Here is a 57,671-nt window from a genome sequence, read left to right as displayed (position 1 = left end):
GCACGCCGCCACGGGCTCGCCTCGCTGTCGGGCCGTCCGGGCCTGCGCGGCTACCTCGCCGAGCTGTGGCGCCGCCGCCAGTTCGTCGTCACCCTCTCGGCCGCGCAGAGCGCCGCGCAGTACGAGAAGCACCGGCTGGGCCAGCTGTGGTCGCTGCTCAACCCGATGCTGCTCATCGTCAGCTACTTCCTCGTCTTCGGGCTGCTGCTGCGCACGAACCGGGGCGTCGAGAACTTCATCGCGTTCCTGTCCATCGGCGTCGTGCTCTTCGGCGTCACCGCGTCGGTGATCTCCAGCGGCGCCAAGGCGATCACGAACAACCTCGGGCTGGTGCGGGCCCTGCGCTTCCCGCGGGCGGCGCTGCCGGTCTCGGTCGCGCTGTCCCAGCTGTACACCTCGTGGCCGGCCTTCGCGCTGCTCGTCGTCCTCACCCCGCTGACCGGCGAGCCCTTCACCTGGCACTGGCTGCTGTTCCCCCTCGCGGTGGCGCTCCAGTTCGTCCAGCTCACCGGGATCGCCCTCGTCGCGGCCCGGGTGGTCAACGCCTCGCGCGACCTCGCGAACTTCATCCCGCTCATCGTCCGGCTCATGCGCTACACCTCCGGGGTCTTCTTCAGCATCAGCGTCTTCGCCGACCGCTTCCCGCCGCTCGTCGGCGACGTGCTGCTCAACCAGCCGTTCGCGCTGCAGCTGGAGCTCGGCCGGCAGGCCCTGCTCGCCGAGCACCCGCTCGCGCTGCACTCCTGGCTCATGGGCCTGGGCTGGGCGGTCGGGCTGCTCGCGCTCGGCGTCGTCGTGTTCTGGCGCGGGGAGGGCACCTATGGCCGCGGCTGAGCCGAGGCCCTCGGTCATCGTCTCGCACGTCGACATCGTCTACACCGTCTTCGCCAAGGGCGGGTCCGGGCGCTCGGGCGGGCGGCGCGGGGTCCGCGAGGTGCACGCCGTCAAGGACGTCTCCTTCGTGGCGAACCACGGCGAGTCCATCGGGATCATCGGGCGCAACGGGTCGGGGAAGTCGACCCTCCTGCGGGCGGTGGCGGGGCTCGTCCCGCCGACCCGCGGCGAGGTCTGGGCCGACGGCACGCCGTCGCTCCTCGGGGTCAACGCCGTGCTCGTCCGGCAGCTGTCGGGGGCCCGCAACATCTACATCGGCGCCCAGGCGCTCGGGCTCTCCAAGGCCCAGGTCGACGACATCTACGACGAGATCGTCGAGTTCTCCGGCATCGGCGACGCCATCCACTACCCGATGTCGACGTACTCCTCGGGCATGGCCGCCCGGCTGCGCTTCGCGATCTCGACCGCCGCCGTGCCCCCCGTCCTCGTCATCGACGAGGCCCTGGCCACGGGTGACGCGCACTTCCGGGCCAAGAGCCAGGAGCGCATCGAGGCGCTGCGCGACCAGGCCGGCACCGTCTTCCTCGTGTCGCACTCGGCGGCGACCATCCGGGCCATGTGCGACCGGGCGATGTGGCTGGACGGCGGGACGCTGCTCATGGACGGCCCGGTCGACGACGTCGTCGACGCCTACGCCGCCGCGGCCGAGCGCTCGCTCGGCAAGGCCGCGCCCCGGGAGCCCGAGGTGCCGGGCGTCGAGCGCTGGGCGGGCGACACGAGGTACCACACCTCGGCGCTGGTCTCCCGGCAGGGGACGCCCGGCCGCCGGGACACCGTGCTGCTCGCCTCCGGCGCCGACCTGCCGCTGGCCCTGTCCGCCGTGCCGGCCGCCGCGCGGGTCGGGGCGCCGGTGCTGCTCACCTCTCCCGGGCGGCTCATGCCGGTGACCCGCAAGGAGCTCACCCGGCTCGAGGCGCGCCGGGTGCTCCTGCTCGGCGGCACGGACGTGCTCGCCGAGGACGTCGCCGACGGCGTGCGTGAGGCCGGGTTCGAGGTCGAGCGGGTCGACGGCGAGGACACCGTGACGACGAGCCTGGCGCTGCACGCCACCGACGAGGGCGAGGCCGGGGTCGACGCCGTCTACCTCGTGCCCGGCGAGGACGCCCAGGCCGCGCTCACCGCCGTCCTCACGGCCCAGGAGGAGGACGGCCGGGTGCTGCTCGTCGACCCCGAGGGGCCGACCGCGCGGCACGAGGAGGTGCTCCGGCGGCTCGCGCCCCGGCGCCTCGTCGTCGTCGCGGACGACCGGACCCTGTCGGACGACGTCGTCGAGGCGCTGGCCGGCCTCGCCGCCGGGGGGGCCGAGCGGCTGCTGGCGCCGACCCCGGTCCAGGCCGCCGCCGACGCCGCCGCCCGCTTCGACCCGGCCCGCGTGGGCGAGGTGTTCGTCGCCTCGGGCGCGGCCGAGTCCGTGAGCGACGCCGTGGCCGGGGCGGCCGTCGCCGACCTCGCCGACGCGCCGCTGCTGCTCGTCGACCGCGACGAGGTCCCGGCCGCGACGCACACCGAGCTGGAGCGGCTGCGGCCGAGCCACGTCGTCGTGCTCGGCGGGCCGATGGCGGTGACACCGAGCGTGCGCCAGGCGCTGGCCGGCTACCTCGGCGGCGAGGAGCCCGAGCGAACCGAGGACGACCTCGACCTCTGACCCGGGGCGGCGGGTGGTCGCCGCGGGTAGGCGGCGGCGAGGTGCCGTCAGGCGAGGTCGACGGTCAGGGGGGCGCCGGTGGCCTCGCGGACCTGCTCCTCGGTGACGTCCGGGGCGAGCTCGCGCAGGACGAGGCCGTCGTCGGTGACGTCGATGACGGCGAGGTCGGTGATGACCCGCTGGACGACGCCCTTGCCGGTGAGCGGCAGCGAGCACTCCTGGACGATCTTGTGCGAGCCGTCCTTGGCCACGTGCTCCATGAGGACGACGACCTTCTTCGCCCCGTGGACGAGGTCCATGGCCCCGCCCATGCCCTTGACCATCTTCCCGGGGATCATCCAGTTCGCGATGTCGCCGGTGGCCGAGACCTGCATGGCGCCGAGGATGGCGGCGTCGACCTTGCCGCCCCGGATCATCCCGAAGGAGGTGGCGGAGTCGAAGAAGGAGGAGCCACGGCGGACCGTCACGGTCTCCTTCCCGGCGTTGACGAGGTCGGGGTCGACGGCGTCCTCGGTGGGGTAGGCGCCCACGCCGAGCAGCCCGTTCTCGGACTGCAGGACGATCTCGACCTCGTCGGGGACGTAGTTCGGCACGAGGGTCGGCAGGCCGATGCCGAGGTTGACGTACGCGCCGTCCTCGAGCTCCTGGGCGGCGCGGGCGGCCATCTGCTCACGGGTCAGGGGCATCTCAGGCCTCCGTGCTCGGGCGGACGGTCCGCTTCTCGATGCGCTTGTCGGCGGCCTGCTCCGGGGTCAGGGGCAGGACGCGGTGGACGTAGATGCCGGGCAGGTGGACCTCGTCGGGGTCGAGCTGCCCGGGCTCGACGAGCTCCTCGACCTCGGCGACGGTGACCCGGCCGGACATCGCGGCGAGCGGGTTGAAGTTGCGACTGGTCTTGTTGAAGACGAGGTTGCCGTGCCGGTCGCCCTTCCAGGCCCGGACCAGGCCGAAGTCGGCGACGATGGCGTGCTCGAGGACGAACTCGCGCTCGTCGCCGTCGAAGACGCGGACCTCCTTGGGCGGCGAGGCGACCGCGACGCCACCGGACCCGTCGTACTTCCACGGCAGCCCGCCGTCGGCCACCTGCGACCCGACCCCGGTGGGCGTGTAGAAGGCGGGGATGCCCGCGCCCCCGGCGCGCAGCCGCTCGGCGAGGGTGCCCTGCGGGGTCAGCTCGACCTCGAGCTCGCCCTCGAGGTACTGCCGCGCGAACTCCTTGTTCTCCCCGACGTAGGACGAGACCATCCGGCGGATCTGCTTGCTCTGCAGGAGGATGCCGAGCCCCCACTCGTCGACCCCGCAGTTGTTGGAGACGACCTCGAGGTCCGCGACGCCCGAGCGGTGCAGCTCGGCGATGAGGACCGAGGGGATGCCGCAGAGCCCGAACCCGCCGACGGCGAGGGTCGCCCCGTCGGAGATCCCGGCCACGGCCTCGGCAGGAGTGGCGACGACTTTGTCCATGGCGGGCACTCTAGCCGCGGGCCCGCCGCCCCCGGCGCGTGGCCGGAGCCCATCCGCAGGGGTGGGGGACGTGGTGCGCGCCCACGGGCGAGGGCAGGTCCACCGGCGACGAGTTCGCCCGTTCCCCGCCGAAACCGCTGGTCAGCGGGTTACCGTCGGGTCAGCCGTGGTCCGCCCGTCCACGACCCGGACGCAGGGGAGGGTCACGTGGCCGACGCCGCTGCTCGTGCGCGGGGGCCCGTCGACCGCCCGCACCGCCGGAGCGCGCGGGCCCGCCTGGCCGTCGTCGCCGCGCTCGTCGCCGTGCTCGGCGCCGTCACCGCGACCGCCGACGCCCGTGGCCCGGCCGCCGCCCCGGTGACCCGTACCTCGCTCGCCGGGGCCGACGCCCCCGGGGTCTTCCGCCTCGCCGGGGCCGACCGGTACGCGGCGTCGGCGGCCGTCAGCGCCGCCACCTTCGACCCCGGCGTGCCGGTCGCCTACGTCGCGACCGGGCTGAACTTCCCCGACGCGCTGGCCGGCGGCCCCGTCGGCGGCTACACCGGCGGGCCGGTGCTGCTGGTCCGCACGGACTCGGTGCCGGTGGTCGTCGCCGCCGAGCTGCGGCGCCTCGCCCCGCGGCGGATCGTCGTCCTCGGCGGGACGACGTCGGTGACGGACGGGGTGAAGCAGTCGCTCGGGGCCTTCACCACCGGCCTCGTGACGCGGCTGGACGGCGCCAACCGCTACGAGGCCGCGGCCCGGATCAGCGCGGAGACCTTCGCCCCCGGGGTGCCCGTGGTCCACGTCGCCACCGGCCGCAACTTCCCCGACGCCCTGTCCGGCGGCCCCCCGGCGGCCCTGGCCGGCGGCCCGGTGCTGCTCGTCGGCACCGGGACGATCCCGCGGGCGACCGCCCGCGAGCTGGTCCGGCTCGCCCCGCGGCGCATCGTCGTCCTCGGCGGCACGACCTCGGTGTCGGGCGCGGTCGAGGCCGACCTGGCCCGCTACACCTCCGGGTCCGTCGAGCGTCTCGACGGCGCGAACCGGTACGTCGCCTCGGCCCGGGTCAGCGCCGCGAGCTTCGGCGCCGGGTCCCGGGTGGCCTACGTCGCCACCGGAGAGAACTTCCCCGACGCCCTGTCCGGCGGCCCCGCGGGCGGGGTCGACGGGGCGCCGATGCTCCTCGTGCGCGGCACGGCGATCCCGGACGCGACGGCCGCCGAGCTGACCCGCCTGCGACCGGAGCGCATCGTCGTCCTCGGCGGCCCGGCCTCGGTGTCCGCGGACGTGCAGGCGGCGCTCGAGCAGTACGTCGTGCCCCGCGGCCCGCTCTCGGTCCGCGGCACCGTCACCGAGCAGGGCGGCAGCGGCGCGCCCCTGTCCGGCGTCGGGCTGCGGGTGTACGACGACGCCCTGGGGGAGCTCACCTCCCTCGCCACCGTGAGCGACGCCAACGGCGTCTACCGCGTGGTCGGGGCGCCCGCGGGCCGCGTCCGGCTGTGCGTCGACGGCTCTACCGCCACCGGCGGGTCGGTCGACCCCTCGGGCTACGAGGCCGAGTGCCACCGCGACCGCGCCGGGCCGTCCACCGCCGACCCGGTGACGGTCGGGGCGACGCCGGTCACCGGTCTCGACGTTGGGCTGCGCGGCCTCGGCGCCGCGACGGTGACGACGACCGACACCGCCGGGACACCGCTGCCGGGGGTCGCCGTCTACGTCTACGGCCCGCGCGGCCTGCGCCGCGACCTCGTCACCGACTCCCTCGGCCGCACGCCCACCGGCGCCCTGCCCGCCGGCTCCTTCCTCGTCTGCTACGACGCGTGGGGGGTGACCGTCGGCCGGGGCGCCTCCTACGGCTACGACCCCTACTCGGCGTGCACCGACGCCGGCGCGGCCCTCGCCCCGACGCTCTCGGTCACCGCCGGCACGACGACCCGGCGTACGGTGCCCGTCACGGCGTCCGCGACGGTCCAGGGCCGGGTGACCTCCACCGCCGGCGCCCGCGTGCAGGGCGCCACGGTGCGGGTCGTCAACGAGATGGTGCCCGGCGACGGCATCGAGGCGGTCGGGGTCACCGACGCCGAGGGGTACTACCAGGTGAGCGGGGTGCGCGGGAACACGACCCACCGGGTCTGCGTCGACCCGCCGGCCGGGTTCGTCGCGCGGTGCGTCGACGGTGGCACGACCCCGGAGGCCCAGCCCCGGACCGTCGACGTCGTGCTGAGCCCGGGCTCCTGACCGCCGCCGCCCCCCGCGGGGCCGGCTGAGGGGCCCCTCAGCCGTCTCGTCGAGACTCTTGTGACTGGAGGGTCAGGACGTGATCGGTGTGGCACCCTGTTGCCGTCCACCCCCCTGCCTCTGGACTTTCGCCATGATCTCTGCTGCCCTGCGGCGCCCCCTGTCCGCCCTGCTCGCCCTCGCCACCGCCGTCGTCGTGCCCGTCATCGCCTCCGGCGGGACGGGCGCCTCGGCCCAGCCGCGACCGGTGTCGACGACGACGCAGTCCTACTCCTTCACCGCGCGTCCGGCGCCGACGGGCCTCGCCGCCCCCGGTGACCCCGCCGCCGCCCCCGGCGGCGAGGCGCGCTCGAGCACCGTCGACCTCGGGGGGCGCGCGCACGTCGTCGGCGTCACCTGGGAGCGCGGCGGCGTCGCCCGTGCCGCGACCGTCCAGATCCGCGAGCGCCGCGACGGCGCCTGGGGCGAGTGGCAGGACCTGGAGTCCGCCGCCGACGAGGGTCCGGACCCCGACTCCCCGGACGCCGCCGGCGCCCGCGGCGGGACCGCCCCCTGGGTCTCGACCGCCGACGCCGTCCAGACCCGGGTCCTCGGCGACACCCGCGGCCGAGGCCGGGCCGCCCGCTTCGACGTCGTCGACGCGACGACGACCGCGGCCGACCGCGACCTCGCCGCGACCCCGGCCGGCGGCGCCTCGGCCGCGGCCACCCGCCCGACGGTCTACACCCGCGGGGACTGGGGCGCCGACGAGAGCATCCGGCACGCCAAGGTCTACGAGGGCGTCGTGCGGACCGCGATCGTCCACCACACGGCGGGCTCGAACGACTACACCGCGGCCGAGGTCCCGAGCATCCTGCGCGGCATCTACGTCTTCCACACCGTCGACCGCGGCTGGGGCGACATCGGCTACAACTTCCTGGTCGACCGCTTCGGCCGCACGTGGGAGGGCCGCTACGGCGGCACGACCAAGGACATGGTCGGCGCCCACGCGGCCCCGTACAACAGCCAGAGCACCGGCATCTCGGTCATCGGCGACTTCACCTCGGCCACCCCGCCGTCGGCCGTCCCGACCGCCGTGTCCAAGCTCGTCGCCTGGCGGCTCGGACTGGAGCGGATCGACCCGACGGCGAGCACCACCCTCGACGGGTTCGGCAGCGCCCCGACGGTGATCGGGCACCGGGACGTCAACCAGACGACGTGCCCGGGCACGAACCTCTACTCCCAGCTGGCCTCGATCCGCCAGCGCGCCCGGGACTACCAGGGGACGATGGTCTACCGGCCCTCGATCTCCCGGACGTCCTACGCCTACGGCACCGGTGGGGTCAGCGTGAGCGGGCGGGTCAGCGAGCCCCTCACCTGGACCCTCACCGTGCAGAGCGTGTGCCACGACCGGCCGGACCGCGTCGTGCGCGGGTCGGCGTCCGGGTCGCTGTCGGCGGCGTGGGAGGGCCGCCTCTCCGACGGCACGTTCGCCCCGCCGGGCAGCTACCGCGTGACGCTCGCGGCGAGCACGGGCAGCGCCGCCGCGGACACCGCGATCGGCCGCAGCTGGCTGGTCACGGTCGGCTCCGTCGCGGGGGCGCCGCCGCGGTTCTGCCCGCCGCGCCTCTCGGGGGCCAACCGCTACGCCGTCGCCGTCGCGACCGCGAAGGCGCGGAGCAGCTCGGCGACGAAGGTCGTCATCGTCAACGGGACGACCTCCGGCATGTCCGACGCGCTCGTGGCCGCGCCCTACGCCCGCCGCACCGGCGCCGTCCTGCTCCTCACCCGGGCCGCGGGCCTGCCCGACGAGACCCGCGCCGAGATCCGGCGCCGTGGCGTGACGTCGGCCGTCGTCGTCGGCGGGGAGACCGCCGTCGGACGGACGGTCCTCGACCAGCTCCGCGCCGACGGGGTCGCCCAGGTCGCCCGGATCGGCGGCGCCAACCGCTACGAGGTCTCCGCCGCCGTCGCCCGCAAGGTCGCCGTCGGGGGGTCCGCCCCCGACGTGCTCGTCGCCAGCGGCTCGCCGCGCTCGATGGCCGACGGCCTCGTGGTGTCCGGACCGGCCGCCCGGCTCGGCCGTCCCGTCGTCCTCGTCCGGCCGGACGCGGTGCCGCAGCCCTCGGCGACGGTCCTGGCCGACCTCGGCACCGTCCGCACGGTCGTGGCCGGTGGACCCAGCGCGGTCGCCGACGACGTCCTCGCCGGGCTCCCCGGCGCCACCCGCATCGGCGGCGCCAACCGGTACGCGGTCAGTGCCGGTGTCGCCGCCTGGGCGCAGCGCTCGGGCGTCGACGTCTCCTCCGTCCTCGTCTCCTCGGGCGAGGAGCGCAGCCTCGTCGACACCCTCTCCGGCGGCCAGCTCGGGCGGGCGGGCGTCTACGTCCGCTCCGACGCCCTGCCCCGCTCGGTCCGGGAGTGGCTGACCGCCGCCCCGGTGACGACGGCCACGGTCCTCGGTGGGTCGGCGAGCGTGGACCTGACCACCGGCGGCGACGTCCAGCGCGCGGTGCACCGATGAGACCGGCGCGGGCGGTGCGCGTGCTGGCCGCCCTCGCCGTGGCGGCGCTGGCCACCACGGCCGCGCCGGCCGCGGGGGCGGAGGACGTCCCCTGGGGCGTCGACCAGCCCCGCCCGGTCCCCGGCCCCGCGGGTCCGGGTGAGCCCGTCGCGCCGGTGGCCCCGGCCGCGCCGGACGCCTCCGGGGCGGCGGCCGCCCTGTCCTCGACGTGGACCCTCTCGGGGTCCGGGTGGGGGCACGGCGTCGGGATGAGCCAGTACGGCGCCTACGAGATGGGGCGGGACGGCTACTCCGCCGCGGAGATCCTCGGGCACTACTACACCGGCACGGCCTACGAGACGCGCGAGGACGACGCGACGCTGCGGGTCAACGTCCGCCAGCGGGTGGGCTCGACGACGCTGCGGACCTCGCGGCTCGGGACGGGCGGCGGCTCCTTCAGCATCGCCGTGTCCGGCGGGGCGACCGTGAGCGGCGGCGTCGGCGACACCGTCACCGTCCGCCCCTCCGGCAGCGAGATCACCGTGTCCTGCCCGACCTGCGCGGTCACCTCCTCGACGGGGGCCCGGCCCACCGTCACCTGGGACGACGACCGGACGCTGCTCTCCGTCGACGGCACGCTCTACAGGGACGGCATGCTCCGGGTCACCCGCACGCCGGGTGCCGCGAGCCTCGAGGTCGTCATGTACGTGCGCATCCACGACGAGTACCTCGACTACCTCCGCGAGGTCCCGTGGTCCTGGCCGGCGGCGACCCTTCAGGCCCAGGCGGCGGCGGCCCGGGGCTACGCCCTGCGCCGGCTCCAGGCGGGCGTGAGCACCTCGTGCAACTGCCACCTGTACGACGACAGCCGCAGCCAGGTCTTCGGCGGCTACCCCTCCGGGTCCGTGGACCGCTCCTACCTGCCGGCCTGGACCGCCGCGGTCGACGCCGCCGGCTCGCCGACCCGGGGGTACGTGGCGACCTACGGCGGGGCCGTCATCGACGCCTACTACTCCTCCTCGACCGGCGGCCGCACCCAGAACAGCGAGGACGTCTGGACCTCGGCGCTGCCCTACCTGCGCAGCGTCGACGACCACTGGTCCCAGCGCAGCAGCAACCCGCGGCGCGCGTGGACCGCCACCCCGGCCCGCAGCACCCTCGCGGCGGCCTTCGGGCTCGGCGACGTCCGGCGGCTCGACCTCTCCGACCGCTACGCCTCGGGCGCGGTCGCCACCGCGCGCGCCACCTCGTCCTCGGGGACCACGGTCGCCCTGAGCGGGGAGTCGCTGCGCGGCCGGCTGGGCCTGTACTCGACGTACCTCGCGCGGCCGACGAGCCGGGTCGCCGGGACCGACCGCTACGTGACCGCGGCCAAGCTCGCCGCGACCCGCGCGCGCTCCGCGACGACGGTCGTCGTCGTCAGCGGCGAGGACTCCGCCCGCCCCGACGCCGCCGTCGGCGGACCCCTGGCCCAGTCGCTCGCCGCCCCCATGCTCCTCACCCGGGCGACCCGTCTGCCGGCCGCGACCCGGGACGCCATCGCCGCCCGGCCGGACCTGCGCCGCGCGGTCGTCGTCGGCGGACCGGCGGCGGTCTCGCCGGACGTCGTCACCGCGCTGCAGGGCCTCGGGCTGTCGGTGTCCCGCATCGGCGGCGCCAACCGGTACGCCGTCGCGGCGAACGTCGCGGCGGACATCGACCGGCGCGGCGCCGTCTCGGCCGTCGTCCTCGCCTCGGGCGAGTCGCTCGTCGACGCCCTCGGCGCGGGCGGCCCGGCGGGCGCGGTCCGCGAGCCGGTCCTCCTCACCCGCCGGGACACCCTCCCGGCGGAGACGTCCGACGCGCTCGCCACGACCGGGGCCGGCACGGTGCGGGTCGTCGGCGGGACGACGTCGGTCTCGGGGGCGGTCGAGACCGGTCTGCGGCGGACGGGCCTCACCGTCCAGCGGCTGGCCGGCGGCTCGCGCTACGCCTCGGCCGCGGCCGTCGCGGCGTTCTACCGCGACCGCCTCGGCGACACCACGCGCGTCTCGCTGGCCAGCGGGGCCGACGGCTCCCTCGCGGACGCCCTCACCGCCGGGAGCATCGGCCGGATCACGTTGCTCACGGGGTCGGCGACACTGCCCGCACCCACGTCGGTCGTGCTCCAGGAGACCCCCGACCTGGAGCGCGTCGTGGCCGTCGGCGGGACCCGCGTCGTGTCGACGACGGTCCTGCGGACCGCCGGCCGGCAGTGAGCTTCCGACCCCGTTCCCGGGCCGCCGGAAGTACACCTCTGTAATTCGGCGGAACGTGTTGCGTCGGTCCGGTGACGGATGAGACAACTGTGATGCCTGGGAATCGCGTGTGACGTGTGAGTCGTCCGAGACGAGTTCCGGGTGCACCCGGCCCCCTGCCCCCGGGTGCCCCCTGCCTGTCCGGACGGAGCCTGCGAGTGTCCCTGCCCAAGCCCGACTCCACGCCGCTGCGACGCGGCTCGGTGCGCGCCCTCGGTGCCCTGTCCGTCTCGGTGATGGCCGTCCCCCTCGTCGGCGGGACCGCCGACGCCGCGAGCGTCCCGCTGCCCCAGCCGAGCCGCACCCTGCCGAGCGGGCTGGACGTCACCCCGCCCTACCAGCGGGGCGTGCTCTGCCTCAACGAGAGCCAGCCGGGACCGATCGCCTTCGCCAAGCTCCTCAACGCCACCTACGGCTCGCACACCTACGGCGTGCTGCGCAAGTGCGACCAGGAGCACGGCGAGGGCCGGGCGCTGGACTGGATGCTCAACGCGTCCAACTCCAAGGACCTGGCCATCGGCAACGCCGTGACCCGCTGGCTCGCGGCGAGCGACAGCAAGGGCCGGCCGGCCGCGATGGCCCGGCGCTTCGGCATCAACTACATGATCTGGAACCGGCAGATCTGGAAGGCGTGGGACCCGGGCCGCGGCTGGCAGCCCTACACCGGCTCCTCGCCGCACACCGACCACATCCACATCTCCTTCACCTGGGACGGCGCGTACAAGCGCACGTCCTGGTGGACCGGCGTCCCCGTCGTCGACTACCTCACCGGCCCCCGCAGCGGCGGCTCGGGCACCTCGACCCCGGCCTCGAGCGACCCGGCCGACTACGTCAACGTCACGCTGCGGCTCGGCTCCAGCGGCCAGGCCGTCCGGGTGCTCCAGAAGGCCATCGGCGGCCTCACCGTCGACGGCTCCTTCGGCCCCGCCACCGACGCCCGGGTCCGCGAGTACCAGCGGTCCAAGGGCCTCACCGTCAACGGGGTCGTCGACAGCCGGGTCTGGAACGCCATCATCGGCCGGTCCGGCACGGGCAGCGGCGGCGGGACGTCGGGCTCCGGCTCGACCTCGGCCGACCCGGCCACCCTCGCGAAGTACGCCGGCACCGTGCTGCGCCGCGGCTCGCGCGGCACCGCGGTGTCGGTCATGCAGAAGGCCATCGGCGGCATCGCGGTCGACGGCTCCTTCGGGCCCGCCACCGAGGCGCGGGTCAGGGCCTACCAGCGCTCGAAGGGCCTCACCGCCACCGGCGTCGTCGACAGCCGGGTGTGGAACGCGCTCATGGGCAAGGGGACGTCCGGGTCCGGCACCTCCGGCTCCACCGCCTCGGGCCTGGCCCGGTACGCGGACACCGTCCTCAGCCGCGGCTCGCGCGGCACCGCGGTGTCGGTGCTGCAGAAGGCCATCGGCGGCATCGCCGTCGACGGCTCCTTCGGCCCGGCCACCGAGGCGCGGGTCAAGGCCTACCAGCGCTCGAAGGGCCTCACCGCCACCGGCGTCGTCGACGGCCGGGTGTGGAACGCGCTCATGGGCAAGGGGACGTCGGGCTCGGGGTCCACCGGCTCGTCCACCACGGGCGGCTCGCTCGCGCAGTACAGCGGCCTCACCCTGCGGCTCTGGAGCCGCGGCGAGGCCGTCAAGGCGATGCAGAGGGCCATCGGCGGCCTCACCGTCGACGGCTCCTTCGGGCCGGCGACGCTGGCCCGGGTCAAGGCCTGGCAGCAGAGCAAGGGCCTCGCGGTCGACGGCGTCGTCGACCGGCGCGACTGGGCGGTGCTCGCCGGCGGCTCGGCCGGCACGTCGGGGTCGTCCTCGTCGGGGTCCTCCACCTCGGGCGGCTCGTCCTCGGGCAGCTCCTCGGCGGTGGCGACGACCGAGCTCACCCGCTACAAGGGCACGACGCTGCGGCGCGGGTCCACCGGCGCGGCGGTCCGCGCCCTGCAGGACGCCCTCGGCGGGCTCTCGGTCGATGGCCGGTTCGGCCCGGCCACCGAGGCGCGGGTCGAGGCCGTCCAGCGGGCCGGCGGCCTCTCGGCCACCGGGGTCGTCGACGGACGCACCTGGGACGTCGTCGAGCGCCGGGCGCACCCGCTGCTGCCCTACTGGGGCACCGTCCTCAAGCGCGGCTCGCGCGGCTCGGCCGTCGTCGCGCTCCAGCGGGCGCTGCGGATCACCGCCGACGGGTCCTTCGGCCCGCAGACCGAGACCGCCGTCAAGGGCGCCCAGCGGGCCGCCCGGATCGCCCAGACCGGTGTCGTCGGCACCGTGACCTGGAAGGCCGTCGAGGCGCGGATGCGCTGACCCCCTTCCCAGCCCGGGCCGAGGGCGTCACCCGTCGCGGGTGACGCCCTCGCTCGTGAGACGGGCGGCGAGCACCTCGGGCTCGGGTGCGCCGCGGGTGAGGACCACCGACCCGTCGCCGGCCCAGACCTCCAGCAGCAGGTCGAGGAAGGCGCCGGTGTCGACGGTGCCGGTGTGCACCCGTCCGCCGGTGCCGGTGGGCACGAGGTCGGCGAAGGTGCGCCGGCCGTCGCGGGTGAGCAGGGCCGGCGCGGCGGGGTCGGGCTCGGCCAGCGGGACGAAGACGTCGCCGTGGGTCGCGACCTCGTGGGCCTCGTCGACGGCGCCCGCGGGCACCGGTCCGGTCGCCGAGCGGGCCAGCGCGGCGAGGGTGACGAGGACGACGTGCTCGGCGTCGGTGGCCGCCGCGGTGTCGGGGTCGTCGGTGACGAGGACGTCCGCCGCGGTGTCGCCGGTGTCACCACCGCCGTCGGTGCCGTCGCCGGCTCCCGGGACGACGACGCTCGCCCCGACCGACCAGGCGGCGAAGGCCCAGTAGGCGGTGCGCCAGTGCGGGGGCAGGTCGACGCGGACCGTGCGGCCGGGCTCGGCGTCGAGCTCGTCCTGGAGGAGGTTCGCGGCCTTGGCCACCCAGTTGGCGAACACCCGCGCCGACAGCTCCACCCGCTCGCCGGCGGTCGGGCCGTCGGTGTCGTCGTAGACGGTGATCCGCGGCCGGCCGGGGTCGGCGGCCATCATCCGGGCGAGCAGGGCGGCGGCGGAGTCGGCGACGGTCATCGCCCCGACGGTAGCAACGGGCGCCGCGGCTAGGCTCGCCGCCATGACCGCGCCCGCCCCGTCGACGTCCGCCGTGGCGCCGCCGGGGACCGCGGCGTCGGCCGCCGGGGACGTCCTCACCCGGGTCGGGCTCGCGGTCGGGCTCTGCCTCGCCGGGGTGACCGTGCTCGGCGGGCTGCTCGGCTGGGCCGGCTGGTGGACGCCGTGGGTGGCGTGGCCACTGGCCGTCGCGGTCGCGGCGGGCGCGGCGTGGGCGGTGCGCCGGGTGCCCGGCGTGGCGGTGACCCGCGGGGCCGCGGCCGGCCTCGTCGCGCTGTGCCTGGGCTTCGCCGTGTACGCCGGGGTCACCCACTCCGAGCACGTCCTGCCCCGCCGCGACGCCGCGAGCAACCTCCAGGCGGCGATCAGCCTGGCGACGACGCACGAGCGCGTCGTGCCGCTGGACGTCGCGGCCTTCGGCGGACCCGCCCTGCTCGAGCGCGGCGACGTCACGGCCGCCAGCGCCGCGTTCTACCAGGTCGGCCCGGCCGCGGACCCGTCGATCCAGCCCCAGTTCCTCATGGCGCCGGCCGTCGTCTACGGCTACGGCGTGTGGGCCGGCGGGGCGGTGCTCGCGCAGCTGCTGCCGGCGGTCGTCATGGGCGTGGCCCTGCTGATCGTCGGGCTGCTCACCGCCGCCGTCACCCGGCCCTGGTGGGGGGTGGCGGCGGCGGGGCTCACCGCGGTCCTGTTCCCCGTGCTCAACGTCGCCCGCGGCACCTACTCGGAGCCGCTGGCCATGGTCACGCTGTTCGGCGGACTCCTCGCGGTGACGCTGGCCGTGGCGCGGGAGCGTGGGCCCGAGGGGGTCGAGGTGCCCGAGCAGCCGGGGGCGGACGCCCGGCCGCCGGTTTCCTCGTGGTGGGGCGGGGGAGAGGTCGGGCGGCTGGCGCTTCTCGGCGGCGTGCTCGTGGGCGGCACCGGCCTCGCCCGTATCGACTTCCTCCGCGAGGTCATGCTCCTGCTGCCCGTGCTCGCCGTCGGCGCCGTGCTGGGGGCGCGCTGGGTGCGGCCGCTGCTCGCCGGGCTGGCGGGCTCGACCCTCGTCGCGCTCGGGCTGGCGTGGGCGCTGTCGTACCGCTACCTCGGGGACATCCACGCCAGCCTCGTCCCGCTGTTCGGGCTGCTGGCCCTCGTCGGCGTCGCGTCGTGGGTCGGGGTGCGGCTGTGGCGGTCGGGGCGGCGCCTGCCGGGTGGGCTGCTGCGGCGCGGGCCGGACCTCGCCGCCGGGCTCGTCGTCCTCGCCGGGCTCGTCCTGTGGTCGCGGCCGTGGTGGATGACGGTGCGCCAGGACCCGAACGACCCCGGCGCCCGCTACGTCGCGGGGATGCAGCGGCGCCAGGGTCTGCCGGTGGACGGCGGGCGGACGTACGCCGAGCACACCGTCGACTGGCTGTCCTGGTACACCGGGTGGGCGGCGCTCGTCGTCGCGCTCGTCGTCCTGGCGCTCGCGTTGCGCCGGACGCTGGTCGGCCTGCGCGCCGGGCGGCTGGAGCCGTGGGCCGCGGCCTACCTCGTCACCGCCGGCACGACCCTGCTCGTCCTGCTGCGCCCGGGCATCACGCCGGACCACCCGTGGGCGGACCGGCGGCTGCTCGTCGCGCTGCCGCTGGTCGTCGTGCTCGTGTGCGTCGCCGGGGCGTGGCTCGCGCAGCGCCTGCGGGCCGGTGGGCGGCCGCGGCTCGTCCCGGTGGTCGCGGCTCTCGTCGTGCTCGGGGTCGGGGTGCCGGCGGCGGTCGCCACCTGGCCGTTCCGCGGCGTCGGCGTCGAGCGTGGGTCGCTGGCGGCGGCGCGGGCGGTGTGCGCGGCGCTGCGGCCGGGCGATGTCGTCCTCGGCATCGACGGGCGGGCGTCGTCGGAGTGGCCGCAGACGGTGCGCGGGATGTGCGGGAACCCCTACCTCGTCGCCGCCACGCCGGTCCGCGAGGACCCGGCCCGGCTGCGCGAGGTCGTCGACGAGGCCGCGCGTGGGGCGGCGTCTGCGGGGAACCGGCTCGTCGTCCTCGCCGCCGACGGCCCGGAGGCCATCGAGGGGCTGGGCCTCACGCCCGAGTCCGTCGTCGACCTGCGCTTCCCCGAGGAGGAGCACGCCCTGGACCGCCCGCCGCGGCGGTTCGACCTCGGCGGCATCCGGGTGTCGGTCGCCGCCGTCCCCGCCCCCTGACCCCGGTGCCGCCGCCTCCGGCGGGCAGCGGGGCGGTCAGTCGCGCCGGAAGGCGGACGCGGCCCGGCGCTGCACGGCGCCGGCGGTGTGCGCGTCGACGGCGACGACGAGCCCCGGCCGCGTCGAGCGGGCCGAGTACGGGCTGCCGTCCGGGTGCACCACGGCGCCGCCGGCCTCGGTGACCATGAGCGTGCCGGGCGCGTGGTCCCAGGGGTTGGAGCGCGAGTAGACGATGTAGTCGGTCTCGCCCTCGACGAGCCGGGGGTAGTCGACGCCGCAGCACACCCAGGACAGGCGCATGGCCGGCAGCCCGTCGAGCGCGTGCCCGCGCAGGGACCACATCGACGTCGCGCCGCGCGGCAGGGTGCCCTCGGCGACGGGCGTCGTCGTCATCCGCTCGCCGTCGCGCCACGTGCCGGCGCCGCGCTCGGCGGTCCAGGTGACGCCGTGGGCGGGCTGGTGGATCCAGGCGCGGACGCTCTCGCCGCCGACGACCTCGGCGACCATGACCGCGTGGTCCGGCGAGCCGTGGACGAAGTTCTTCGTGCCGTCGACGGGGTCGACGGTGAAGGCGTGTTCGGCCGCGAGGTAGCGGTCCATGAGCCCGGCGTCGGCGGCGAAGGCCTCCTCGCCGAGGACGGCGGCGTCCGGGTAGGCCTCGCGCAGCGCGGCGGAGATGAGGGACTCGGCCTCGCGGTCGGCGACGGTGACGAGGTCGCCGGGGTTCTTCTCCATCACCTCGCCCTCACCGAGCGAGCGGAACCGCGGGGTGATGACCTGCGCGGCGACCTCGCGGAGCAGGTCGGAGACGGCGTCGGTCGAGAGGCCGGACATGCGCGCAACGGTCGCACACCCGTCGCCCCCGACCAAAACGGCACGGGACCACGCGTCGAAGCCCGCCGTCGACGCAGTCGGCGTCGGTGCGCGCGGCTAGGGTCGGGGCATGGCGAGGCTGCGTCGGGTGTCCCCGAAGTCGGCGGGCTGGACCCGCAAGCGGGTCGGGCGCAACTTCTCGTACCGAGACGCCAAGGGCGGTCCGCTGGCCAGGGAGGACATCGCGCGCATCAAGGCGCTCGCCATCCCCCCGGCCTGGCAGGACGTGTGGATCTGCCCGTACCCCACCGGGCACATCCAGGCCATCGGCACCGACGCCGCCGGCCGACGGCAGTACCTCTACCACCCGGAGTGGCGGGCCAAGCGCGACGAGCTGAAGTTCGACCGGGTCAAGGCCGCCGGCACCCGGCTGGCCCAGGCCCGCGAGGCGATCATCGCCGACCTCGCCGCCGAGGGGATGCCGCTGGCCCGCGCCGCCGCGACCGCCACCCGGCTGCTCGACCTCGGCTACTTCCGGATCGGGTCGGACGCGTACGCCGACGCCAACGGTTCGTTCGGCCTGACGACGCTCGAGCGGCGGCACGTCCGGCGCCGGGGCACCGACCTCGTGTTCAGCTTCGTCGGCAAGTCCGGCATCGAGCACTCCATCACCATCAGCGACCCGCACGTCATCGACTCCCTCAACTACATGCGGCGCCGGCGCGGCGGGTCCACGCGGCTGCTCGCCTACCGCGGCGAGGCGACGTGGGCCGACCTCCAGGCGTCCGCGGTCAACGAGTACATCTCGCAGATGGTCGCCGAGGACCTCACCGCCAAGGACTTCCGCACCTGGCACGCGACCGTCCTCGCCGCCGTCGCGCTTGCCGAGTCCCCCGAGAAGGGCGACACCAAGCGCTCCCGCAGCCGCGCGGTCAAGGCCGCCGTCGAGGAGGTCTCGGCCTACCTCGGCAACACCCCGACCATCGCGAAGAAGTCCTACATCGACCCACGCGTCATCGACCAGTACGAGGACGGCGTGACCATCGCCGAGACCCTGTCCCGCTCCTACCCCGACGACGGCCGCCGCCAGGCCGCGATCGAGAAGGCCGTCGCCCGGCTCGTAGACGGCGCCTGACCCCGGCCCCACCGTCGGTGCGGTGCGGGGGACGGTGGGCCCACGCGACACGCTCGGGCGCGTGCAGCGAACCCGTCGTGTTCGGGAGCGTTTTGCACGGGAGGGTTCCGCACTGGGGGCTGACGCGCGGAGGGTTCCGGCTGTCGGTGCGGCCCGGGGGACGGTGGGCCCACGCGGAACGCTCCCGCGCGTGCAGCGAACCCGTCGTGTCCGGGAGCGTTCCGCACGGGAGGGTTCCGCAGGGGGCGCACGCGCGGGAATGCCTCCGGCCGTCGATGCTGCCGGGGGACGGGTGGGTTGGTGCGGAATGCTCCCGCGCGTGCAGCGAACCCTTCGCTGTCGGGAGGGTTCCGCACGGCGGGGGTGTCAATCCGGGGGTCGCGTCGGGCGACGGTCGATTGGAAGCGGCGGGGGCGACGCGTGAAAGCCCAGACCGGTGCACGACGTGGGCCGAGGGGGTGGGGAGGCCATTTACGACAGGGGCCGACGGGGTGGATAGGCCATCTGCGACAGGGTCCGACGGGGTGGGGAGGCCGTGCGGAACGGGCACCGAGTGCGCCGCGCGGAGGGTGGCCGGCCCGCCGGTAGGCTCGCCAGCGATGAACGAGCACCCCGAGCCGCGCGCGTCCGACCCCTCGGGGCAGCCGGACCACGACGCGCTCCACTCCGCCCGCACCGAGCACCTCCCCACCCGTGACGCGTCCGGCCCGGCCGCCGACGGCGGCACCGCCCCGGTCACCGAGCGCCTCGAGGTCCTTCCGGCTGCCGACGCGCCCACCCACGGCGCCTCGGCACCGGCCGCCCCGACCATCGGCACCTCGGGACCGGCCGCATCGGCACCGTCGTCGACGACACCCGCGACCGGCCCCGGCCCCGAGGCGCCGCGCCCGGTCGAGGTGCGCCGCGGGGAGATGGCCGGCCGCGGCGACGACCCGTCCGCCACACCCCGGGCGGAGACGACCCGGACCAGCGCCGGCTACGTCATCGAGGACGGCCCCGACGGCCCCGGCCCGGCGCCGTACGTGACCGTCGTCCTGCCCTGCTACAACGAGGGCGCCCACGTGCTCAAGGAGATCGACCGGATCTCGCGGGTCCTCGAGGAGTCCGAGCTCACCTACGAGCTGCTGTGCATCGACGACGCGAGCACCGACGACACCCTCGAGGTGCTGCGCGACGCCCAGGTCGCCTACCCGCACGTGCGGGTGCTGCCGTTCCGGCGCAACGGCGGCTCGGGGACCGCCCGGCGGATCGGGACCCAGCAGTCGCGCGGCGAGATCGTCGTGTGGACCGACGCCGACATGACCTACGAGAACGAGCGCATCCCCGAGCTCGTGCGGATCCTGCGCGACGACATCACCTACGACCAGGTCGTCGGCGCGCGCACCACGGAGGAGGGCACCCACAAGTGGGCCCGGGTGCCGGCGAAGTGGCTCATCCGCAAGATCGCCGAGTGGCTGACCAAGACCCGCATCCCGGACCTCAACTCCGGCCTGCGCGCCTTCCGACGCGAGGTCTCGCTGCCCTACCTGCGCCTGCTGCCGGCCGGGTTCTCCTGCGTCACGACGATCACCATCGCGTTCCTGTCCAACCAGCACGACATCAAGTACGTCGAGACGAGCTACGCCAAGCGCGCCGGCGTCAGCAAGTTCCACTTCGTCAGCGACGCCTACCGCTACATCCTCCAGGTGCTGCGGATGGTCATGTACTTCGAGCCGCTCAAGGTGCTCATGCCGCCGGCGCTGTGGATGATCGCCATCGGCTTCGTCAAGGCCGTCGTCGACATGGTCCGCCACCCGTTCTACTTCCCCGCGAGCACGGTGCTGCTCGTCGTCAGCGGCATCATGATCGCCTCGCTCGCGCTGCTCTCCGACCTCGTCGTCCGGTCCCGCGACGGTGTCTGACGCCCCGGGCGGCCCCGGCGCGGGCGGCGGCCCGGGCGCCCCGGCACCGGGTGGCGACGCGACGCTGCGGGTCGCGCTCGTCGGCCCGACGCACCCGTTCAAGGGCGGGGTGGCGGCGCACACGACGACCCTCGCGCACGAGCTGGCCGACGCCGGCCACGACGTCACGCTCGTCTCCTGGAGCCACCTCTACCCGGCCGTCCTCTATCCCGGGGAGCAGGCCGTCCCCGGCGGCGCCCCGGACGTCGACCCGTTCCCGCGGACGATCCGGGTGCTGTCCTGGGCCCGCCCCGACACCTGGGTGCGCGCCGGCCGCCGCCTGCGTGACGTCGACGTCGTCGTCGTCGTCCACGTCGTGCCCGCCGTCGTCCCGGCGCACCTGGCGCTGCTGCGGGCGGCCGGGGCGGGAGGCGCCGGGCCGCGGGTCGTCGTCGTCGCCCACAACGTCCTGCCGCACGAGCCGCACCCGGGCGACCGCCGCCTCGTCGGCGCACTCCTCGGGCGCGCCGACGCCGTGATCGTCCACTCCGACGCCCAGGCCCGGGTGGCCACCGAGGTCGGCGCCCAGCGGGTCCGCGAGGTCGACCTGCCGCCGCACCTGCCCGGCGGCCCGCGCGAGCCCCGCCCCGAGCACGACGGCCCCGTGCGGCTGCTGTCGCTCGGCATCGTGCGCGACTACAAGGGCGTCGACCTGCTGCTCGACGCCCTGCGCGACGTCGACGGCCTCACCCTCACCGTCGCCGGCGAGCTCTGGGGCGACGCCGGCCGGCGGGTGCGCGAGCTCGCGGCCGACCCCCGGCTGGCCGGCCGGGTCGAGGTGCACGGCGGCTACGTCCCGGCCGACCGGATCGCCGGGCTCATGGCCCGCCACGACGTCCTCGCGCTGCCCTACCGCTCGGCGACGGCCTCGCAGAACGTCCTGCTGGCCCGGCGGCACGGCCTGCCGGTGCTCGCCGGCGCGGTCGGCACCTTCCCGCGGCAGGTCCGCGACGGCGTCGACGGCCTGCTCGTCGCGCCCTCGGACCGGGCCGCGCTCGTCGGCGCGCTGCGCCGCCTGGCCGAGCCGGGCGCCGTCGCCGCCCTCGCCGCCGAGGTCCGCGAGCCCGACCTCGCCGGCCCGTGGCTCGACTACGTCGGGGCGGTCGAGGCGCTCGCCGCGCAGCCGGCCGTCGTCGAGGAGCACGTCGACCCCACCGCGTCGCTGCCGCTCGGGCGGGTCGCCCGGGTACGGGCCACCGTCGCCGGCCTGCGGGCCAGGCGCCGCCCCGTGCTCGAGCTCGCGCCCGGCGACGTCCCCGACGAGGTCCGCGCCACCGACGTGCTCAGCGTCGACGCCCAGGCCCTGGCCGCCGCCGACGTCGCCCGCGACCTCGGGCTGCCCCGGGCCAAGGACCCGGTGGCCGCGTGGGCGGCGCTCGGGGCGGTGGCCTCGCTCGTGCGGGTGCTCGACGACCCGACGCGCTCGGGCGTCGTCGTCGACGAGTCCGGCAGCGGCAGCCCGTTCTCCCGCTGGGCACGCGCACTCGGCTTCGCCCCGGTCGAGCTCGAGCTCACCGGCCGGCGCGCCGCCATCGAGGTCCTCGACGTCGACACCGCGAGCCTCGACGTCGTCGCCCGTCTGCACCCCGGCGGCTGCACCGCGGCCGACGTCGACCACGTCGTCGGGCAGGCCTCGTGGGCGCTGCGCTCCGGCGGCCTGCTCCTCGTCACCGTGCCCGTCGGCGACGACGACCCCGAGTTCGCCGTCCGGCCGGCCGACGTCCGGGCCGTCCTGGCCCGCGCCGACGACCTCGGTCTCGCGCTCGTCGGCGACGTCGACGGCGAGCTGCTGTCGAGGCTGCGCGAGGCCCGCTCGACCTTCGGCGGCGGCGACTCGCCGGCGTACGCCGTCCTGCGGCTGACCTTCCGCCGGAAGTGAGCCTGCCGTGACCCGGGGCCGCGCGCTCGTCGCCGTCCGCTACGGGCTGCTCGTCCTCGTGCTGGCCGCCGTCGTGTGGGCGCTGGCCCGCAACTGGGGCGAGGTGTCGGCCGAGCTCGGGCGGATGTCGTGGCCGGTCGTCGTCCTCGCGCTGGTGCTCACCTGCGGTGCGCCGGTGTTCACGCTCGTCGGCTGGCGGGTGCTGCTCGCCGACCTCGGGACGACGCTGCACCTGGCCCCCGCGGCATCGGTGTTCTTCGTCGGGCAGCTGGGCAAGTACGTGCCGGGGTCGGTGTGGACCGTCCTCGCGCAGGCCGAGATGGGGGCCCGGCTCCAGGTGCCGCGGCGGCGGATGGCCGTCACCGGGCTGCTGTCCATCGGGCTGGCCATCCTCTGCGGCAGCCTGCTCGGGGTCGTCGCCCTGCCCCGGCTGCTGGCCCGCGGCAGCTCCCCGGTCACCGCGTGGGTCGTCGTCGCCGCGCTCGTGCTCGGGGCGGTGCTGCTGTGGCCGCCGCTGCTCAACGGCATCGTCGCCCGCGGCCTGCGGGTGCTGCGCCGCGAGCCGCTGGAGCACCGGCTCGGCGGCCGGGCGATCGGCGTCACCTGCGCCTGGTTCACCCTCGCCTGGGTCTCGGCCGGGGCGGGCGTGGCCGTCCTCGTCCGCGACCTGCAGCCGGACGCCTCGCTCGCCGACCTCGTCGTCGCCGGCGTGTGCGGGTTCGCCCTGGCGTCCGCCGCCGGGCAGCTGTCCGTCCTCGTGCCCGCCGGGGTGGGTGTGCGCGACGGCGTGCTGGCCCTGCTGCTCGTCACCTTCATGCCGTTGTCGGCGGCCACGGCGGTCGTCGTCGTCGCCCGCTTCCTCGCGGTCGTCGCCGACCTGCTCGTCGCCGGCGGCGGCTGGGCCTGGGGCCGTCGGCACCACCTCCTAGGATCGCCAGGGTGAGCGAACGGCAGCGGGACGAGCAGCTGGCCTACTCCGAGTCGATGGCGAAGATGCTCGACGAGGAGGGGCGCCGGCAGAAGGCGGCGAAGATCGTCGCCGTCGTCCGGCACGCCCTCGGGGTGGCGGACCTCGGCGGCCTGACGGCGGTCGACGTCGGGTGCTCCGCGGGGTTCATCGCCGACGAGCTCGCCCTGGCCGGCGCCCGCACGAGCGGGGTCGACATCGACGAGCCGGGGCTGGCGAAGGCGCGCGCCCGCTTCGGTGAGCGCGTCGACTTCCGGCTGGCCCGCGGGGAGGACCTGCCCTTCGAGGACGGCTCGGTCGACGTCGCGGTCCTCAACCACATCTACGAGCACGTCGTCGACCCCGAGGCCGTCGTCGCCGACATCCACCGGGTGCTGCGGCCGGGCGGGCTGCTCTACCTCGGCGTCGGGCACCGCTGGCAGGTGGTCGAGCCGCACCACCGGCTCCCGTTCCTGTCCTGGCTGCCGCGGCCGGCCGCCGACCGCTACATGCGCCTCACCCGGCGCGGCAGCGAGTACTACGAGCGCTACTACACGCCGGCCGGGCTGCGGCGGCTGTTCGCCCACTACGACGTCTGGGACTACACGCTGCCGGTGCTCGCCGACCCCGAGGCGTTCGCCGCCGGGGACAACGTCCCGGCGTGGGCGGCGCGGGTGCCCGAGCGGGTGCTGGCGGCCGGCCTGCCGCTCGTGCCGACCTACGTCTGGGTCGCGTTCAAGGGCCGGGCGGCGCCCGCCGGGCCGCCGCTGCGGGTGGCCCCCCGGCACGTGGGGTGACCCGGCGGTGACCGCGGACGGGGCGGTGCGCGTGGTCCGTGCCTCGCGTCCGGTCCCCGTGGGCGCGGTCGTGTCGATCTTCCGGCGCGGCGCCGGCGACCCCACGAGCCGACGCGACGATGCCGGCTGGTGGTTCGGCTGGCGCACCCCGGACGGTCCGGTGACGCTGCGGCTGTCGGCCCCCGGGGGCCACGGTCACGAGGTACGGGCGCAGGCCTGGGGCGGCGGCGCGTCCTGGATGCTCGACCAGGTGCCGGCCCTGCTCGGCGAGGAGGACGACTGCTCCGGGTTCGACGCCGACCTGCACCCGCTGGTGCGCGAGGAGTGGCGCCGGCGGCCGGGGTGGCGGGTCCCGCGGTCCGGCCTCGTCGTGCAGAACCTCGTGGCGTCGGTCATCGAGCAGAAGGTCACCGGCAAGGAGGCGTTCGCGGGGTACCGCCGGCTCGTCCGGCGCTTCGGCGAGCCCGCCCCCGGCCCGGGGCCCGAGCTCGGGCTCGCCGTGCCCCCGACGCCCGCCGGCTGGGCCGCCGTGCCGTCGTGGGAGTGGCTGGCGGCCGGCGTCGACCCGGGGCGCTCGCGGACCGTGTCGGCCGTCGTGCGCTACGCGGGACGGCTCGAGGAGTGCGCCGCCATGCCCGCCGACGCCGCCCGGGCCCGGCTCACGGCGGTCCCCGGGGTCGGGCGGTGGACCTGGGCCGAGGTCGCGCAGCGGGCGCTCGGCCTGCCCGACGAGGTGAGCTTCGGCGACTACCACGTCGCCAAAGACATGACCTGGGCGCTCACCGGCACCCCGCAGGACGACGACGCCCTCGCGGAGCTGCTCGAGCCGTGGCGCGGGCACCGCTACCGGGTCCAGCGGCTGCTCGAGCTCGGCGGCCACCACCGTCCCCGCCGCGGCCCGCGCATGTCGACCCCCACCCACCTGCCGACCCGCGGCCGCTGACCCCGTCGCACCTTTCTCGCCTGATCCCGCAAGTTTCGGGTTCGCCGGGCTTCAGAGGCCGCGCGACCCCGCCGACGCCCGCAACTTTCTCGCCTGATCCCGCAAGGTTCGGGTTCGCCGGGCTTCGCAAGCCGCTCGACCCCCGCCGACGCCCGCAACTTTCTCGCCTGATCCCGGAAGGTTCGGGTTCGCCGGGGTTCCGAAGGTGCGCGAACCCCAAGGTTCCGGGATCAGGCGAGAAAGTGCGGCGGGGCGGGAAGGGGCGACGGGGCGGCAACGTGGGGCGGACGGCATGTGCGCCGTGGGACGGACGGCATGTGCGCCGTGGGACGGGGACGGGGACCTGGGGCGGAGGGGCTGCGACGGGTGTTCGGCTGCGCGGGAACAGGGATGAGGGGCTGCGCGGGAACAGGGGTGAGGGGCTGGGGGGAGTGAGCGGAGGGGCTGCGACGGGTGTTCGGCTGCGCGGGAACAGGGGTGAGGGGCTGGGGGGAGTGAGCGGAGGGACTGCGGGGGACGGCCGGCGCGGGTTAGCCTCGGCGCATGAACCGGGGGTTGGGGATCACTGTGCTGTGCTCGGTGGCCGTGCTGGCTCTGGCGGGCTGTTCGTCGGCGTCGCCCACGCCGTCCGGGGGCGAGGCCGGCGACGGCGGGCCTGACCTGAGCCCGTCGCTGCTCACCGAGGCGCCGGTCGGGACCAGCGTGCCGTTCAAGGACGCGGCCGGCGTCCTCGACGCCGCCGCGCGGCGCGACGGGTCCTGGGAGGCGTCGTGGAAGGACCCGACGGGGAGCGCGGACGGGCCGGGCGTCCGCTCCTCGACGGTCGGGGGCGAGCGGTGGGTGGCCACCCTCGGCCCGGACGAGGATCGCCCGGGCGAGGCGCAGGTCGTCTCCGTCATCACTCCCGACGCGGTGTACCTGCGCGCGGGCGACATCTTCCACGGGCTCGTCCCGGCCGACCGCTGGGTGCGCGAGGACGCCCTCGCCGACGAGACCGTGCGCGGCATCGCCACCAGGCTGGCCTGGGTGCCCGACCTCTTCGAGCTGGCCCCCGGCGCACCCGTCGAGGTGCTCGGCCGCGAGGGCGGCCGTACCCGGCTGCGCGTCGTGCTCGACCAGGCGGCCTGGGGCCGGGGGAGCTCCGGACCGTGGCTCACGCTGGAGATCGCCAACCCGACGAGGCCCACGACGACGACGACGTGGACCGTCGGCGACGACGCCCGGGTGCTGGCGATCGAGACCGACGACCCCGCCGCCGCACGCCGCATCACCTGGCGTTACGGCGCGCAGGTCCCCCGAGTGCAGGCACCGCCGCCGGACCGCGTCTGGACGATGGGCGAGGCGGTCGCGGCCGCGTTCAGGGCCCAGGAGTCGGCAGGCTCGTGAGCCGCACCGTGACGCCCGACCCGGTCCGCGAGGCGACGTCGGCCATGAGGTCCTCGGACGCCGCCGCCACCTCCAGCCGGACGACGAGCCGCCCGAGGTCGTAGCCGTCCGGCGCGGCCAGGCCGACGTCGGCGCCGTCGGCGTCCACGGCGACGTCGGCCGAGCCGTCCGGGACCCCGTGCAGTGCGAGGGCGACGACCCGCCCGACCCGCACCCCGAGCGGCTCCGGCACGACGGAGCGCACGCCGACCTCGTCCGACGCCGCCGACCCCGGCGCCACCCCGAGGGCCGCCCGTAACGCCTCGACGTGCCCCGTGGCGAACCAGTCGCCCGGCCCGAGCCGGACCAGCGCCGCGGCCCCGGCGTCGTCCTCGGGGCCGACCGCGAACCAGGACGCCGGCAGCCCGCGGACGAGCGCGGCCGGCACGCCGTCGGCCTTGCCCTTGACGAGGTCGGCGGCCGCGGCGACCTCGTCGGCGACGGCCCGCGCGGTGACGAGCAGCGGCCGGCCGTCGTGGTCGACCCCGCCGCGCAGGTCGTCGAGCACGACCATCCCGGCGGCGCCGAGCGCGAAGTCGGTGAGGCCCGCCCGCCACGGACGCCCGGCGGTGTCGGACAGCACGACCCCGAGCGGCGTGTCCTCGGGCAGGTCCGCAGCGCGCAGGAGCGCCGCGCGCAGTGCCGCCGCCTCGGCGTCGGGGTCCTCGGGCAGCAGCAGCACGGCGTCGTCGGGGCCGGTGTTCGACGCGTCGACCCCGGCGGCGGCCATGACCGGCCCGGCGACGGACTCGACGACCCGGGTCACCGCGCCGGTCGTCCCCACGCGCTCGGCGACGACCCGCCGGGTGTGCGCCTCGACCGCCGACGCTCGGTCACCGTCCCAGGTGAGACCGCGCGCCTTGGAGACGACCTTGCTCGACACGACGAGGCAGTCGCCGGGGGAGAGGGCCGACTCGGACGAGGCCAGCGCGGCCAGCAGCAGCCGCGCGAGGTCGTCGCCCGTCCGCACCTCGGGCACGCCGGTCAGGGCGTGCACCTCGACCCGGGAGGCGGCTGCGCTCACGCGGCGACGGCGGTCGCGAGCCGCAGGGCGTGCGCCGCGATACGGCCGGTGGCGGGGACGTCGGACATGAGCAGCGGACCGTCGAACGGCTCGACCCGCGCCCGGGCCAAGACGGTGCCGGCGTCCGCGGGGTCGACGAGCCAGGCGTCGAGGAAGTCCTCGTAGAGCCCGCCGACGGCCGCCGCGGTCGACTCGACCCCGATGGCCGCGAGGCAGGCGTCGGCGTGCCCACGCACGGGGCGGCCGGAGATGAGCGGCGAGACCCCGACGACCGGCGCCGCCGTCCCGCGCAGCGCGTCGCGGACCCCGGGGACGCCGAGGACGATGCCGATGGAGACGACCGGGTTGCTCGGCGGCAGGAGGACGACGTCGGCCTGCCGGATGGCGTCGAGGACGCCCGGCGCCGCGGCCGCCCGGTCCAGCCCGGCGACGACGAAGCGGCGGGCGGGCAGCGACGCCTGGTGCCGGACCCACCACTCCTGGAAGTGGATCGCGCGCTCGCCGCCGTCCTCGTCGTCGACGACGACGTGCGTCTCGACCGGGGTGTCGGTCATCGGCAGCAGCCGGATGCGGCGGTCCGGGAGCCCCCAGCGCCGTGCGAGCCGGGCGGTCACCTCGGAGGGCGTGAGCCCCTGCGAGAGCCACAGCGACCGGGCGACGTGGGTGCCGATGTCGCGGTCGCCGAGGCCGAACCACTGCGGCGCGACGCCGTACGCGGCGAGCTCCTCCTGCACCCGGTGGCCCTCGTCGGACCGGCCCCAGCCCTGGCTCTCCTCGACCCCGCCGCCGAGGGTGTAGAGGAGGGTGTCGACGTCCGGGCAGACCCGCAGCCCGAAGAGGGTGATGTCGTCGCCGGTGTTGGCGACGACGGTGACCTCGGCGTCGGCGAGGCCCGGGGTGGTGTCCAGGTGGTGCCGGAGCCCGCGGACGAAGCGGGCGCCGCCGACACCCCCGGCGATGGCCGTGATGCGCATGTCCGCCAGTCTGTCAGCCCGGCCGGGCCGCGCGGCACACGGTGGACCGACACCGGCCGCCGTCCGGGGGGCCGGCCGGGCGACCCCGGGCCGGGCCCGACCTCCGCGGGGTCCGCGGCCGAGTCCGTACCACAGACCACCGACACGGAGAAATCGGACCGATAACACCGAACGGCTTGACGAGCGCGGCATGACACGCGTGTAATTCCATGCATGTACTCCGGAGGGACCGCCCGGGGGACGAGGGTCGAGGGTCGAGGAGGCACCATGCAGGAGCTGTATCTGGTCGAGGGACTGCTCGGGGACGTCGAGCCGGAGGAGGGTGCGCTGTCCTGGCAGGAGCGCTCCCTCTGCGCGCAGACCGACCCGGAGGCGTTCTTCCCCGAGAAGGGCGGGTCCACCCGCGAGGCGAAGAAGGTGTGCGTCTCGTGCGAGGTGCGCTCGGAGTGCCTCGAGTACGCGCTCTCCAACGACGAGCGCTTCGGCATCTGGGGCGGGCTGTCCGAGCGCGAGCGGCGCAAGCTGAAGAAGCGCGCGGTCTGAGGGCCCGGCCCTCCGCGCCGCCCCGCCGTCCATGACGCTGGCCCCCTCGCGCCCCGAGGACGCCGCCGCGGCCGCCGTCGCCGGGGCCCGGCCCCCGGTCGTCACCGCGGTGCTCGTCAGCCGCCGCGACCCCGCCGGCGCCGCCGAGACGCTCGACGCCGCCCTCGCGCAGTCGCTGCTGCCCGACGAGGTCCTCGTCGTCGACCGCAGCGACGGCAGCACGAGACCGGGACCCGACGGCACGCCCGGGCCGACGCTGGCCGACCTCGTGGCCGTCGTCGCCGAGCGGCACCGGGTCCCGGTCGAGGTCGTGGCCGTCGACCCCCGGCTCACCGCCCGGACCGCCGCCTACCGGGTCGTGAAGTCCCGGCCGGCGCCCGAGGACGCCCCGTCGCTGCTGTGGTTCCTCCCGGTCGGCACCGCGCCCGAGCCGACCGCCCTGGTCCGGCTCGTCGACGCCTGGCGCCGCTCGCCCTCCACCGGTCTCGTCGGGCCCAAGCACGTCGACGCCCAGCTGCCGAACCGGCTACGCGCCCTGTCCATCCGCACCACCCGCGGCGGGCGGCTGCTGTCGCGGCCGCTGCCCGGCGAGCCCGACCAGGGCCAGTACGACGCGACGACCGACGTCCTCGCCGTCCCCTTCGCCGGCTCCCTCGTCGAACGCGACCTCCTCCTCGGGCTGCGCGGCTGGGAGACGAGCTTCGGCGACGTCGGCGCCGACCTCGACCTCGGCTGGCGCGCCCAGCTGAGCGGCCGGCGCGTCGTCGTCGTCCCGTCCTCGCGGGTGCGCTCCGAGCCCGGCGTCGCCGTCGCCACCGCGACGAGCGCCGGGCGCCGCCGCTCGGCCCGCCGGGTGGCCCTGGCCCGGGCGCCGTGGTGGTCCGCGCCGTTCCTCGCCGCCTGGGTCGCCGTCACCTCCGTGCTCGCCGCGCTCGGCCTGCTGCTGCTCAAGCGGCCGCGGGCGGCCTGGGCCGAGCTCACCGCCCTCACCTCCCTGGACCCGGTGCGCGGCGCGAGCGCCCGCTGGCGCACCCGCAACCGGCCCGAGGTCCGCCGCCGCGACCTCGCGATGCTCTTCGAGCCGCGCCGGGCCGTGCTCACCGGCTGGGGCGACGCGGTGCACCACGCCCTCGTCCCGCCGCAGCCGCCCATCGGCGACGCGTCGGCGGACCTCAACCCGCGCTCGTGGGTCGTCAAGGTCGTCCGGCACCCGGGGGTCGTCGCCGTCGCCGCCACCCTCGCCGTGGCGGTCGCCGCCGGCCGCTCGCTCGGGCTCGGCGTCGTCACCGGCCTGTCCGGCGGGCTCACCGGCGGCGAGCTCGTCGGCGCCCGGGCCGACGCCGCGGCGCTGTGGCACGCCTGGCGCGACGGCTGGTCCGGCCCGGGGCTCGGCGGACCGGACCCCGCCGGCCCGTCGTCGGTGCTGCTCGCCGCCCCCGCCTGGCTCGTCGACCACGTCCCGCTGCTGCCGCAGCCCGTCTCGCCCGGCGGGCTCGTCGTCGGCGTCCTCGTCCTGCTCGCGATGCCGATGGCCGCGTTCTCGGCCTACCTCGCGCTGCGGGTCGCGGCCCGCGGTCGCTGGGTGCGCACCCTCGGCGCCGTGGCCTGGGCCTGCTCGGCGCCGGTCGTCGGCGCGGTCGCCCAGGGCCGGCTCGGCGCCGTCGTCGCCGCCCTGCTGCTGCCGGGCGTCGGGGCGGGGCTGTGGCTGCTCGCCAACCGGCGGGCCACCGCCACCACCGCCTTCGCGACGGCCCTGGCCGTCACCGTGCTCGGCGCCTTCGCGCCGGTGTTCGCTGCCCCGGCCGTGCTCGCCGCGCTCGTCCTGGCGGTCGTCCGGCGCGGCGTCACGGTCCACGCCCTCATCGCCGCGCTCGTGCCCGCCGCGCTGCTCGCCCCGTGGCTGCTCACCCAGGTCCCCGCCGGCTGGCCCGCGCTCGTCGCCGGGGTGGGGCTCGCCCAGTGGGGCGGCGAGGTCCCGGAGCCCTGGCGCCTCGCCCTCCTCGACCCCGGCGGCACCGGCACGCCGCCCTTCTGGACCTCCGCGCCGCTCGTCGTCGCGGGCGTCGCGGCCCTGGCCGGCCGGCGTCGCTGGCGGGGCGCGCCCACGACGCTCGCCCTCCTCCTGCCCGTGCTGCTCGCCGTCGCCCTCCTCGCGCCCCGGGTGCGGCTCGGCACCGTGCCCTCGGGCGCCGAGCCCGCCGGCGCCGCCATCACCCCCTGGGCGGGCACGCTGCTGCTGCCGGTCGTCCTCGTCCTCGTCCTCGCGCTGGTCCACGGCCTCGACGCGCTGCCCGTCGCTTCCCGCGGCCGCGTCCGCCTCCTCGCCGTCCGTAGTGGCACCGGGCTGGCGGCCGCCTCGGTCGCGGCGCTCGCCGCCGGGGCGGTCCTCGCCACCCTCGGCTCCTCGCTCACGCCGTGGCGCGACCCGCGGCCGGCGGTCTCGGTCGACCAGGCCTCCGGCGCCTTCGCCACCCGGTCGCTCTTCGTCGTCCCCGGCACCTCCGGCGCCGCCTACCGGTTCGTCGGCCGCGAGGACGCCGAGCTCGTCCGGGCCTTCCCGGTGCCCGGCGCCGCCGACACCGCCGTCGCCGGGCAGGTCACCGACCTGCTCGCCGCCGCCCCGGGCAGCTCCGCCCTCGTCGACGCCACCGCCGCCGACCTGCTCGCCGTCCGCGGCGTCCAGGTGCCCGAGGTCGTGCGCCGCCTCGACGCCACCGACGGCCTCCAGGGCATCTCGCCCCGTGACGGCTGGCGCCTCTGGCGGCTCAGCCCGGTACAGGAGCGCGCCCAGGCCCTCGTCGCCCCGCCGCGGCTGCGGATGGAGACCCGCGGCAGCACCTCGCTCGTCGAGACCACCGGCCTCAACGCCGCCACCGAGACCACCCTCGAGGTGCCGCGGCGGGCCCGGCTCGTCGTCGCGCAGCCGCAGGGCTGGACCGAGCACGCCGTCGTCCGCGCCGACGGCCGGGTGCTCACGCCGGTGGCCGACGCCGACTCGCCCACGTACCCGTTGCCCCGCGGCACCGTCCGGCTGAGCATCGAGGTCACCGACCCGCAGCGCTGGTGGCACCTGGGCCAGGTCATCGGGCTCGTCCTCCTCGCCTTCCTCGCCGTCCCGTTCGGCCGCCGCGAGTCCCGGGTGGTGCGGCGATGAGCCGCGCCGTCGACACCGCGCGCCGCGGCCTGCGGGCGCTGCGTCCCGCCCTGCCCGGCGCCACGCGGGTGGTCGCCGGCGCCGGCGCCGCGGCGGGTCTGGTGTGGGCCGCCACGACGGTGCCCGGCGCGCTCGACCTCGCCGCCGCCAGCGGCAGCGCCGCGGCCCCCGTCGCCCGGACGAGCCTGGCCACGAGCGTCGCGGCCATGTGCCCCGGCACCGAGCTCAGCGGCATCCCCGGCGTCGACGACCGGCGGGTCGACGGCCGCGTCGAGGCCGTCACCGGCCCCGAGGACCTCCTGCCGGTGCCCGCCGACGGCGCCGGCCGGGCCCGGCTCGTCGGCGACGACGGCACCCTGGCCGAGCTCACCGCGCGCCCCGACGCCGTCGAGGAGGACCTGCCCGACACCGGCCCCGTCCTCCTCACCGCCGACGGCGCCCTCGCCCCGGCGGTCACCGCGACCCAGGAGTGGCTGCGCACCTCCTCCGACCTGCGCGGGCTCGTCACCACCCCGTGCCTGCCCGCGTCGTCCGACCTGTGGCTCGTCGGCGGCGGGGACGGACCCGGCCGCCAGGAGCGGCTCGTCCTCGCCAACCCCGGCGGCAACCCCGTCACCGCCACCGTCACCGTCCTCGGCGGCGCCGGGTCGGTCGCGCCGCCGCAGGCCCAGACCGTCCCCGCGGGCGGCCGCACGACCCTCCTGCTCGACGCCGTCGCCGGGACCGAGGCCATGCCCGTGGTCCACGTCGTCGCCGACGGCGGCGGGCTGCACGCCACGCTCACCGACACCTGGCTCGACGGCAGCACCCCGCTCGGGGCCGAGACCGTCGTCCCCACCGCCGCGCCGGGCACCGTCCAGGTCGTCCCGGCGACGGTCGTCTCCGGCCGCACGACGCTGCGGGTCGCCGCGCCGGGGGAGGACGAGGCCGTCGCCAGCGTCACCCTGCTCGGGCCCAAGGGCCCGGTCGCGACGACCGAGGACACCGTGCTCACCGTGCCCGCGGAGGGCGTCGGCGAGCTGCGGCTGCCCGACGTCCCCGACGGCGTCTACACCGCCGTCGTCCGGGCCGACGTGCCGGTCGTCGCCGCCACGCTGAGCACCGTCGGCGACCCCGAGTCCCGCGGCGACCTCGCCTGGTCGGTGTCCGCCCCCGTCGTCACCGAGGTCGCCGGGCTCGCCCTGCCGGACACCCCGAAGGTGTCGCGGACCCTGCACCTGGTGAGCACCGGCGGCGCGAGCACCGCCGACGTCACCCTCGTCGTCGACGGGGAGGAGCGGACCCGGACGGTGGACCTGCTCTCCGAGCGCTCCACCGACGTCGACCTCGAGGACGCGAGCGCCGTCTGGGTGCGCCGCGGCAGCGGGGCCGGCGCGCTGCGCGGAGGCGTCGTGTCCACGGCGGGCCGGGGCGGGTCGGCCGTCCTGTCGGTCGTGCCGCTGGAGCCGGTGGCCGTCACCTCGCCGGTCAGCCGCTCCTTCCCGATGCCCTGAGCCGCGACGGCACGACCGCGGAACGCCGGGCCGCCGGACCGTCCGCCCCGGTCAGTAGTCGTCCGCGAGCCCGGGGTCGATCTCCTCGGGCGGCACCCCGAGCAGCGCGGCCACCTGCTCGGTGACGACCTCCCGGACGATCTCGGCGAGGTCCAGCTCGTCCGAGGCCCGGGCCTCGACGGGGCGCCGGTAGACGACGACGTGGTCGGGCCGCGAGCCGTCGGCGCGCACCAGCCGGCCGAGCGGCGGGGTCTGCTCCTCCCACGGCGCGGGGTCGGTGGGCGGGACGTCCTGGACGGCGAACTCGGTCGCCGCGTACCGGGAGCGCAGGTGCGGGCGGACCCGGTCGGCGGCGTCGAGGACGAGGTCGTCGAAGCGCTCGCGGCGGGTCGTCATGGCGGGCACCTGCGGCCACGCCAGGGGGCCGCGGACGCCGCGGCCGTGGCGGTCTCGTCGGCGCGGGCTCACGGCCCGAATGCTACGGCGTGCCTGCGCCGGGCCGGGCGCCCTCCGGTCTAGGGTCGCGGACGTGAACCTGTCGCGGAAGTGCACGAAGACGGGCTGCCGCGAGGCCGCCGTCGCGACGCTCACCTACGCCTACTCCGACCGCGCCGCCGTGCTCGGTCCGCTCGCGACGTACGCCGAGCCGCACACCTACGACCTGTGCGCCGAGCACGCCCACCGGCTCACCGCGCCGGTCGGCTGGGAGGTCGTGCGGCTCGCCACCGAGTACCCGGACCCCGAGCCGACGCCGGACGACCTGCTCGCCCTGGCCGACGCCGTCCGCGAGGCCGGCCGTCCGCGCCGCGCGCCGCAGGCCGCGCCGCCCGGACCGCTGGCCGGCGAGGTCGCCCGCCGCGGGCACCTACGGGTGCTGCGCGGCAGCGCCGAGGCCTGAGCGCCCCACCCCCGGGCGGCCCCGCGGCCGCCGCCGTGGACCCTCTCCCCGCCGTCCCGGCGCTCCCGTAGGCTCACCGCCCGTGACCCAGCGCTCCCTCGCCGACCTCGTCAAGGCCTACGACGTCCGCGGCCTCGTGCCCGAGCAGCTCGACGCCGAGGTGGCCCGCGCCCTCGGCGCCGCCTTCGCCGACGTCGTGCTGCTGCCCGAGAAGGCGTCCGGCTGCATCGTCGGCCACGACATGCGCGAGTCCGGCCCGGGGCTCGCCGAGGCCTTCGGCTACGGCGTGCGCAGCCGGGGGGTCGACGTCACGCTCATCGGCCTGTGCAGCACCGACGGCCTCTACTACGCGAGCGGCGAGCTCGGCCAGCCCGGCGCGATGTTCACCGCCAGTCACAACCCCGCCGCCTACAACGGGATCAAGCTGTGCCGCGCCGGGGCCCGGCCGGTCGGTCAGGACAGCGGGCTCGCCGACGTCCGCGACCTCGCCGAGCGCGCCCTGGCCGGCGAGGTCACCGACCCCGACGTCCCCAAGGGCGGGTCCGCCGAGCGGGACACGCTGCCGGACTACGCCTCGTTCCTCCGCTCGCTCGTCGACCTGTCCGCCATCCGCCCGCTCACCGTCGTCGTCGACGCGGGCAACGGCATGGGCGGGCTCACCGTCCCGGCCGTGCTCGAGGACGCCGCCGGCCTCGCGCCCCTGCCGCTCACCGTCGAACCGCTCTACTTCGAGCTCGACGGCACCTTCCCCAACCACGAGGCCAACCCGCTGGAGCCGGAGAACCTGCGCGACCTGCAGGCCGCCGTCCGGGCCTCGGGCGCCGACCTCGGGCTCGCCTTCGACGGTGACGCCGACCGCTGCTTCGTCGTCGACGAGCGCGGCGAGCCGGTGAGCCCGAGCGCCATCACCGCCCTCATCGCCCGCCGCGAGGTGGCGAGGGCCGTCGCGGACGGCGCCGACCCCGCCGACCTGGCCGTCGTCCACAACGTCATCTGCTCGGCGCAGGTGCCGGAGGTCATCGCCGCCACCGGCGCCCGGCCGGTGCGCACCCGGGTCGGGCACTCGTTCATCAAGGGCGAGATGGCCCGGCACGAGGCGATCTTCGGCGGCGAGCACAGTGCCCACTACTACTTCCGCGACTTCTGGTTCGCCGACACCGGCATGCTCGCCGCGATGCACGTGCTCGCGGCGCTCGGCGAGCAGGACGAGCCGCTGAGCGTCCTCATGGCCGACCTCAGCCGCTACAGCGCCTCGGGGGAGGTCAACTCCACCGTCGCCGACGCCGTGGCCGCCGCGGACCGGGTGCTGGAGTGGGCGGAGCCGCAGGGCGTGGAGGTCGACCGGCTCGACGGCATGACCGTCCGGCACGAGGGCGGCGAGGGCGACCCGATGTGGTGGCTCAACCTGCGGGCGTCGAACACCGAGCCCCTGCTGCGGCTCAACGTCGAGGCCGAGGACGAGGCGACGATGGCCCGGGTCCGCGACGAGGTGCTGCGGATCGTCCGGGCCTGAGCCACCCGTCGGCGTGGTGGGAGGCGGCGCAGCGCCGACGCAGCGGCCTCGCAGCGACCCCCGGCACGGTGGAGGCACGACCCACCCCAGGAGGCCCGTCATGACCCGCCGTCCCGCTCTCGCCCTCGTCCTCGCCGCCGCCGCGCTCGCCGCCTCGACGGCCGTCGCGGCCCCCGCGACCGCCGACCCCATCCCGGTGGGCTCGAACCTGTCGCAGCTGCGGCAGGACACCGTGAAGCGGGCGAGCGCCGCGCTGAACAATCCGCGCGCCTTCAAGCTCGCCGGGTCGGACACGATCCACAAGAGCACGGTCTACCCGGCGCGCAACAAGAACGTCCTCGAGCTCGACGGCAGTAACGCCAACCGGGTCGTCTTCAACCACTACAACGGCAACTCGTGGTGCGGGTCGTTCATCGCGGCCATGTGGACCGGCAAGACCATGCCCGACGCCTCGGCCTACCCGCGGCTGCCGCGCAGCTACGAGAGCTCGCAGGCGTGGCGCACCGACGCCAAGGTCAGCACCCTCTGGCACCCGTTCACCGGCGCCGGCCAGCGGCTGCCCCGGCCGGGCGACGTCCTGGTCTGGAGCGACGACGGCTCGTCGTGGGCCGGCCACGTCGGGCTCGTCGTGCAGATCGACACCTCGTCCTCGCCGCGCACCGTGACGACCGTCGAGGGCAACGTGAGCGGCGACGAGATCCGCAAGCTCACCTACGCCTGGGGCAGCGAGGGCCCGAAGCGCACCGGCAAGACCTTCCGCGGCTACACCGCCCGCGACTGACCGCCCCGGCGGGGCCGGGGCCGCGGCCCTGGCTCAGGCCGGGCCGGGGGAGCGGCGCCGGGGCTGCTCGGCGGCCTGGGCGTCGCCCGCCCGCCGGAGCGCGGCCTGCTCCAGCCGCAGCGCCTCGCTGGCCCCGACCGCGTCGCCGCCGGCGTCGAGCACCGCGGCCAGCACCTGGTAGGTGAAGGCGACCGACAGGGGCCGGTCGATGGCGGTGAACTCCTCGACGGCCAGGCGCAGGTCGTCCTCGGCCTCGTCCAGCCGCCCCAGGCCGAGCAGCGCCCGGCCCCGGGTGCGGCGGGCGCGGGCCGCGAGGAAGGCGTCGCGGGAGGCGCTGGCCCGCTCCAGCGCCGAGCCGGCCTCCTCGAGCGCCTGGTCGCTGCGGTCGGCGGCCAGGCTGACCTCGGCCCGGGCGTCGAGGGCGTAGGAGTACATGTGCACGGCCCCGACCCCGGAGAGCGTCTGCAGGGCCTCGTCGGCGAGCAGCGTCGCCGGCCCGAGCTCGCCGACCCGGCGCCGGGCGCGCGACAGCTCGAGGGTGGCGAGCCCGAACGCGACCGTCTTCGGCGTCGTCGCGAGGATCTCCCGGGCCCGGGTGAACTCGCGGGCGGCGTCGCGCAGCTCGTCGTAGTCGTTGTGGATCGTCCCGCGGGCGATGGCCGCCCAGGCGGCGAGGACGGGGTCGCCGTCCTGGCCCAGCGAGGACTCGGCACGCTCGACGGCGGCCTCGGCGTGCTCGCGCAGGCCGAGGGAGGTGGCGGCCTGGGCGACGACGAGGGCGGCCGCGGCGGCCGGTGCGTGGGCGGCGAGGAGGACGAGCGGACGGCGGGCGGCCTCGGCCAGGTCGAGCGCCTCGCGGGAGGAGGAGAGCCGGTCCTGGAGCAGCCAGGCCCGCACGAGCATGAGGTAGGCCGACCCCAGGCGGGTGTCGTCGTCGGGCCCGGTGAGGGCGGCGGACACGGTGCGCTCGGCGCGGAACCACGCGTGCACGTCGGTGGCGGCGGCGGTGCCGAGCGCGGTGTCGGCGAGCAGCCGCCAGGCGAGGTCCGGCCGGTGGTTCGTCAGCCGGGTGGCGAGGGCGACGAGCAGCGGGGTCTCCGTTCGGAAGAACCGGCGTCCGGCGCGGCGCGGGCGGGTGGGGAAGGCGACCTCGTCGTCGTCGAGGCGCGGGGCCAGGGGCACGAAGCGCTGCGGCAGCGCGCCGTAGATCGCGCCCACCCGGGTGAGGGCCCCGGAGGCCACGGCGGCCTGCTCCTCCACGGTCCGGGGGTGCAGGGGCGAGGGCACGGCGCCGCGGTCGGCCCGGCTGCGCACGTGCGAGCGGACGAGGTCGTGCAGGCGGAACTGGGCGTCGTGGCCCTCGCGCAGGACGGTCTCGACGAGGCTCGCCTCGACGACGGCGTCGACGGCCCGGTCCCCGGCGCGGGCGTCGCCGAGGACGGCGCCGGCCACCCACCCGCTGAAGGCGTCGACGGGCAGGTGGGCGACGGCCTCGACCACCCGCTGGGTCGGCGCGTCGAGGTCGTCGAGGATGCGGTCCAGGCTCTGCCCGAGCGAGGCCATGTCGCCGTCGCGGGTGCCGCCGCCGGCCTCCTGGAGGCTGTCGACGAGGTCCTCGAGGCCGAGGTCGGGCCGCTGCGCGAGCCGGCCGGCCGCGAGCCGCAGCGCCAGCGGGATGCGGCCGGTGATCCGCAGGACCTCGTCGGCGGCCTCGGGGTCCTCGCTCACCCGGTCGGGTCCGACGAGGGCCTCGAGCAGCCGGCGGGCGGGCTCGGGCGGCAGGGTGTGCACCCGCACCCGCCGGGAGACGGCGAGCCCGGGCACCGGACGCCGGGAGGTGACGACGGCCATCGAGCCGGCGCTCGCGGGCAGCAGGTCTGCGAGCCGGGGGCCGCCGACGTCGGCCGGGTCGGGGGAGGGGGCGACGTTGTCGACGACGACGAGCACCCGCCGGCCGTCGAGCAGCGAGCGGTAGAGCCCGGCCCGGGCGAGCGGGTCGGCGGGCACGGCCTCCGGGTGCACGCCGAGCAGCGGCAGGAACCCGGTGACGACGCTGTCGATGCTCGCGCCGTCGCAGGAGTTGCCGGCGTCGTGGTAGAGCGTGCCGTCGGGGAAGGCCTCGCGCAGCCGGTGCCCGGCCTCCAGCGCGACCGCGGAGGTGCCGCAGCCGGGCAGGCCGGTGATGGCGACGACGACGGCGTCGTGCGGCGCGGCCTCGGCGGCGTCGACGATCTCGCCCACCTCGGCGTCGCGGCCGACGAACGACGGCGGCCGGCGGGGCAGCGTGCGCGGCACGGGCAGCCGGGGGGCGCCGCCTCCCGTCCCGGCGACGTCGCGCGTGGCGACCGGGTCCGGCGCGGGCTCGGGGACGGCCGTGACGGTGCGCGGCGGGGCGTCGGACGGCGGCTCCGCGACCCGGGCGGCGGGCAGTCCCTCACCGGCGAGGACGAGGCGCTGGGCCTCGTTCAGCTGCTCGGAGGGGCGGACCCCGAGCTCGGCGTCCAGGCGGGTGCGGGCGTCCTGGAAGACCTCCAGCGCCCGGCTCTGCTGGCCGGAGGCGGCCAGGGCCAGCATGTACAGCGCGACGAACCCCTCGTGGTAGGGGTGCCGGGCGGTGAGGGCGTCGAGCTCGGCGACGAGGCCCTCGAAGGCGCCGGCCCACAACGCGGTCTCGTGCCGCTCCTCGAGGACCGAGAGCCGCTCCTGGACGAGCCGGCTGCGCTCGACCTCCACGGCGGAGCTCTGCGGGGCGCCCTGCAGCGGCTCCTGGGCGAAGACGGCGAGGGCCCGGTCGTACTCGGCCAGGGCGGCGAGCGGGTCGGCGGTGCGCCCGGCGCGGGCGGCGGCGACGGCCGCGGTCCACTCGTCCGCGTCGATCTCGACCTCGTCGGAGAGCCGGTAGGCCCGGCCCTCGGTGAGGATCACCGGGGTGTCGGTGCCCGCCTTGCGGCGGATGCCGGAGACCAGCGCCTGCACCCGGTTGCGGGCCGACGACGGCGGGTCGCCGTCCCAGAGCCACTCACCGAGGGTGTCGACCCCGATCCGGCCCTGGAGGGCGGCGGACGCGAGCAGCCCCAGCTCGAGCTCGGTGAGCCGCACGGGCTCGCCGGTCACCGAGAGCAGGACCCTGCCGAGGATCTCCAAGCGCACGTCGTCCGTCCCTCTCCGTCGACCGAGTCCAGGGGTGCCGCGCTCACGACGGCCGTGCCCACGACCCTAAGGACGCTCACAGGTCCTCGCCACACGAGCGCCTCCGGGGTCCGGTCCGCGGGACTGTGCGAGGATCGTCGCGCCGTACCCGCCGCCCCCGGAGAGGACCCCATGAGCGAGCCCGCCGGCACCACCTCGTCCATCGAGCCGTGGCTCCGCGAGATCCTGCGCTGCCCGGCCTGCCGGGGCACGCTGCGTGACGCCGAGGGTCCCGCCGGTCCGGAGCTCGTGTGCGAGAACCACGAGTGCGGCCTGGCGTACCGGATCGACGACGGCGTGCCGGTGCTGCTCGTCGACGAGGCCCGCACCCCGGACTGACCGGGGACGAAGGAGGACGCGCCGATGCCGTGGGTCGAGGAACGCCGCCTGGACGACGCCGACGTCCTGGCCCGGCTGGACTCCCGCGGGGCGCTGCGCGCGCTCGCCGGCGCCGGGGCCCAGGTCCGCCGGGCGCTCGTGTCCGCCAGCGACGCCGGGGTCGAGCGCGTCGCCGGGGGTGAGCGACCGCGCTCGGTGCTCGTCGCCGCGCTCGGCGGCTCCGCCGTCGTCGGCGAGATCCTCGACGTCCTCGCCGAGTCCGGGTCGCCGGTGCAGGTCTCGTGCCGCCGGGACGGCCCGCTGCCCGGCTGGGTCGGGCCCCTCGACCTCGTCGTCGCCGTGTCGCAGTCCGGCCGGGCGGCCGGGCCGCTCGCCCTCGCCGCCGAGGCCGCCCGCCGCGGCGCCTCGCTCCTCACCGTCGGCGCTGTCGACTCCCCGCTGGCCGAGGTCTCGGCCCGGGCCCGCGGGGTCCACGTCGAGGTCGCCCTGCCGGCGCCGACCTCGCGCACCGCGCTCTGGTCGCTCCTGACCCCCGTGCTCCTGGCCGCCGACGTCCTCGGCCTGGCCGACTGCCCGCCCGAGGTGCTCGAGCGGGCGGCCGACGTCCTGGACCGGGTCGCCGAGGAGTGCCGGCCCGGCTCGGAGGCGTTCGTCAACCCCGCCAAGGTCCTCGCCACCGGGCTCGACGCCACGGTGCCGATGGTGCTGGGCGACGGCGCGCTGTCCGGCGCCGCGGCCGGCCGCGCCGCCCAGATGCTCGCCCGCACCGCCCGGGTGCCCGCCACGCACGGCGTGCTGCCGGACGCCGCGTCCACCGTCGTCGCCACCCTCGACGGGCCGTTCGGCAGCGGGCTCACCGACTCCCGGCCCGACGGCCGCGACATCTTCGCCGACCCCTACCTCGACGGTCCGGAGGTGCCGCGGCTCGGGCTCGTCGCCCTGCGCGACCCGGGCCTGGACGCTGCCGACGCGGCGCTGGCCGACGCCGTCCTGCAGTCCGCCCGCGAGGCCGGCGCCGTCGTCCTCGAGCAGGAGGCCCGCGGCACCCACCCGGTCGAGCGGCTCGCCTCGCTCGTCGGGCTCACCGACTTCGCCGCGACCTACCTGGCCCTCGGCCTCGGCCTCGACCCGTCGGTGTCGCGGCACGTCACCGACCTGCGCGACCGCACCTCCTGACGCAGTCCCCCACACGACGGCGACGGCCGGCGACCCGTCGTGGGTCGCCGGCCGTCGCCGGTGCGGGATGCCCTCAGCCGCGAGGGCGGGTGAGCTCCGGGCGCAGGACGAGCAGCAGCCCGAGCGCGCCGTAGCCGAGGAGCAGGTGGGTGCCGCCGACGGTGTTGGCGACGCCCTCGCCGACGAGGAGGAAGGTCGGCACGGTGACGACCGCCCAGCTCTCGGCGACCAGCGGCCAGACCCGGGCGAGGCCGCGCCAGCGGCCGGCTACGGCGATCTTGATGCCGATGACGAACATGCCGAGCATCGACAGCGGCCAGCAGATGTCGAGGATCGGCAGCCACGCCGCGCCCTCGTGGAGCGACGGCACGGCGTCGAGCAGCGACCACAGCATGGCGATCCCGAGGATCACCCGCTCGACCGGGATCATGGCCCGGGCGACGCGGCTCGTGCCGGTGGCCATGGTGCGGGCCTGGACGGCGAGGAGGGCCATGACGCCGACCTGGAACAGGAAGCCGGTGAGGTCCTGCACGGTGTTGCCGAAGGCGGTGGCGGGGGTCGAGCCCACGACGAACGTCGAGACCGACCAGATGCCGGCGCCGGCCGCCAGGACGCCGCCCATCCGGCGGACGAACGTGAGGTCGGTGGCGGCGGCCTCGGCGAGCCGGCGCTCGTGGGCGTCGTTGACGAGGTCGACGGCGACGTCCGTGCGGGCCGGGGCGGGGGTGACGGTGGTACGGGACATGGGGGGTGCCTCTTCTTCGTGACTCGTGCGGCGGAGGGTCCGCCGCGGCTGACCCGAACTCTGCGGGTCGCGCGTCCCGGGCCGTCAGGGCCGCCGGTCCCGTCCGGTGTCCCGAAGGTACGTCCCGGGTCCGTCGGGACGCGCGTCCCGGGACACCGGGACGCCTCCTCGGGCACTCTTCTCGCGTGAGCACGACGTACGCCCGGGTCCTCCTCGCCGGCACGGTGGCGGCCGGGGTCGGCGCGCTGCTGCTGGACCTCCGGGTGCCGGCCGGTCACCTGGACCGGATCGGCGTCGAGCCCGGGTGGACCGGTGGCCTGCCCGGTCTGGCGCTGGCCGCCGCCGGGGCCGTCGTCGCCGCCCGCCGGCCGGGCAACCGGCTGGGGCCGGTGCTCGGGGCCCTCGGCCTCTGGTGGGCGCTGGACGGGCTCGCGGCGTCCTGGCTGGCCGTCGCGACCGGCGGCCCCGGCACGCTCCCCGGCGCGTCGACGGCCTTCTGGGTGTTCCAGCGGCTCGGGGCGGGGCTGCTGCTCGGGCTCCCGCTCGTCCTCGTCCTCTTCCCGGACGGCCGGCCCCCGCGAGGCCGGGTCCGGTGGCTCGCGTGGGCGTCGGTGGCGGCCAGCGCTGCGCTGCCCCTCGTCCTGCTCACCGTGCCGTCGTGGGTGGTCCAGGAGGTGACGGCGGGCGACCCGTTGCCCGCCCCCCTCGCCGGCCTCGAGCTCGACCCGTTCGCGCTGCCGCTGCCGGACGCGGGGTACGCCGTGGCGGTGCGGGTGGCCCAGGCGCTGGTCCCGCTCGGCGTGGTCCTCGCGCTCGTCGTCGTCGTCCTGCGGCACCGCCGGGCCACCGGCCGCGAACGTGCGCAAGGGCGCTGGCTCGTGTGGGCCGCGCTCGTCGACGCGCTCGTCATGGTCGGCGTCACCGTGCTGCCCTCGCTCGGCACGGTCGGGCTCACCGTCGCCGTCGCCGTGACGGCCGCGGCCGTGACGGTGGCCGTCGTCGACCCCGGGGTCGTCGACGTCGACCGGCTGCTCGCCGACACCCTCGTCGTCGCCGTGCCGGTGCTCGTCTCCGTGGTGCTCGACCTCGCCGTCCTCGGAGGGACGTCGTGGCTGCTCGGCGGCCGGTTGCCGCAGCGCGAGGCGCTCGTGCTCGCCGTCGTCGTCGCCGTCGGGGTGTGGCTGCCGCTGCGCGAGCGGCTGACCCGGGTCGTGCGGCGCGTGGTCGGCGGGCGTGAGGACCCCTACGACGTCGTCGCCGGGCTGGCCCGCGGCCTGGAGGACTCGCCCGGACCGCAGGACGAGCTGGCCGCGGTCGCCCGCGCGGTCGCGGGCGCCGTCCGGTCGCGCTGGGTCGGCGTCGAGGTGGTGCAGGGCGACGGGCGTGCGGTGCTCGTCGAGCACGGCGAACGGCCCCGGGACACCCGGGCCCTGCCGGTCACCTACCGCAGCGAGACCATCGGGCGGCTGCTGCTGCCCGCCCGCGGCGTCCCGGGCCGGCTGCGTCCCGCGGAGGAGCGCCTGCTCGCCGACGTCGTGCGCCAGGCCGCCGCCGCGGTGCGCACCACCCTGCTGGCCGAGGAGCTGCAGCGCAGCCGCGCGCAGCTGGTCGGGGCGGTCGAGGACGAGCGGCGCCGGCTGCGGCGGGATCTGCACGACGGCCTCGGCCCGATGCTCGCCGCCGTCGCCACCCGGATCGACACCGCCCGCATCACCGCGCGCAAGGACCCCGCCGCCGCCGACGAGGTGCTCGGCCGGGCTCGCGCGGACGTCACCGGGATGCTCGCGGAGGTGCGGCGGCTCGTCCACGGCCTGCGTCCGCCGGCGCTGGACGACGTGGGGCTCGTCGGCGCCGTCCGGCAGCTCGCCTCGGCGCTGGGCCCCGGCGTCGGTGCCGTCCCGGGCGTCGGCACCGAGGTCGCCGTCGAGGCCGACGACCTGTCCGGGCTACCGGCGGCCGTCGAGGTGGCGGCCTACCGGATCGTCGCCGAGGCCCTCACCAACGTCGGCCGGCACGCTGCCGCGTCGACCGCGGTCGTCCGGCTGCGGCGCGAGGACGGTGCGGTCGTCGTCGAGGTCGCCGACGACGGCGTCGGCATCGTCGCGGGCACCCCGGCGGGAGTCGGACTCGTGGCGCTGCGCGAGCGGGCGGCCGAGCTCGGTGGCACCTGCGAGGTGTCGCCGGCCGCGCCGGGGACGAGGGTCCTCGCGCGGCTGCCACTGGCGGGCGCGGAGACACCGGCGGCGGGTGTGGAGGCAGCGGGGGCGGGTGCGGAGGCACCGGCGGCGGGTGCGGAGGCACGGGCGGCGGGCGCCCCGGTTGGCGTCGTGCGGGAGGGGGCGGCGTGACCGCGCCCGTGGGGGTGCTGGTCGTCGACGACCACCCGGTCTTCCGCGAGGGGTTCGCGGCCCTGCTGCGGAGCATCGACGAGGTCGAGGTGCTCGGCACCGCGTCCACCGGGCAGGAGGCACTGCGCAAGGTCGCCGAGCTGCGGCCGGCGGTCGTCGTCATGGACGTCGCGATGCCCGAGCTCGACGGCATCGAGGCGACCCGCCGGCTCGCGACGTCGCACCCGGAGGTCGGCGTCGTCGTCCTCACGATGTCCGAGGAGGACTCGACCATCTTCGACGCCGTGCGCGCCGGCGCCCGCGGCTACCTGCTCAAGGGCGCCGAGCCGGACGAGGTCGTCCGGGCGGTCACCACGGTCGCCGCAGGCGGGGTCGTGTTCGGCGCGGTGCTCGCCGGGCGGATCGCCGAGTTCTTCGCCCACCCCCGCGCCGAGGCCGCCTCGCCGTTCCCGCAGCTCTCGCCGCGCGAGCACGAGATCCTCGACCTCGTCGCCGGCGGGCTGTCCAACGGACAGATCGCGGCGAGGCTGTTCCTGTCGCAGAAGACGGTGCGGAACCACGTGTCGGCGGTGCTCACCAAGCTCCAGGCAGCCGACCGGGCGGAGGCGATCATCCGGGCCCGGGACGCGGGTCTCGGGCGCTGACGGCGAGACCTGTCCTCCGCATTTGCGGGCTCGTCGACCGACACGGACCAGCCGGACCGGAACGTGGTCACCGGTCCGGATGGTGGACGTATCCCGCTGTGCTGGTTGGTTTTTGCCGATGACGGGGGTTGACGACGGCGTCGTACAGGCGTACGATCGTGGGACGGGGAAGGGGGAGCGGATGGACGACCACGGCGGTGTTGCGGAGGGTCTCGGTGCGGCGGTGACGGCCGCGTCCGACGCCCTCGTCGGCGCGTTGCGCTCGGCCCGCTCCCGCGAGGACTGGCTCGCCGTCGTCTCCGCCGGCCAGACCCTGGCGAACACCGTCGCGGCCGTGCAGGACCTGGCCGTCGTCGAGGTCGCCCGCAGGAGCAGGTGTGGGACGAGGACGGCACGGTGGGGGAGCGGACGTGCCGCCCCGGGCGGGTGTCGCTGGACGCCGCGGACCTCGTCGCGCCGGCGCTGGGCTGCTCGCACGCCCAGGCACAGCGTCGGGTCGAGCAGGCCGTGCGGGTCGCCGCCGGGCGCACGCCCACCGAGACCGACGACGGCACGGCCCCTCGGCCCACCGGCCTCGACGGACTGCACACCGCGATGGCCCAGGGACGGCTGGACGGGTACCGCGCGTCCGTCGTCGCGGGCGAGCTGGAGGAGGCCCCGGCCGAGGTCGCCGGCGCGGTGCTCGCCGCGCTCGACCCGCACCTGCACGAGGACGGGGCCGCGCTGCGGCGCCGCTGCCGCCGGGTCCTGGCCCGGATCGCGCCGGACCTCCTGCGCGAGCGGGCCGTGCGAGCGCGGGCGGCCACGGGGCTGCGGCGCTGGGCCGCCGAGCCGGGCGTGGACGCCTGGTACGGCACGTTCCCCAGTGAGACCGCCGCCACCGCCTGGGCCGCGATCGACCGCCGCGCCCACGACCTCGTCGCCGACGGCACGTGCACCTCGGTCGAGCAGGCTCGCGGGCGGGCGCTGACCGACCTCGTCACCGGCAACGCCACCATCGACGTCCAGGTCGTCCTCGCCGTCCCCGCCGACGCCACCCACCCGCACCTCCCGACGGCGGCGGCACCGGGGCCGATGACCACCGCGTCGACGACGGTCGGGGCGAGGTCGGCCATCGCCGGGGCGACCACGGCGGCGGCCACCGGTCCCGCGACCATGGCCTCGACGGTCGAGACGAGGCGTGATACCTCGATGACAGCGCCGGCGACCGCTGCGCCGGCGGCCATGCGGCGGTCACGCCCGGAGGACCTCGTGCAGGTCCACGGCGCCCGCCCCGGTGAGCCGTTGCTGGTCTCCGCGGGCTGGCTGCGAGACCACCTGACCGGCACCTCCACGACGGTGGCCTGCCACCCTGCGACCGGCGCCCGCACGGACCCCGGCGACGCCCTCACCAGCGACGGCTACCGGCCGCCGGAGCGGCTCGCCGCCCTCGTCCGCGCCCGCGACGGACGCTGCCGGTTCCCCGGCTGCGCCGTCGCCGCCCGGTTCTGCGACCTCGACCACGTCCGCCCCTGGCCCACCGGCCCGACCTCCGCCGCAAACCTCCTCTGCCTCTGCCGGCGTCACCACCGGATCAAGCAGACCCCCGGCTGGTCAGTCCGGCTCACCCCCGACGGCACGGCCACCTGGACCGACCCCGCCGGAGCCGTCCGCACGACCCACCCCCTGGACGCCCTCGACGTCCTCGTCCTGCGGGCCGCCGACCCCCCGGACCCACCACCGCCGACACCCGAGGGACCGGACTCCGCGACGTCACCGCCGCCCCACCCACCACCCGGGCACCCCGCCCCGCCGACCTGGAGCGCCCTGGAGTGCCGGCTCGGACTCCTCGTCGACCGCGGCGAGGTCGCCCACCGACGCCTCGCGCGCGCCGTCGGCGAGGCACTGCGTCACCACCCCGGCCACCACCGACGCCACCGCGTCACCACCGGCGACACCGACCTGCCACCGTTCTGACCGGCGGCCCGGCGGCCCGGCGGCGCTCGGCGGTTCCCGGCCGTCGATTCCTGGCCGGGTCGCACAGCCGGACGCCCGTCGGCCTGCGCTCACCCGCGAGGGCACCCCCGCGCCGCGGGCTCACCCGTGCTGCGCATCCCGCTTCCCGCTGGCGGACTCGCGCGCCTCGCCCACCGGACGCTCGGCGATGACGCCCGGCGTCTCGTCGGCCTCGGGGTCCGGCGCCGGGATGGAGGTCTCGACCCGGTCGCCCATCTCCTCGGCCCGTGCCAGCTGGTCGGTCTCGGCGATCCGCCCCTGCTCCTCACGCCACTGCCGGGCGGGCTTCTCGGCCTGCCACTGGTCCTCCTCGGCCTGCGCCTGCTCCGCCTGCTCGGCCTGCGTCTTCGCCTCGTCGTCGCTCATGCCCGCCCTCCTACCCGCGCCGAGGACGGATCAAGCGCGAGGACCGGCCGTCAGGACGCGGGCTGGGCCAGGGCGAGCCGCTCGGCGCCGGGAAGGGTCAGCAGGTCCGCGCCGGTGCACAGCACCTTGCTGCCGCGGATGCCGCTGCCGACGACGACCTCACCGGCGTCCGCCACGGCGTCGTCAACGAGGACGGGCCAGTCGGCCGGCAGCCCGATGGGCGTGATCCCGCCGAACTCCATGCCGGTGAGCCCGACCGCGTCGTCCTGCGGGGCGAAGGAGATCTTGCGGGCGCCCAGGTGACGCCGGACGACGCCGTTGACGTCGGCCCGGTGCGTCGCGAGCACCATGACCGCGGCGTAGGACTCGACCCCGGCGCGCTTGGCCTTGACGACGACGCAGTTCGCGCTGGCGGCGAGGTCGACGTCGTAGGCGTCGCACAGGGCGGCGGTGTCGGCGAGCGCGGGGTCGATGGGTGCGACGAGCGCGCCGTCGATCCCCCCGACGGCGGCGGCCACGGGCGGGGCGAGCAGCTCCGGGTGGTCGGCGGCGGGGGACCAGTCCAGGGTTCCACGGGGGGTCGGCATGCGGCCCACGCTAGGCGATCGCCGCGGCCCGCGGATCGTCGTGCACCTGCGCGCTCCGGGCCGCGCACCCCGTCGCTACTGTCGGCCCCATGGCGAACGAGGAGAGCAAGTCGGCGATCATGGCGGCCTTCCTCGCCAACCTCGGGGTGGCGGTCACGAAGTTCGTCGCCTTCCTGCTCACCGGGTTCTCCTCGATGCTCGCCGAGTCGATCCACTCGGTGGCTGACACCGGCAACCAGCTGCTCCTGCTGCTCGGCAGCCGACGCGCCAGCCGCGAGGCGACGCTGGAGCACCCGTTCGGGTACGGCCAGCAGCGCTACGTCTACAGCTTCCTCGTCGCCATCATGCTCTTCGTCATCGGTGGCCTGTTCGCCCTCTACGAGGCTTACGAGAAGATCCACTCCGCGCTGGGCGAGACCGGCTACGACCCGTTCGAGTCGAGGTGGTGGTGGGTGCCGCTGGCCGTCGTCGTCGCCGCGATGGTCATGGAGGGCTTCAGCCTGCGCACCGCCGTCCGGCAGTCGAACAAGATCCGCGGTCGCCGGTCGTGGCTGCGGTTCATCCGCTCGACGAAGTCCCCGGAGCTGCCGGTCGTGCTGCTCGAGGACTTCGGCGCGCTCATCGGCCTGTCCGCCGCGTTCCTCGGCATCGGCCTGACCATCCTCACCGCCAACCAGGTGTGGGACGGCGTCGGCTCGGGCGTCATCGGCGTCCTGCTCATCGTCCTGGCCAGCTTCCTCGCCGTCGAGATGGGGTCGCTGCTCGTCGGCGAGGCCGCCTCCCCGGAGCTGCGCCGCGAGATCCTGCGCGCCCTGGAGTCGCCCGAGGGTGTCGACCGGGTCATCAACAGTCGCACGATGCACCTCGGCCCGGACGAGATCCTCGTCGCCGCCAAGCTCGCCGTCGGGCGCACCGACGACGCCGAGGAGATCACGAGCGCCATCAACCAGGCCGAGTCCGCCGCGCGCGAGTGCGCACCCGAGCTGCACATGGTCATCTACCTCGAGCCCGACCTCGACACCTCGCCGGACCTGCCGAGCGTCGACGGCCCCGGCGTCACCGCGGACCCGCGCGAGTCGGCCGTCGAGGACGCCTCCCGCGGCTGACCCGTCGCCGGGCGCCATCGACGGGGACGTTCGAGAGGGGGGTGGGGCATGGCGGATGGACGCGACCGACGTCGTGACGCGCCGACGCGGTGGGACCTCGTGCGGCACAGCGCGCAGGTGTGGTCCGCCGCGCTCGGCGGACGGGGCCTGCGACCCGGGACACCCGTGGACCGTGGACACGTGCAGGTGTCGGTCGTGGGACTGCGATGGGCGGTGACCACCTACGACCTGGACACGAACGGCGCCTGGACCGCGTCGTCGGCGCACGCCTTCTCCGAGGGCGAGCCGGGTGCGACGGACCTCGGGGCGGCCGTCCACCGCGGGCTCGGCGACGGCGTCGTCGTCCTGGGCCGGGCGCCGGGTGACCGTCGCGAGGGTGTCGACCCGACGGTGGCCGCTCTCGGACTCGGCTCGTGGCGGGCGCTGGCGCGGGCGGGCCGGTTCGTCTCGGTCGGGTGGGGGCCGGACGGCATCCGCGTCGAGCGTCTGACACGCCGCACGCAGGCCCAGTACGGCACGGGCGCGGAGGTGCTGCTCCCCGAGGACGTGGCGGAAAGCGCGCTGGGCGAGGCCGTCATCGAGGCCCTCCGGGTTCCGTGACCGCGTCCCACCGCCCCGCGAGGTGAGGTCCCGGTGCGTGGAGTTCTCCTGTTCCCGACCCCGGGCCCGCCGGCAGCGGGCAGAATGCCCGGGCGACACGGGGAGGGTGTGTTGACCACGACGACGGACGGCTTCGCCACACGGCTCGAGGCCGTGATGCTGACGGGCGACCCGGATGCGGCCAGAGCGTTGCTCGACGGGCTCGACGATCAGGGACGCCGCGAGGCCCGCGAGTGGGTCGGCCGGCGGCGGGACTCGGACGAGATGGTGCAGCGGGTCCGGCAGTCGCTACGGGAGGACAGCTCCGACCGGTCGCTCGTCGTCGGCCAGACGGCGCACTGGATCGTGGCCATGACGGCGGTCGCGGTGCTCGGCCCGGTGTCGGCGGCCCGCCGGGTCCCGTGGCGAGAGCTCTGGGACTACCGCGACGACCCCGGCGAGGCCGACCTGGTCCGGATGCTGTGCGAGCTGGGCCGGGACGACGCCGCGGCCTTCGTCGAGGCCGCGAGCCACGTGCCGCTCGGCGGCGATGCCCGCAACTGTCAGGGCGTGCTGGCGCGCGTGCTCCGTGCGGTCGCCGTCCACCACGGCCTTTCCTGCCCGACCGGTGTCTCGTTCCTCGGCCGGTGGTGGGCGGGCACGGCGGAAGGCGAGCGTGACGAGTACCGGGTGCAGGACGCGGACCTCGCCGACCGCCTGGCGAGCGACCCCCTCATGCCTGATCTTCTCCCGCTCTACCTGGCGTGCGGCGACTGCGGGACCTACCCGACCCTGCCGGCCGCAGTGGCCGAGCTCGTGGAACGAGGGGTCGTCGACCGCACCGAGATCCTCGACCACGTCCTGGAGCTGCTCACCGCTCCACAGCGCCCGGCCTCCCAGCGCGTGCTCGCCGGCATCACCACGGCGCTGCGGCTGCGGGCCGACGAGGTCCCGGGTGGCCTGGTCTACCTGCTCGGCGTCCTGGCCACGGCGGACCGGTCCGTGGTCGCGGCCCTCGTCCCCCTGGCGATCGAGACCGTGTGCGACCGCCCCGGGCTCGGGGACCTCGCGCGCGTCGTCGCCTCCCGCCCGGACAAGAAGCCGCGGACGATGCTCCTGTCGGCGCTGCGCCGCGACGACGTCGTCGAGCGGGCCGGACGGGACGCCGTCCTCGGGGCGCTCGCCCTCCTGCACACGGGTGAGGACGCCGCCTTCGACGCCGACGTGGCGCGCGTCGTCGCCGCCCTCGGGGAGGACGCGCCGGCGGATGCCGTCCCGGTCGCCGCGAGCGGTCTGTGGGAGGTCACGCCCCAGGCGCCGTCGTCCCCGCGGTCCGACGACGAGCGCCACGGTCCGATCGTGTGGGACCTCGTCCTGCGGTCCGGCGCCGCCCACACGGGTGAACGCCGGCCGCAGATCGTGGGGGAGGCTCTCGCCGCCATGCACGACGGCACGTTCGGCGACGGCGTGTCCCTGCGTGAGGCGTGCCGATCCCTCACGGCCCTCGGGCTGCTCAACACCTCCTCCCTCGCGGCCGTGCTCGAGGACCTGTTCCTCGGCGGCGGGCTGCGGCACTGCTGGGCCGCGGCGCTCGCGGTCGCCGACGACCTCTGCGGCCTCCCGAAGCGGCCCACCGGCCTGGCCGACGTCCTGCGGGTGCTGGGACGCTACGCCGTCGAGGTCCCCCGCCCCTGGCCCGTGCCCGCCCAGGTCGCGGCCGTCGCTGTCGGTCGGGGGCGGAGCAAGGCCCGTGCCGAGGCGGCTGCCCTGGCCTGCGCCCTCCTCGACGTCGACGAGGCCGGTCTGGAGGACCGGCTGGCCGCCTCGCCGGCGCCACGACCCTTCCGCGCCGACCGGCGGGGCCTGTGGCTCAGGCGGCCGCCCCGCACCACCGCGCTGCCGAGCCGCAAGCGGATGGTGCCACCAGGGGAGATGACGGGAGTGGACGACGCCGAGGAGCTGCGGCACCGTCTGGGCCAGGAGATGGGACGCGTCCCCGAGTCGACCGTCGGGCTGTTCCACTCGACCCAGGCCTGGACCGCGTCCCACCCGGGTCCGGCGTCCGCCGACCTCATGCTCGCCCACGTGGTCCGGACGGCGCACCGGCAGGGGCGCGCGGCCGTGGCCGCCGCCGTCCCGACGGACGTGCTGAGACCGCACGGCGGGTCCGGGGACGTCATGCTCGCCGTCGACGTCTGGCTCGACCGCGGCGCGGACGAGGACCTCTTCTGGGCGTTCGCGGGCGCGGAGGTGCAGAGCGAGCGCGAGTGGGTGCAGGAGCACAACCGAGAGGCTCGGGCGGCCGGCCGGCCCGAGGTCTGGGACCTGCCGGAACCGTTCCCCCAGCGGCTGGAGGAGTTCCGGCAGGACCGCTCCGGACGGCTCGTCGTGCCCAGGGGGCTCGCAGGGGGTGCCGAGCAGCTGCACTTCCTCCGGGCGATCGAGGCGCTCGCCCGGTCCGACCGCCACGAGGTGCTGCTCAGCACGCCCACCCGCGCCGACGTCACGCTCGAGCTCGATGACCTCCTGGCCCGCCTGGCCGTCGTGGCGAGCGACCCGGACGCCACGGTCGGGCCGCTCGACCTCGTGCAGGCACTCCACCGGATGCGTCCGGTCGACCCCGCCCGGGCCGCGGAGGTCCCGGACGGCCCGCCGACCGACCCTCGGTTCACGAGTGTGGGCCTCACGGAGTCCTGGGACGCCGGCGCCCTGGTACGGCAGTGGGTCGAGGCGGGCGGACTGCCCGACCTGGACCCCGTGCTCGACGACGACGGCGAGTGGTCCACGACGGCGGTCGCGCCCGTGCCCTTCACCTCGCTCGAGGCGCTGCCACGCGCCCTGCGCGACGACCCGTGGGCGCCGGGCTCGGAGGTGGCGACGGCCCGGCTCATGCCCCTTTGGCCCGACCGCACCGTCCGGGCCGAGGTCGGCCGGTCGAGGTGGGTCTCGCCGGAGATGTTCCTCGGCCACGTCGCGGTGACCGGTGGGGTCCCGCTCCACGACCGGCTCATCGCCGTCATGTCGCCCGACACGGGCGGGGCGAGAAACCCGCGCCCGCCCGAGGGGTGGGTGACCGCGGCCGACCTCGCCCAGCGTCGACGGCTCGGCCAGCGGGCCTTCACCACCGCGGGCCTGCGCCGGTGGCGGGCGGGCGAGCTACGGCTCGCCGAGCTCTCGTCCTGTCTCCGGCTGGCCCTGGAGGCGCCCGGCGCGTTCGCGTGGTGGTGGGTCTGCGGCGCGGACCTGGCCGACGCACTGTGCCGGGCCGACGATCCTCCGCCGGAGGTCGCGCACCTCCTGCAGGTCCTCGCCGGCTACGCGGTGGAGGTCCCGTCAGCGTTCCTGGCCGGTGCACCACCGGGGGTGCTCGCGCTCGCCCAGCGCACCGACGGCGACGACGACGTCCGGCGCGCGACGGCGGAGCTCGTCGACGCGATGGCCGCGGACCGTCCGGGAGCCGCGAGATGACCGCCGCCCGCTCGACGTCGAGGAGCTTGCTGTGACGATGACGACGACGGACTTCCCCACCCGGCTCGAGGCGGTGATGCTCGCGAGGGACCCGGCAGCAGCCCGGGCACTGCTGGACGGGCTCGACGAGCAGGGGCGCCGCGAGGCCCGGGAGTGGGTCGGCCGACGGGGGGAAGCCGACGCGATGCTGACGCGGCTGGGGGCGGTGATCGGGGAGGGCGAGCACGATCGCCGTTTCGCGGTCGGCCGGACGGCGCGGTGGATCGTCGCGACGACGGCCGTGTGGGTGCTCGGCCCGGTCATGGCGGCGAAGCGGGTGCCGTGGTGGGAGCTCTGGGACTATCACCAGGACCCTGGCGAGCACGTGTTCGTCCGGGTGCTGTGCGACCTCGACCGGGACGACGCGGCGGCCTTCGTCGAGGCCGCGAGCCACGTCCCGCTCGGCCAGTCCGCGAGGAACTGCCAGGGCGTGCTGGCGCGGGTACTCCGGGCGGCCGCCGTCCACCACGGCCTCCCGTGCCCGACCGGCGTCTCCTTCCTCGGTCGGTGGTGGGCGGGGACGAAGGAGGGGAACCCGAACGAGTACCGGGTGGAGGACGGGGACCTCGCGGACCGGCTGGCGGCCGACCCGCTGATGCCGGACCTGCTGCCGCTCTACCTCGCGTCCGGCGAGTGCGGCACGTACCCGACCCTGCCGGCCGTGGTGGCCGAGCTCGTCGAGCGCGGGGTGGTCGACCGCGCCGCGCCCCTCGACCACGTCCTGCGGCTGCTCACCGCTCCCCAGAGGCCGGCCTCGCAACGCGTGCTCGGGGGGATCGCGACGGCGCTCCACCTGACCCTCGACGAGGTCCCCGGCGGTCTGGTGTACCTGCTCGGCGTGTTGGCCACCGCGGACCGCTCCGTCGCGGCGAGCCTGCTGCCGCTCGCGCTCGAGGCGGTCTCCGACGGCCCGGGCCTGGAGGACCTGGCCCGCGTCGTCGCCGCGCGCCCCGACAAGAAGCCGCGCACGGTGCTGCTGTCGGCGCTGCGCCGCGGCGACCTCGTCGAGCGGGCCGGACGCGAGGCCGCGCTCGCCGCGCTCGCCGCGCTGCGGACCGGTGAGGACGCCGCGTTCGACGCCTCGGTGGACGCCGTGCGGGCGTCGCTCGGCGACGCTCCGGCGGACAAGGACGAGCCGGCGGTGGCCCTGGGGCTGTGGGACCTGGAACCACGGCCCGGCGTCGTCGACCTGCCCTGGGGGGACGACTGGCCGAGATCCTTCCCGAGCCCCAGCTGGCGGAATGCGCTGCGGACCGGTGCCCGCAACCAGGTCACCCGGTCGATGCGGGCCATCGTCGTCGAGCAGACCCTGACCGCCATGGCCTCCGGCGAGTTCGACGGCGGTGCCGACCTGCTCGAGGCCGTGCGCGAGCTGCTCGCGGAGCGCCGGCTGGCCGTCCGGGACCTGCGCGAGGCCCTCGACGCGCTGTTCCTCGGCGGCGGACTCCGCCAGGGATGGCCCGCCGCTCTCTCGGTCGTCGACGAGGTCTGCGGTGCCGCCGCGCGGCCGTCGGGCACCGCGGACCTGCTGCGCACCATGGCGCGTCACGCCGCGGAGGTGCCTCCCGGGCGACGACCTCCACCGCACCTCCTGACCCTCGCCGGGTCTCCCGGCAACGGCAAGGCGGTGGCCGAGGCACGGGCCCTCGTCGACGCACTCGGCGGGGGCCGGTCGGCGGGGTCCGACGAAACCGCACCGGTGTCGCCGCCGGTCACGGGTCTGTGGGAGCGGCAGGATCCGCAGACCTACCCGCCGCTGCCGGAGCACCGGCGAACTCCGCCGATGCCGGACGTCGAGCCGGCCGACGAGGTGCGCTGGCTGCTCGCGGGCCAGCACACCCATGCCGAGTACCGCTGGTCGGACACCGACGTCGCGTACCGGCCTCCCGGGCACGGCGATCAGTACGCCCGGTCCGCGGTCACCGGTCCGGACCGCTCCCTCGCCATCACGACGGCCGCGGTCCGGCGCCACGGCGGCCCGCCGGTACGTGCCGTGCTCGAAGGGCTCGCCAGCAGATACCCGGCCGGGGACGTCGTCGCCGCCGTCGACGTGTGGGCGTCCGGCGTCGACCCGGCAGTGTTCTGGCGAGTGGCCCACGGCCGGGTCGCCACCGAGTCCGACCTGCTCGACCGGCTGCTGGACGGCGGTCTCGACCGGGCGCGGGCGCGGAGGCAGCTCGAGGAGCTGCCCCGTCCGGCGGAGCGGCTGCGCGGTCCGGACGACCCGCGGGTCGACGCCGTCGTCCTCCCCTCGGGGGTGGAGTCCCCGCTGGAGCGGCTCGCCTTCCTGCGTGCCCTGGAGGCGCTCCTCGTCGCCGAGGACGGTGGGGTGCTGCTCGCCACGGCGACGTGGGCGGACGGCACGCTCGACCTCGACGACCTGCTGGGGCGGCTCGCCGAGGCGCGGGATGGTCATCCCCTCGTCGGGCCCCTCGACCTCGTCCAGGCGCTGCACCGGCTGCGGCCGGCCGACGCGCGGCGCGCGTCCGAGGTCCCCGACGGGGTGCGGACCGACCCCCGGTTCACCGACCCCAACGGCGTCCGGTCGCTGGACGCCGGTGAGCTCGTCCGCACCTGGCTGCGGGCCGGTGGGCTGCCCGCGCTGACGCCGGTGCTCGACGAGGACGGCCGCTGGACGGGTGCGCCGACCGCGCCCGTGCCCTTCTCGACCCTGGCCGCACTGCCCGAGCCCCTGCGCACGGACCCCTGGTGCCCCGGACGGCCGGCCGAGACCGCGCGGGTGTTCCCGCGGTGGGCGGACCGTACGGTGACCGCCCTGGGCCCCGGGGAGCACCACGACCGGGGTCCGTTCCCCGGGCACCTGCACGGGCCGTTCGGACTGCCGCTGCACGCCCGCCTCCTGCAGCACGTCGAGGCCTCCGGGACGAGGCCCGGGGTCGTCTCGGACCACGCCGTCGAGTTCGCGGCCCACGGTCGCCTCGAGCCCGCCCTGCTGGCCCGTGGCGCCGAGCTCCTTCTGGACGCCAGGCTCCTCGGCGTCGGCAGGCTCGGCAACGGGCTCGCCGCCCTGCTGGAGCACCCGGGAGCGTTCCGGTGGTGGTGGCCCGCCGGGCTCGCCGTCGTCGACGCCTTCTGCGCCCGTCCTCGACGGTCCTCGCAGCTGGCCGCCCTGGTCCGGCTCCTCGCGGCGACCGCTCACGAGGTCCCGCGTTCGGCGGTGGACGCAGCGCCACCCGGCGTCGCGGGGCTGGCGGCGGCCACGGGATCCTCGGCGGCGCATCGAGGCGCGCGGGACCTCGTCGCGGCCCTCGACGGGCGGGGGGCGGGCTCGTGAGCGGCTACCGGTACGCCTCGAGCCTGGTCCAGGACGCCTCGGGCGGCCGGCTCCACCTCGCGACCGGCCCGGGCGCGACCCCGACCGGGCTCGTCGACAACCCGACGTTCTTCAGCGGGTTCGTGGACCGGGCCGACGTCACGGCGGCGGGAGTCCTCGCGGTGGCCGACGTCGCGGCCAGCCGGTACGCGGACGCCGGGCTCGGCAAGAAGCTGGCCAACCTCGACCCGGTGGTCACCGCGGGCGGGGACCGGCTGCGCTTCGAGTCGTTCTCGGCCTGCAACGGGGTGCACGCCCGGTTCGACGTCCTCCCGGAGGGGCTCGGCAGCAGCGGGGTGGGCTTCGGGACGACGAACGTCGACATCGGCCCGGACCTGCGCACCGCGCTCGCCCGCGTCGACAGGTCCGCGCCGCTGCACCTCAGCGTCGGTCCCGACGAGCTGCGGGCGTCCTCGCCGGACTCCACCTACGTCGAGCGCAAGGTGACGCTCCCGGACCGGTGGGTCCGGGGTCTCGCCGAGGTGCCCGCACTGCAGGCGGGGATGCGCCGGGTGGCCGAGCTGCCAGGACCGCGGATCCCGCGGTTCCTGGCCTCCCTGCCCCGGGTGGCCCCGCCCGGGCCCAGCGTGCACGTGCTCCCCGTGGCGTCCGGGTGGCGGCTGTCCTCGCGCGAGCTCCCCGGGTCGATCCCGCTGGCGGGCGCCACGCGCCTGCGCGGCTGCGAGCGCGTCGCCCGGCACGCCCGGGGGCTCACGGTCCACGTCGGTGACAGCGGCACGAGCGCCTGGACCTTCGAGCTGCCCGGCGCGCGGTTCACCCTCGTCGTCAGTCCGGACCCCTACCGCGGGTTCTCGGGGGAGGGCACGCTGCTCATGCTGCTCGCCCGCCCGGACGCCGAGGAGCACGGGCGTCGACTGCTCGCGGACCTCGGCTGGGACGCCGTCGTCAACCGTGACGACCTCGTCCGCAGGACGGGGCTGTCCTCCGCCGACGTTGAGTCCGGGCTGGCCTGGCTCGCCGCGTCCGGGCGGCTCGGGTACGACCTCGTCGAGCAGGCCTGGTTCCACCGCGAGCTGCCGGTCGACAGCGAGAAGGTGATCCGCCGCAACCCGCGCCTCGCCGCCGCCCGGAAGGTGCTGGCCGAGGGCGGCGTCCGTCGGGCACCCGGCGACGGCTCCTGGCGGGTCCTCGGCAGCGAAGGGGACCTCTACGAGGTGACGTCCGCGGACGGGCGCATGCGCTGCACCTGCCGCTGGGAGGCCGAGCACGCAGGCAGCCG

At 76.6% G+C, this 57,671-nt stretch carries 41 protein-coding genes (1 of these 41 running past the window's edge); 30 read left to right on the top strand and 11 right to left on the bottom strand.

All coding sequences use genetic code 11. The annotated features are described in order from the left end of the window. Together EPD83_RS08085 and EPD83_RS20955 are read left to right on the top strand one after the other, a co-directional pair. Positions 1-834, top strand: partial view of an ABC transporter permease gene (locus EPD83_RS08085; protein WP_128367127.1) — the 3' portion only. Its footprint begins 54 nt before the window's first position; 834 of the gene's 888 nt are visible here — the last part of the coding sequence; its start codon lies beyond the left edge, outside the window; the stop codon is at positions 832-834. Then, positions 821-2,539, top strand: a complete 1,719-nt coding sequence (locus EPD83_RS20955) for a cell wall-binding repeat-containing protein (RefSeq protein WP_165566441.1) — start codon at positions 821-823, stop codon at positions 2,537-2,539. The genes EPD83_RS08085 and EPD83_RS20955 overlap by 14 nt, the downstream gene beginning before the upstream one ends. A gap of 47 nt (positions 2,540-2,586) precedes the next feature. On the opposite strand, the gene EPD83_RS08075 is transcribed toward EPD83_RS20955, so the two are convergent. Together EPD83_RS08075 and EPD83_RS08070 are read right to left on the bottom strand one after the other, a co-directional pair. Further along, a complete protein-coding gene (locus EPD83_RS08075; protein ID WP_128366815.1) occupies positions 2,587-3,225 on the bottom strand; it encodes a CoA transferase subunit B in 639 nt (212 codons plus the stop codon). 1 nt (position 3,226) lies between these two features. Continuing rightward, positions 3,227-4,000 (bottom strand): CoA transferase subunit A, encoded by a 774-nt coding sequence (locus EPD83_RS08070; RefSeq protein ID WP_128366816.1) that lies wholly within the window; start codon positions 3,998-4,000, stop codon positions 3,227-3,229. Between the two features lie 207 nt (positions 4,001-4,207). Here EPD83_RS08070 and EPD83_RS08065 point away from each other — a divergent pair, with 207 nt between their 5' ends. The 4 genes from EPD83_RS08065 (at position 4,208) to EPD83_RS08050 (ending at position 13,278) form a co-directional block, all read left to right on the top strand. Continuing rightward, a complete protein-coding gene (locus EPD83_RS08065; protein ID WP_164896410.1) occupies positions 4,208-6,220 on the top strand; it encodes a cell wall-binding repeat-containing protein in 2,013 nt (670 codons plus the stop codon). A gap of 133 nt (positions 6,221-6,353) precedes the next feature. Further along, a complete protein-coding gene (locus EPD83_RS08060; protein ID WP_165566440.1) occupies positions 6,354-8,723 on the top strand; it encodes a cell wall-binding repeat-containing protein in 2,370 nt (789 codons plus the stop codon). Continuing rightward, complete coding sequence (locus tag EPD83_RS08055) at positions 8,720-10,939, top strand: SpoIID/LytB domain-containing protein (protein ID WP_165566439.1); 2,220 nt, start codon at positions 8,720-8,722, stop codon at positions 10,937-10,939. Before EPD83_RS08060 ends, EPD83_RS08055 begins: the two co-directional genes overlap by 4 nt. 197 nt (positions 10,940-11,136) lie before the next feature. After that, positions 11,137-13,278, top strand: coding sequence for a peptidoglycan-binding domain-containing protein (locus EPD83_RS08050; protein ID WP_128366631.1), 2,142 nt, complete (start codon positions 11,137-11,139; stop codon positions 13,276-13,278). A gap of 27 nt (positions 13,279-13,305) precedes the next feature. On the opposite strand, the gene EPD83_RS08045 is transcribed toward EPD83_RS08050, so the two are convergent. Then, the gene (locus EPD83_RS08045; RefSeq protein ID WP_128366630.1) at positions 13,306-14,055 is read right to left on the bottom strand and encodes a TIGR03089 family protein; all 750 of its coding nucleotides are present in this window, start codon (positions 14,053-14,055) and stop codon (positions 13,306-13,308) included. A gap of 43 nt (positions 14,056-14,098) precedes the next feature. On the opposite strand from EPD83_RS08045, the gene EPD83_RS08040 reads away from it, so the two are divergent. After that, positions 14,099-16,258 carry a hypothetical protein gene (locus EPD83_RS08040; RefSeq protein ID WP_128366629.1) on the top strand — a complete coding sequence of 720 codons (2,160 nt, stop codon included), beginning with the start codon at positions 14,099-14,101 and terminating at the stop codon, positions 16,256-16,258. Positions 16,259-16,294: 36 nt separating this feature from the next. Here EPD83_RS08040 and EPD83_RS08035 read toward each other — a convergent pair whose 3' ends face one another. Beyond that, entirely contained in the window at positions 16,295-17,092 is a 798-nt protein-coding gene (locus EPD83_RS08035; RefSeq protein ID WP_165566438.1) for an inositol monophosphatase family protein, read from the bottom strand. Between the two features lie 109 nt (positions 17,093-17,201). Between EPD83_RS08035 and EPD83_RS08030 the strand changes: the two genes are divergently transcribed. From EPD83_RS08030 to EPD83_RS08000, 7 genes are all read left to right on the top strand, one after another. After that, complete coding sequence (locus EPD83_RS08030) at positions 17,202-18,206, top strand: DNA topoisomerase IB (RefSeq protein ID WP_128368450.1); 1,005 nt, start codon at positions 17,202-17,204, stop codon at positions 18,204-18,206. A gap of 599 nt (positions 18,207-18,805) precedes the next feature. Further along, entirely contained in the window at positions 18,806-20,107 is a 1,302-nt protein-coding gene (locus EPD83_RS08025; RefSeq protein ID WP_235950409.1) for a glycosyltransferase, read from the top strand. Then, positions 20,100-22,025 carry a glycosyltransferase family 4 protein gene (locus EPD83_RS08020; protein WP_205859463.1) on the top strand — a complete coding sequence of 642 codons (1,926 nt, stop codon included), beginning with the start codon at positions 20,100-20,102 and terminating at the stop codon, positions 22,023-22,025. The genes EPD83_RS08025 and EPD83_RS08020 overlap by 8 nt, the downstream gene beginning before the upstream one ends. Positions 22,026-22,032: 7 nt before the next feature. Next, positions 22,033-22,968 carry a lysylphosphatidylglycerol synthase domain-containing protein gene (locus tag EPD83_RS08015; protein ID WP_128367384.1) on the top strand — a complete coding sequence of 312 codons (936 nt, stop codon included), beginning with the start codon at positions 22,033-22,035 and terminating at the stop codon, positions 22,966-22,968. Next, positions 22,965-23,768: a class I SAM-dependent methyltransferase gene (locus EPD83_RS08010; protein WP_235950408.1), complete on the top strand. Its 804-nt coding sequence runs from the start codon at positions 22,965-22,967 to the stop codon at positions 23,766-23,768. The genes EPD83_RS08015 and EPD83_RS08010 overlap by 4 nt, the downstream gene beginning before the upstream one ends. A gap of 58 nt (positions 23,769-23,826) precedes the next feature. Beyond that, the gene (locus EPD83_RS08005) at positions 23,827-24,711 is read left to right on the top strand and encodes a DNA-3-methyladenine glycosylase family protein (RefSeq protein ID WP_235950407.1); all 885 of its coding nucleotides are present in this window, start codon (positions 23,827-23,829) and stop codon (positions 24,709-24,711) included. Between the two features lie 543 nt (positions 24,712-25,254). Continuing rightward, positions 25,255-26,097, top strand: a complete 843-nt coding sequence (locus EPD83_RS08000) for a hypothetical protein (RefSeq protein WP_128367382.1) — start codon at positions 25,255-25,257, stop codon at positions 26,095-26,097. On the opposite strand, the gene EPD83_RS07995 is transcribed toward EPD83_RS08000, so the two are convergent. Then, a complete protein-coding gene (locus tag EPD83_RS07995; RefSeq protein ID WP_165566437.1) occupies positions 26,069-27,160 on the bottom strand; it encodes a coenzyme F420-0:L-glutamate ligase in 1,092 nt (363 codons plus the stop codon). The two genes, EPD83_RS08000 and EPD83_RS07995, sit on opposite strands and share 29 nt — an antisense overlap. Continuing rightward, a complete protein-coding gene (gene cofD / locus EPD83_RS07990; RefSeq protein ID WP_165566436.1) occupies positions 27,157-28,134 on the bottom strand; it encodes a 2-phospho-L-lactate transferase in 978 nt (325 codons plus the stop codon). Before cofD ends, EPD83_RS07995 begins: the two co-directional genes overlap by 4 nt. Positions 28,135-28,401: 267 nt before the next feature. Between cofD and EPD83_RS07985 the strand changes: the two genes are divergently transcribed. From EPD83_RS07985 to EPD83_RS07975, 3 genes are read left to right on the top strand one after another with little or no spacing between them, the layout of a single operon-like run. Then, on the top strand, positions 28,402-28,677 hold the full coding sequence (locus tag EPD83_RS07985) for a WhiB family transcriptional regulator (RefSeq protein WP_128368524.1): 276 nt from the start codon (positions 28,402-28,404) through the stop codon (positions 28,675-28,677). A 31-nt stretch (positions 28,678-28,708) separates the two neighbouring features. After that, positions 28,709-31,831: a glycosyltransferase gene (locus tag EPD83_RS07980; RefSeq protein WP_165566435.1), complete on the top strand. Its 3,123-nt coding sequence runs from the start codon at positions 28,709-28,711 to the stop codon at positions 31,829-31,831. Beyond that, complete coding sequence (locus EPD83_RS07975; RefSeq protein WP_128367175.1) at positions 31,828-33,324, top strand: DUF5719 family protein; 1,497 nt, start codon at positions 31,828-31,830, stop codon at positions 33,322-33,324. The genes EPD83_RS07980 and EPD83_RS07975 overlap by 4 nt, the downstream gene beginning before the upstream one ends. Before the next feature lie 51 nt (positions 33,325-33,375). On the opposite strand, the gene EPD83_RS07970 is transcribed toward EPD83_RS07975, so the two are convergent. Then, positions 33,376-33,792, bottom strand: a complete 417-nt coding sequence (locus EPD83_RS07970; protein ID WP_235950406.1) for a metallopeptidase family protein — start codon at positions 33,790-33,792, stop codon at positions 33,376-33,378. Between the two features lie 61 nt (positions 33,793-33,853). On the opposite strand from EPD83_RS07970, the gene EPD83_RS07965 reads away from it, so the two are divergent. The 3 genes from EPD83_RS07965 (at position 33,854) to EPD83_RS07955 (ending at position 36,516) form a co-directional block, all read left to right on the top strand. Continuing rightward, positions 33,854-34,222: a DUF3499 domain-containing protein gene (locus EPD83_RS07965; protein WP_128367174.1), complete on the top strand. Its 369-nt coding sequence runs from the start codon at positions 33,854-33,856 to the stop codon at positions 34,220-34,222. Between the two features lie 82 nt (positions 34,223-34,304). Continuing rightward, positions 34,305-35,735 (top strand): phosphomannomutase/phosphoglucomutase, encoded by a 1,431-nt coding sequence (locus EPD83_RS07960; protein WP_128368122.1) that lies wholly within the window; start codon positions 34,305-34,307, stop codon positions 35,733-35,735. A gap of 100 nt (positions 35,736-35,835) precedes the next feature. Continuing rightward, positions 35,836-36,516, top strand: coding sequence for a CHAP domain-containing protein (locus tag EPD83_RS07955; RefSeq protein WP_128368123.1), 681 nt, complete (start codon positions 35,836-35,838; stop codon positions 36,514-36,516). A 33-nt stretch (positions 36,517-36,549) separates the two neighbouring features. Here EPD83_RS07955 and EPD83_RS07950 read toward each other — a convergent pair whose 3' ends face one another. Beyond that, complete coding sequence (locus tag EPD83_RS07950; protein ID WP_165566433.1) at positions 36,550-39,666, bottom strand: AfsR/SARP family transcriptional regulator; 3,117 nt, start codon at positions 39,664-39,666, stop codon at positions 36,550-36,552. A gap of 171 nt (positions 39,667-39,837) precedes the next feature. On the opposite strand from EPD83_RS07950, the gene EPD83_RS07945 reads away from it, so the two are divergent. After that, positions 39,838-40,044: a Trm112 family protein gene (locus EPD83_RS07945; RefSeq protein ID WP_128367455.1), complete on the top strand. Its 207-nt coding sequence runs from the start codon at positions 39,838-39,840 to the stop codon at positions 40,042-40,044. A gap of 24 nt (positions 40,045-40,068) precedes the next feature. Beyond that, positions 40,069-41,220: an SIS domain-containing protein gene (locus EPD83_RS07940; protein ID WP_128367456.1), complete on the top strand. Its 1,152-nt coding sequence runs from the start codon at positions 40,069-40,071 to the stop codon at positions 41,218-41,220. Between the two features lie 73 nt (positions 41,221-41,293). Here the strand turns inward: EPD83_RS07940 and EPD83_RS07935 are convergent, their stop codons facing one another. Beyond that, complete coding sequence (locus EPD83_RS07935) at positions 41,294-41,965, bottom strand: hypothetical protein (protein WP_128366329.1); 672 nt, start codon at positions 41,963-41,965, stop codon at positions 41,294-41,296. 185 nt (positions 41,966-42,150) lie between these two features. On the opposite strand from EPD83_RS07935, the gene EPD83_RS07930 reads away from it, so the two are divergent. From EPD83_RS07930 to EPD83_RS07920, 3 genes are all read left to right on the top strand, one after another. Further along, a complete protein-coding gene (locus EPD83_RS07930) occupies positions 42,151-44,313 on the top strand; it encodes a GAF domain-containing sensor histidine kinase (RefSeq protein ID WP_128366328.1) in 2,163 nt (720 codons plus the stop codon). Beyond that, positions 44,310-44,957: a response regulator gene (locus EPD83_RS07925; protein WP_235950405.1), complete on the top strand. Its 648-nt coding sequence runs from the start codon at positions 44,310-44,312 to the stop codon at positions 44,955-44,957. Before EPD83_RS07930 ends, EPD83_RS07925 begins: the two co-directional genes overlap by 4 nt. Before the next feature lie 396 nt (positions 44,958-45,353). Then, positions 45,354-46,913: an HNH endonuclease signature motif containing protein gene (locus EPD83_RS07920; protein ID WP_128366327.1), complete on the top strand. Its 1,560-nt coding sequence runs from the start codon at positions 45,354-45,356 to the stop codon at positions 46,911-46,913. A gap of 120 nt (positions 46,914-47,033) precedes the next feature. Here the strand turns inward: EPD83_RS07920 and EPD83_RS07915 are convergent, their stop codons facing one another. Continuing rightward, a complete protein-coding gene (locus EPD83_RS07915) occupies positions 47,034-47,318 on the bottom strand; it encodes a hypothetical protein (RefSeq protein ID WP_128366326.1) in 285 nt (94 codons plus the stop codon). Between the two features lie 50 nt (positions 47,319-47,368). After that, complete coding sequence (locus EPD83_RS07910; protein WP_128366325.1) at positions 47,369-47,905, bottom strand: YbaK/EbsC family protein; 537 nt, start codon at positions 47,903-47,905, stop codon at positions 47,369-47,371. An 89-nt stretch (positions 47,906-47,994) separates the two neighbouring features. On the opposite strand from EPD83_RS07910, the gene EPD83_RS07905 reads away from it, so the two are divergent. The 5 genes from EPD83_RS07905 to EPD83_RS07885 all read left to right on the top strand — a co-directional run. Continuing rightward, positions 47,995-49,011, top strand: coding sequence for a cation diffusion facilitator family transporter (locus EPD83_RS07905; protein WP_128366324.1), 1,017 nt, complete (start codon positions 47,995-47,997; stop codon positions 49,009-49,011). 213 nt (positions 49,012-49,224) lie between these two features. Then, positions 49,225-49,611, top strand: coding sequence for a hypothetical protein (locus EPD83_RS07900; RefSeq protein WP_128366323.1), 387 nt, complete (start codon positions 49,225-49,227; stop codon positions 49,609-49,611). A 111-nt stretch (positions 49,612-49,722) separates the two neighbouring features. After that, positions 49,723-53,058: a hypothetical protein gene (locus EPD83_RS07895; RefSeq protein WP_165566432.1), complete on the top strand. Its 3,336-nt coding sequence runs from the start codon at positions 49,723-49,725 to the stop codon at positions 53,056-53,058. A gap of 37 nt (positions 53,059-53,095) precedes the next feature. After that, the gene (locus EPD83_RS07890; RefSeq protein WP_128367286.1) at positions 53,096-56,392 is read left to right on the top strand and encodes a hypothetical protein; all 3,297 of its coding nucleotides are present in this window, start codon (positions 53,096-53,098) and stop codon (positions 56,390-56,392) included. Then, positions 56,389-57,671, top strand: a 1,283-nt coding sequence (locus EPD83_RS07885) for an SWIM zinc finger family protein (RefSeq protein WP_128367287.1), incomplete at its 3' end; no start/stop codon positions are given. The genes EPD83_RS07890 and EPD83_RS07885, both read left to right, overlap by 4 nt.

The organism is Phycicoccus flavus (assembly GCF_004025965.2).
GTDB lineage: Bacteria > Actinomycetota > Actinomycetes > Actinomycetales > Dermatophilaceae > Phycicoccus > Phycicoccus flavus.
This window is presented reverse-complemented; position numbering and strand designations above follow the sequence as displayed.

Excerpts from the sequence above, each read along its gene's own strand:
- EPD83_RS08060 (WP_165566440.1), top strand. The coding sequence starts at position 6,354 with ATGATCTCTGCTGCCCTGCGGCGCCCCCTGTCCGCCCTGCTCGCCCTC.
- EPD83_RS20955 (WP_165566441.1), top strand. The coding sequence starts at position 821 with ATGGCCGCGGCTGAGCCGAGGCCCTCGGTCATCGTCTCGCACGTCGAC.
- EPD83_RS07915 (WP_128366326.1), bottom strand. The coding sequence starts at position 47,318 with ATGAGCGACGACGAGGCGAAGACGCAGGCCGAGCAGGCGGAGCAGGCG.
- EPD83_RS08075 (WP_128366815.1), bottom strand. The coding sequence starts at position 3,225 with ATGCCCCTGACCCGTGAGCAGATGGCCGCCCGCGCCGCCCAGGAGCTC.
- EPD83_RS08035 (WP_165566438.1), bottom strand. The coding sequence starts at position 17,092 with ATGTCCGGCCTCTCGACCGACGCCGTCTCCGACCTGCTCCGCGAGGTC.
- EPD83_RS08040 (WP_128366629.1), top strand. The coding sequence starts at position 14,099 with ATGACCGCGCCCGCCCCGTCGACGTCCGCCGTGGCGCCGCCGGGGACC.
- EPD83_RS07905 (WP_128366324.1), top strand. The coding sequence starts at position 47,995 with ATGGCGAACGAGGAGAGCAAGTCGGCGATCATGGCGGCCTTCCTCGCC.
- EPD83_RS07975 (WP_128367175.1), top strand. The coding sequence starts at position 31,828 with ATGAGCCGCGCCGTCGACACCGCGCGCCGCGGCCTGCGGGCGCTGCGT.
- EPD83_RS08030 (WP_128368450.1), top strand. The coding sequence starts at position 17,202 with ATGGCGAGGCTGCGTCGGGTGTCCCCGAAGTCGGCGGGCTGGACCCGC.
- EPD83_RS07910 (WP_128366325.1), bottom strand. The coding sequence starts at position 47,905 with ATGCCGACCCCCCGTGGAACCCTGGACTGGTCCCCCGCCGCCGACCAC.
- EPD83_RS07940 (WP_128367456.1), top strand. The coding sequence starts at position 40,069 with ATGCCGTGGGTCGAGGAACGCCGCCTGGACGACGCCGACGTCCTGGCC.
- cofD (WP_165566436.1), bottom strand. The coding sequence starts at position 28,134 with ATGCGCATCACGGCCATCGCCGGGGGTGTCGGCGGCGCCCGCTTCGTC.
- EPD83_RS08000 (WP_128367382.1), top strand. The coding sequence starts at position 25,255 with ATGAACCGGGGGTTGGGGATCACTGTGCTGTGCTCGGTGGCCGTGCTG.
- EPD83_RS07935 (WP_128366329.1), bottom strand. The coding sequence starts at position 41,965 with ATGTCCCGTACCACCGTCACCCCCGCCCCGGCCCGCACGGACGTCGCC.
- EPD83_RS07955 (WP_128368123.1), top strand. The coding sequence starts at position 35,836 with ATGACCCGCCGTCCCGCTCTCGCCCTCGTCCTCGCCGCCGCCGCGCTC.
- EPD83_RS08070 (WP_128366816.1), bottom strand. The coding sequence starts at position 4,000 with ATGGACAAAGTCGTCGCCACTCCTGCCGAGGCCGTGGCCGGGATCTCC.
- EPD83_RS08055 (WP_165566439.1), top strand. The coding sequence starts at position 8,720 with ATGAGACCGGCGCGGGCGGTGCGCGTGCTGGCCGCCCTCGCCGTGGCG.
- EPD83_RS07945 (WP_128367455.1), top strand. The coding sequence starts at position 39,838 with ATGAGCGAGCCCGCCGGCACCACCTCGTCCATCGAGCCGTGGCTCCGC.
- EPD83_RS08025 (WP_235950409.1), top strand. The coding sequence starts at position 18,806 with ATGAACGAGCACCCCGAGCCGCGCGCGTCCGACCCCTCGGGGCAGCCG.
- EPD83_RS07985 (WP_128368524.1), top strand. The coding sequence starts at position 28,402 with ATGCAGGAGCTGTATCTGGTCGAGGGACTGCTCGGGGACGTCGAGCCG.
- EPD83_RS07980 (WP_165566435.1), top strand. The coding sequence starts at position 28,709 with ATGACGCTGGCCCCCTCGCGCCCCGAGGACGCCGCCGCGGCCGCCGTC.
- EPD83_RS08045 (WP_128366630.1), bottom strand. The coding sequence starts at position 14,055 with ATGACCGTCGCCGACTCCGCCGCCGCCCTGCTCGCCCGGATGATGGCC.
- EPD83_RS07890 (WP_128367286.1), top strand. The coding sequence starts at position 53,096 with ATGACGACGACGGACTTCCCCACCCGGCTCGAGGCGGTGATGCTCGCG.